We start from the raw sequence: 55108 nt of genomic DNA, 5'->3' as shown, positions 1-55108 counted from the left end.
GGGTGTGATGAGCGAGGACAGCAGATACGAGGCGGTGCGGAGCCGGGACGCCAGGTTCGACGGGGCGTTCTTCTTCGCGGTGTCGACGACGGGGATCTACTGCCGGCCGAGCTGCCCCGCCACCACCCCCCGCCGGCGCAACGTCACCTTCTTCCCGACCGCCGCGGCCGCCCAGGGCTCCGGCTTCCGTGCCTGCCGACGGTGCCGCCCCGACGCGGTGCCGGGCTCCGCGGAGTGGAACGCCCGGGCCGACGTCGTGGGCCGGGCCATGCGGCTGATCGGCGACGGGGTGGTCGACCGGGAGGGCGTCGCCGGGCTGGCGTCCCGGCTCGGCTACAGCGCCCGCCAGGTGCAGCGGCAGTTGACCGCCGAGCTCGGCGCCGGGCCCGCGGCCCTGGCCCGGGCCCAACGCGCCCACACCGCACGGGTGTTGCTCCAGACCACCGGCCTGCCGATCGCCGAGATCGCGTTCGCCGCCGGGTTCGCCAGCGTCCGGCAGTTCAACGACACCATCAAGGAGATCTACGCGCTCACCCCGAGCACCCTGCGCGCGGTCCGCCCCGGACCCGGCGCCCGCACCGGCCCGGCCGCGCCGTCCGCGACCCCCGGTGTGCTGCCGCTGCGGCTGGCGTTCCGCGGCCCGTACGCGGCGCGGCAGATCTTCGACTACCTGGCGCTGCGGACGCTCGCCGGCATCGAGGAGGTCACCGGGGAGCCCGGCCGACGGACCTACCGGCGCACCCTGCGGCTGCCCAACGGCACCGGCATCGCCGAGGTCGACGAGACCGCCGGCGACGGCTGGCTGGACTGCCGGCTGCACCTCGCCGAGCTGCGCGACCTGACCACCGCCGCCCAGCGCCTGCGCCGCCTCTTCGACCTCGACGCCGACCCGTACGCGGTCGGTGAACGGCTCGGCGCCGACCCGGCGTTGGCCCCGTTGGTCGCCGCCCGCCCGGGACTGCGCTCCCCGGGGACCGTGGACCCGGACGAGCTCGCGCTGCGCGCCGTCCTCGGCGGCCGGGCCGGGACCGCCGAAGGGCGCGCCCTGGGCGCGGCGCTGGTCACCGCGCACGGGGAGCCGCTGGCCCGGCCCGCCGGCACCCTCACCCACCTCTTCCCGCGCGCCGAGGAGCTCGCCGGGGCGCCGCTCGTCGACCTCGTCCCGTCCCGGTCGGGGACCGCCGCGCTGCGCGCCCTCGCCGAGGCGCTGGCCACCGGCGAGATCACCCTGGACGCCGGGACCGACCGCGACCGGGCCGAGCACGCGCTCCGCGGGCTCCCCGGCGTTACCGCCCGGACCGCCGGCTACGTCCGCATGCGGGCCCTCGGCGACCCCGACGTTCTCCTCGCCGACCCGGCCCCGGGCAGCGCCCCGGAGCTCTGGAGCCCCTGGCGCTCGTACGCCACCCACCACCTCTGGGCGGCCGACGCCGCCGAGCCCGCCGGCCGTCCGGAAGGGCACCGCAACCCCACAGAAGGGCACGACCCCGCATGACCCTGTACACCACCCTCGACAGCCCCCTGGGCGAACTCCTGCTGGTCGGCGAGCGATCGGCCACCGCCCCCGGTGGCACCGCGCTGGCCTCGCTCTCGTTGCCGGGCCAGAAGCGCGCGGCGGTCGTGCAGGACGACTGGACGCACGACCCGGCCGCCTTCGCCGACATCGCCCGGCAGTTGCGCGCCTACTTCGACGGCGCGACGGCCCCGTTCACCCTCGAATGCCTCCCCCGCGGCACCGACTTCCAGCAGCGCGTCTGGGCGGCGCTGGAGACCATCCCGTACGGCACGACGACCACCTACGGGGCGATCGCCGCCGCCATCGGGGCGCCGCGCGCCGCCGTCCGCGCCATCGGGACGGCGATCGGCGCCAACCCGCTGCTGGTGCTCCGGCCCTGCCACCGCGTCATCGGCGCCGACGGCTCGCTCACCGGCTACGCCGGCGGCCTGGAGCGCAAGCGGCAGTTGCTGGACCTCGAAGGGGCGGTGCCGGGCGCCGCCTGAGGAGGCGGCCGCGGCCCGTCGCGCACCGCCCCGGCGCCGGCCGTCAGAGCATCGAGCCGCCGGTCACGTCGAGCCGCTGGCCGGTGATCCAGCGCGCGTCGTCCGAGGCCAGGAAGGCGACCACGTCCGCGACATCGGCCGGCCGGCCGAGCCGGTTGAACACCGAGATGGCGGCAAGCGCCGCATGCGCCTCGGGAGTTGACCGCATTGCGGCGTTCATATCGGTTTCCAGGAAACCGGGCGCGACGGCGTTCACCGTGATCCGGCGGGCGCCGAGGTCCTTGGCGAGGGTGCGAGTGAGGGTGTCGAGCGCCCCCTTGGAGAGCCCGTAGGCGAGCGTCGAGGGGAAGGCGGTACTGGTCACGGCGGACGAGACGTTGATGATCCGCCCGCCGTCCCGCATCCGCCGCAGACCGTGCTGGATGAGGAAGAGCGGCGCCTTGGTGTTGACCGCGAGGACCCGGTCGAACTCCTCCGGCGTCACCTCGTCGATGTGCCCCGGCAGGCTGATCGCCGCGTTGTTCACCAGGACGTCCAGGCCGGGTTCCGCGCCGGCGGTGGCCAGTTCGGTGTCGAAGGCGGCGAACAGCGTCTCGGCGTCGCCGGGCACCCCCAACTCCGCGGCAATCGGGAACGCCCGGCCGCCGCCGCCCCGGATGCGCTCGACGGTCTCACCGGCCGCGTCGGCGTTCCGCCCGTAGTGGACGGCGACCAGCGCGCCGTCTTGGGCGAGGCGCAGGGCGATCCCGCGGCCGACGCCACGGCTGGAACCCGTCACCAACGCGGTCTTTCCGTTGAGGTCACCCATGGTCGTTGTCGGCCTTCCGTTGTGCTGACGGCGGCGGATGCCACCGGGCCCGGGCGGGGCGCCAGTCTCCCCGCCGAAGGGGCCCAGGCCCATGGGGCATGCCTGATGCGGGCTCCTACGGGTGCGGCGGACCGCCCGGGCCGGTGTCGGCCCTCCCGCTCAGTGGTACGCGTCCAACCCCGTCAGGGTCGATACGAAAACCGGTTCCCCGTGTTGCTCCCCGACGACCTCGACCGTCGTGATCCCGGGGAGCCTCGACGGGATCCGGCGCGCCTCGATCACACAGGGCACGCCGTGTTCCGCGTACCGGTGGAACTGCGTGCTGAAGGCGTACGGAACGAAGGGGGCGGGCGCGAACAGCGCGCGGGCGGCCTGCTGCGCCGCGTCGAGCAACGAGAGCCCGGGGACATGGTCGTTCGCCGGGTTGACGACCGTGGCGTGCCCGGGCGCGACCCGCAGCAGCCACCGGCCCGGCCCCCCGGTGGGGGAGAGCAGCACGTCGCGGTCGCTGGCGCTGCCGGTCAACTCCCGCGGTACCGGCGGGGCGAGCGGGCCCGGGACGGGCCGGGCCAGCAGTCGTTCGCCGCGGATCCGTCGGTAGACACCAGGCGAGGTCACGCTCACGTGGGAGTGACCGGTGGCGACGACATGACCACCCGTGCGGATGGTCATGTCGAACCGGCTGCTGGCCAGCGCACCGGCCCGCATGCGGGTGCCGCTGCACGTGACGTCGATGGCCAGTGGGGTCGGCGCGGTCCTGGAGGCGAGGTGCCCGGGGGACATCGTGTAGACGAGGTCACTGAGGATGAAGTGGTGACCGAGAGGGACGCCGAGCTCGCTGTGCGAGAGCAGCAACCCGGCCTGACGGATGGTCTCGCCGGTGAGGACGAGGTGGTGCCGGCCGTGGCTGGGGGTGAAGTACCCGTGGTTGTGGGGCCATTGGCCGGTGAGCGAGAAGTGGCTGCCGTCCCGGCGCTGCCAGGACGTGATCAGTACGTCCTCCGGGTGCGGGCGGTGCACGAGCTCGCCGGGGACGGGGGTCGCCGTGACGGGACGGTTCCGGGCCGGTTGCGTCTGACGTCGGGATGTGGGCCGAACCGTGCTGCTGACCTGCAACGTGTCGCTCATGACAGCCCCTAGGCATCAAACGGGAGAGCTCCGGACACGGCTTAAGATACGTACCATCCGGTTTTCTTTTCAACGCTGGTGCCAAGGTGCGGGGCGGGCACTGTTCTGGAGGAAACTTGAGCCGTAGCGAATTGCTGAGAGACTCAAGCCTTTGAGAGACGGGAGGCGTTCTGTGGCACGTCAGGACCGCGCGATCAGGACCCGGCGAGTGATCTTGGAAGCCGCCGCGTCGGTCTTCGACGAGTCCGGCTTCGACCGCGCGACCATCGCGGAGATCCTCGCGCGCGCGGGCGTGACGAAGGGCGCCCTGTACTTCCACTTCTCCTCCAAGGAGGAACTCGCCCTCGCCGTGCTGCACGAGCAGGTGTTGGACATCGCCGTGCGGCCGCAGCAGATCAAGCTCCAGGAGTTCGTGGACGCGGGGCAGATCCTCGCCTACCGGCTCCGCGACGACGCGATCCAGCGCGGCGCCGCCCGTCTGGCCATCGAGCAGGGCTCCAACCGCCTCGACCGCCGGCAGTCAATGTCGGCGTGGACGTCGTTCGTTGAGGGCCTGCTCAAGGAGGCCAAGGCGCGAGGCGAGGTCCTGGAGAGCGTCAACGTGCGGGACGCCGCAGAGCTGTTCGTCGGTGCCTTCGCCGGGATCCAGATGATGTCGAAGGCGTTCACCGACCAGGACGACCTCTGTCACCGGCTGGCCGTCTTCTTCGAGCACACCCTGCCCACCATCGCCGTGCCCGCCATGCTCGCCAGGCTCAGACTCGACCCGGAGCGCGGCGCACTGCTCGACGCGGAACTCCGGCGGCACCGGGAGGCGCGCGACGCCTCCGACGGCGCGGAGGGCGCGGCGGCAGCACACCTGTTGGACGCGGCGCCTTAGCGGGACTTCCCCGCTGCGCGCGCGAGGGCCCGCCGGGCGCGGAGCTGAAGAACGGAAGCTCCCCCGGTGTACGGGAAAGCCGGTTCCGTCCCCCGGCGCGCGCCGGCGCCCGCACTCCGCCTTTGACCCACTCTTGATCCCCGCGCGGACGCACTGTCAGTGGCGTGCGGTTCACTGGAGCCAGTGTCCGAAACGAGGCGGGGGAGGGGCGGTGCACGGCGTGCCGGACGGACCCGGACGTGGACCGGGGAACGGGCAGTGGAGCGGGCTGAGGAGTGCGCCCAGGAGGGCGTCGCCGGCCGGGCACACGCGGCTGGCCTGCGCGGGGGCGGCGGCGATCGGCGGTGCGGTGCACGGGAGTTGGCACGGGCGGCCGCCGAGAGCGGCGGGCGTGAGCGAGATCACCGACCGCAGCGCGAGACGCGCGTAGGTGTCTTGGAATAGCCCCTCGCGGTGAAACGTTCGTCATGCACGTATCAAGGGGTCGCCCCCTGCCCGAGCGCCGCGCACCGTCGCGCACGGCGCACCCGCTCCGCTCGCTCCTGCCGCTCTGGAGGCCGCCCGCATGACCCAGACGACGACGGACCAACTCCCCGCGAACTCGGCGGAATCCGCCGGCCGACGACCGCTGCCCCCGCGCTCCGGCGGCGGACACCGCGCACCCCGCAGAGCGCATGCCGGGGTCGTCCCCGTCCTCGCCTTCGCCGGCATCACCGTCGCGGTGATGCAGACGCTGCTCGTCCCGGTCATCAAGGACCTGCCGACGCTGCTCGGCACGGCGCCCAGCAACGCCACCTGGGTCATGACGGCCACCCTCCTCGCCGGCGCCGTCGCCACCCCCATCATGGGCCGCCTCGGCGATCTCCACGGCAAGCGGCGGATGCTGCTGGCCAGCCTCGGCGTCATGGTCATCGGCTCGCTGATCTGCGGATTCACCGGCCAGTTGGTCATCATGATCATCGGCCGCGCACTCCAGGGCTTCGCGATGGGCGCGATACCCCTCGGCATCGGCCTGATGCGCGACGAACTCCCCCGGGAGCGGCTCGGCTCGGCCATGGCGCTGATGAGCTCCTCGATAGGCGTCGGCGGCGGACTCGCGGTGCCCGGCGCGGCCCTGGTGGCCCAACACGCCGACTGGCACGCGCTGTTCTTCACCGCCGCCGGGCTCGGCGTGCTGTCGATGCTGCTCACGCTGCTCATCGTCCCGGAGACCCAGGTCCGGGCGCCCGGCCGCTTCGACGTCGCCGGCGCCCTCGGCCTGTCCGCCGGGCTCGTCGCCCTGCTGCTGCCGATCACCAAGGGCAGTGACTGGGGCTGGAGTTCGCCCCGCACCCTCGTCCTGTTCGGGGCCGCCCTGCTGATCCTGCTGCTCTGGGGCGTGATGGAGCTGCGGATCGCCGACCCGCTGGTGGACCTGCGCACCAGCGCCCGCCGCGAGGTGCTGCTCACCAACCTCGCCTCCATCACGGTCGGCGTGGCGTTCTACGCCATCTCGCTGGTGCTGCCGCAGTTGCTCCAACTGCCCAAGTCGACCGGCTACGGCCTCGGTCAGACCATGGTGGTCGCCGGGCTCTGCGTGGCGCCGCTGGGCCTGACGATGATGTTCGTCGCGCCGCTCTACGCCCGGCTCGCCGCCCGCCGCGGCCCGAAAGTCTCGCTGCTGCTCGGCATGTTGATCATCGGCGTCGGGTACGGCGCCGGCATCGGCCTGATGCAGGCCCCCTGGCAGACCGCCGTCGTCGCGGTGGTGGTCGGCGCCGGCATCGGCCTGGCGTACTCCTCGCTGCCGGCGCTGATCGTCGGCGCCGTCGACGCCTCCGAGACCGGCGCGGCCAACGGGCTGAACACGCTGATGCGTTCCATCGGCACCTCCGTCTCCAGCGCCGTGATCGGCATGGTCCTGGCGCACATGTCCCGGCCGCTGGGCTCGGTCATGGTCCCCACGATGGCCGGCTTCCGGATCTCGTTCCTGATCGCCACCGCCGCGGTCGCCCTCGGCGTGCTCGTGGCCGCCTTCCTGCCCTCCCCGCGCACGTCCCCGCCCCGCCCGAAGCCCACGGACGAAGCCGAGTCGACGCCCGCCACCCCCGGCTCGACCACCACCGACGGACCCGCGGGGATCGCCCACCTCACCGACCCCGCCGGCTTCCGAGGGCGGGTCATGAGCGCCACCGGCGAGCCGGTCCCGGGCGCCACCGTCACCCTCATCGACCGGAAAGGCCAGCAGGCCGGCGTCACCACGGCCGCGGCCGACGGGAGTTACGCCCTCGCCGCCCCGACCGCGGGCACCTACGTCCTCACCGCCGCCGCCCCCGGCCACGCCCCGCAGGCCACTCCCGCCACGCACTTCGGCGACGGCACGGTGGCCGACGCCGACCTGGTCCTGCCGGCCACCACCAGCACCCTCCACGGCACCCTGCTCGGCGGCCCGCACGGCACCGCCCTGCCCGACGCCAGCGTCGTGGTCACCGACGCCCGGGGCGACGTGGTCACCGCCACGGCAACCGACACCGACGGCCAGTGGACCATCCCCCACCTCCCGGACGGTGAATACACCCTCGTCTTCAGCGCGCCGGGTCACCAACCGACCGCCCGCGCAGTCCAGTTGACCCCCGGCGACCGCCCGGACGCCCCCCATACCCGGGAGATCCGCCTGCACCCCAGTGCCACCGTCGCCGGCACGGTCCTCGCTCCCAACGGGCGCCCTCTCGCCGACGCCTCGGTAACGCTCCTGGAAGACGGCACGGTCGTCGCCCACACCGTCACGGGCCCGGACGGTGCCTACGCCTTCACCGACCTGACCGCCCGTCACTACACCCTGTCCGCGGCCGGATACCCGCCCCACGCCGCCCCCCTGTCCCTCGCCAACGGCATCGACGCGCACCTCGACCTGGACCTCGCCCACCCCGCGGCCGGAAACTGACGGGGTCCGCCCACGACGGCCGGCGGCGACAGACTCAAGGGAGGAGACGACTTGGGGAAGATGACGGCCCGTCACGGATCCCCACCCCCCGACCCCCGTGCCACAACCCCACCCACCGCACTGGCATGACGACACGTCACCGACCAACGGAGGCACCGATCACGACGCGCCAGCCCCCGCCCGCCGCGGCCGAAAAACACGGTTCCCGTGCAACTCCAACGTCAAGGAATGCGTCTCGTCCACACCCTATGGTGGGATTTCGGTCGAGTGCGGACTCCCGGTCCGCCCCGGTCGCGCTACCGCACCATCAGCACCGACGCCCGGAGCCCGCCCCTGCGCACTTACCAGGGGCATGGACCCACGGCCCGGGACACCTGGGGCGGAAGCGGTATTCCGGGACAGGTGGGCAGGAAGGCTGAAACGGCCGAACCTCGTAGTGCCGCGTCCGCAACCGCGCGGATTTCTGCGAGCCTGGGCGGCGCACCGGAGTTCTGGCTGGTCACACCGGCCACCGGGGCAGCGTCCCGTCGGGCGCGCGGCCTCGTTAGCGGGGTGTTAGTCCCTCGTTAGCGGACCGGCAGTGCTCGGGAGCACGCTAGAAGAGCAACGGACGGACCGTACGCACCCGCCTTTCGAGGGTACCCACCTACCAGACGAGGGGGACTCATGTCGCTCACCTTCAAGACCCTCGGTCGCGGCCGCCGCGTCGCCGCCGGATCGCTGATCGCCGTCACCGCGCTGACGCTCTCCGCCTGTCAGAACGGCACGGACAACAGCGCGTCCCGCTCCTCGTCGGCCGCCGCACCCGCCACTGCCACCGCGAACGGCGCGCCGTCGGCCGGTGGTGCCACGCAGTCCGCGGGCCACGCGCCCCGGCCGTCCAACGAGGCCAAGCCCTCCGGCGGCGCCAAGGGCGTCCCCAACGCCAGCCAGGCCAACCCCTCGGCCATGACGGACTCGGACCGTTGCACCGCGGCGAACATGTCGCTGCGCCTGGGCCGCACCGACATCGGGGCCGGCAACATCCGGATCCCGCTGATCTTCACCAACAAGGGCAAGAAGGCGTGCTCGCTGCGCGGCTTCCCCGGCGTCTCGCTGATCCAGCGCGACGGCTCGGCGGTCGGCACACCCGCCTCCCGCGAGGGCGGCGCCGGCGGCAGCGTCCGCCTCCAGCCCGGGCAGAGCGCGTCCGCCCTGCTGCACACGGTGAACGAGGGCGTCTCGGACACCCCCTGCTGGTCGAACTCGCAGATCGTCTTCGTCTACCCGCCCGGCTCCAAGGAGTCCATGACCACCGGCAGCGGCGGGCTGCGGGTGTGCGGCGGCACCTTCACGGTGTCCACGCTGACCACCGGGGTGCCGTCCTAAGAACCACCCCCCACGGGCCGCGGGGCCGTTCCGGCGCTGGTGCGTCACCGGAACGGCCCCCGTCGGCTCTCCAGGCCTCCCGGGCGGTGTTACCAAGGTGGACGGAAGGCGCGCCGCGCGCCCCCGCCCACCACCTCCCCGAGGAGGCGCACCGCCATGAAAGCCGCACCCGCCGCCGCAACCGATTCCTCCTCGCCCGCGCGTAACGACGCGGACGAGCCCCCGATCCACATCCTCTGGATCAACGCCGGGCTGAGCTGCGACGGCGACTCGGTGGCGCTCACCGCGGCGACCCAGCCGAGCATCGAGGAGATCGCGCTCAGCGTCCTGCCCGGCCTGCCGAAGATCCAGGTCCACTGGCCGTTGATCGACTTCGAATGCGGCCCGACCCAGGGCGCGGACACCTTCATCGAGTGGTTCTTCAAGGGCGAACGGGGCGAGATCGACCCGTTCGTCCTCGTCGTCGAGGGGTCCATCCCCAACGAGACCATCAAGCCCGAGGGTTACTGGTGCGGCTTCGGTGACGACCCGGAGACCGGGCAGCCCATCACCACCAGCGAGTGGATCGACCGGCTCGCCCCCAACGCGCTCGCCGTCGTCGCCATCGGCACCTGCGCCACCTACGGCGGCATCCACGCCATGGCCGGCAACCCGACCGGCGCCATGGGGGTGCCCGACTACCTCGGCTGGGACTGGAAGTCCAAGGCCGGCATCCCGATCGTGTGCGTCCCCGGCTGCCCGATCAAGCCGGACAACTTTGCCGAGACCCTGGTCTACCTGCTCTACCAGGCGACCGGCGCGGCCCCGATGATCCCCCTGGACGACCAACTGCGGCCCACCTGGCTCTTCGGCGAGACCGTTCACGAGGGCTGCGACCGGGCCGGCTACTACGAGCAGGGCCAGTTCGCCACCACCTACGACTCGCCGAAGTGCCTGGTGAAGGTCGGTTGCTGGGGCCCCGTGGTCAAATGCAACGTGCCCAAGCGGGGCTGGATGGACGGCATCGGCGGGTGCCCCAACGTGGGCGGTGTCTGCATCGCCTGCACCATGCCCGGCTTCCCCGACAAGTTCATGCCGTTCATGGACGAGCCGCCCGGCGCCAAGCTCTCCAGCACCGCCAGCGCGACCTACGGCGGGCTCGTCCGCCGACTGCGTGGCATCACCGCCAAGACCGTTGACCACGAACCCAAGTGGCGGCACCGCGGCGAGCAGTTGACCACCGGATACCGCCGTCCCTGGTGACCGGTCCGCTCCTCAACGCTCCGTCAGTTCCCCACCCCGGTACGCGAAGAAGGGCAGTGCACAGACGATGGCACCGAAGACCAAGACGGCCGGAGACGGCAGCGGTCTGACGGAGATGTCCTGGGATCCCATCACCCGGATCGTGGGCAGCCTGGGCATCCACACCAAGATCGACTTCAAGCAGAAGCGGGTCGCCGAGTGCTACAGCACCTCGTCCGTCTTCCGCGGCTACAGCGTCTTCATGCGCGGCAAGGACCCGCGCGACGCGCACTTCATCACCAGCCGGATCTGTGGGATCTGCGGCGACAACCACGCGACCTGCTCCGTCTACGCGCAGAACATGGCCTACGGGGTCAAGCCCCCGCACCTCGGCGAGTGGATCATCAACCTCGGCGAGTCCGCGGAGTACATGTTCGACCACAACATCTTCCAGGAGAACCTGGTCGGGGTCGACTACTGCGAGAAGATGGTCCGCGAGACCAACCCCGGCGTGTGGGAGCTCGCCCAGCGCACCGAGGCCCCGCACGCCGGCGACCACGGCTACCGCACCATCGCCGACATCATGACCGCCCTCAACCCCATCGAGGGCGAGTTCTACCGCGAGGCACTCCAAGTCAGCCGCTACACGCGGGAGATGTTCTGCCTCATGGAGGGCCGCCATGTGCACCCCTCCACGCTCTACCCGGGCGGTGTCGGCACGGTCGCCAGCGTCCAGCTCTTCACCGACTACCTCAGCCGGTTGATGCGCTACGTCGAGTTCATGAAGCGCGTGGTGCCGCTGCACGACGACCTCTTCGACTTCTTCTACGAGGCGCTGCCCGGCTACGAGGAGGTCGGCCGGCGCCGGGTGCTGCTCGGCTGCTGGGGCGCCCTCAACGACCCCGAGCACTGCGACTTCACCTACCGCAACATGACGGACTGGGGCCGTCGGATGTTCGTCACCCCGGGCATCATCGTCGACGGCAAGCTGGTCACCAACGACCTCACCGAGATCAACCTCGGCATCCGGATCCTCCTCGGCAGCTCCTACTACCAGGACTGGGAGGGCCAGGAGAAGTTCGTCACCCACGACCCGCTCGGCAACCCCATCGACGCCCGCCACCCCTGGAACCAACACACCATCCCCGCCCCGCAGAAGCGGGACTTCAACGACAAGTACAGCTGGGTGATGTCGCCGCGCTGGTTCGACGGCAAGGAGCACCTGGCGCTGGACACCGGCGGCGGCCCGATCGCCCGCCTGTGGTCCACCGCGCTGTCCGGGCTCGTCGACACCCCCTACGTCAAGGCCACCGGCAACAGCGTCGTCATCGACCTGCCGCGCAGCATGACCCGGCCCGAGGCCCGCTTCGAGTGGAAGATCCCGAAGTGGAGCAACGCCCTGGAGCGCAACCGCGCCCGCACCTACTTCCAGGCGTACGCGGCGGCCATGGCGCTGCACTTCGCCGAGCAGGGGCTGGAGGAGGTGCGCGCCGGACGCACCCAGACCTGGGAGAAGTTCGAGGTGCCCGACGAGTCCATCGGCTGCGGTTTCACCGAGGCGGTGCGCGGCGTCCTCTCGCACCACATGGTCATCCGCGACGGGAAGATCGCCAACTACCACCCCTATCCGCCCACGCCGTGGAACGCCAGCACCCGCGACTCCTACGGCACCCCGGGCCCGTACGAGGACGCCGTGCAGAACACCCCGATCTTCGAGGAGAACACCCCGGAGAACTTCAAGGGCATCGACATCATGCGGGCGGTGCGCAGCTTCGACCCGTGTCTGCCCTGCGGCGTCCACATGTACGTCGGCGGCCGGACCGTGGAGACCATGCACGTCCCCACCGGGCTGAGCGGGCTGGCCGGATGACCGCCCAAGCCGCCGCTCCCGACGCCGAGTTGACGGGGCATCGGGTAGAGGAGCTGCTGGACCGGCTCGTCGAGCGCGGCGACGCCGCGACGGCCGCGACCGCCGAGGAGCTCGTCCGCGTCCTGATGGACTTCTACGGCGCCGGGCTGGCCCGCGTCCTGCACCTCGTCGAGCGGCGCACCGACGCCGGCGGGCCGCGGGCCGCGCTGCTGGGCGACGCGTTGGTCGCCAGCCTGTTGGTGCTGCACGACCTGCACCCGGAGGACGTCACCGCCCGCATCGGGCGGGCGTTGGCGAGCGTGCGGAGCCAGGACGCGGTGGAGGTCGCGGAGTTCGTGCCGGAGAGCGGGGCGCTGCGACTGCGGGAGGGCGCGTCCGGAGGGTGCGGATGCGGCGGTGCGGCCGACCGGTCCGCGGTGGAGGGCGCGCTGTCCTGCTTCGTGCCGGAGGTGACCTCGGTGGCCTGGGAGACGGGCGGCGCGCCGGAGTTGCCGCTGCTGCAGATCTCCCGCCGCCCGCCGACCACCGCCCCGGCGTCGTGAGCGCCGCGCGCACCGCCGCCGCCCACCGGGGCCTGCGGCGCTTCCGGGCCCCCGCGCCGGCGCCGCCCGAGCGCTGCGAGTTGTGCGGTACCGAACTCGTCGACCGGCACCGCCACTTGGTCGACACCAGGAACCGGGCGCTGGCCTGCGCCTGCCCGCCCTGCGCGCTGCTCTTCGAGCGCCCCGGCGCCGGCGGCGGCCAGTTCCGCACCGTCCCCGACCGCTACCTCACCGACCCCGGACACCGCCTCGACGACGCGCTCTGGGACCGGCTCCAGATCCCCGTCGGCATCGCCTTCCTGCTGGACAACACCGCGCTGGGCCGGATGGTGGCGCTCTACCCCAGCCCGGCCGGCGCCACCGAGAGCGAACTCGCCCCGGCCGCCCGGCAGTCCGTCCACGACGCCACCCGCCTGGCCGGCCTCCTCGCCCCCGACGTGGAGGCCCTGCTGCTGCACCGCACCCCGGGCCGGACCGACTGCCACCTGATCCCCGTCGACCGCGCCTACGAACTCACCGGCCGGCTCCGGATGGTGTGGCGGGGCTTCGACGGCGGGGCCGAAGCCCGGGCCGCCCTGGCGGAGTTCTTCACCGAGGTCGCGGGCCGGGCCCGGGAGCCGCGGGGGGAGGACCGGCGGCCGTGACCGAGCTGTCCTTCACCTGCACCGGCGTCCGCGCCGACCGCTACGCCGCCGCTCCCACCCTCCTCTTCCGTCTGCGGATCACCGCCGCCGACGGGGCCCGGGTGCACGCCCTGGCGTTGCGCTGCCAGCTCCGCATCGAACCGGCCCGGCGCGACCACGACGCCGAGGAGGCCGCGGCCCTGGCCGACCTCTTCGGCGCGCGGTCCCGTTGGGGCAGCACCCTCAAGCCCCTCCAGTTCGCCCAGGTCTCCCTCGTCGTCCCCGGTTTCCACGGCGAGACCGAGGTGGACCTGCCCGTCCCGTGCAGCCACGACCTGGAGGTCGCCGCCGGCCGCTACGTCCACGCCCTGCGGGACGGCGAGGTGCCGCTGCTGCTGCTCTTCTCCGGCACCGTCTTCGCCGGGCCGGGCGGCTTCCAGGTCGCGCCGGTGCCCTGGCACAAGGAGGCCGAGTGCCGCCTCCCGGTGGCCGTGTGGCGGGAGATGACCGACACCCACTTCCCCGGCTGCGGTTGGCTGCGGCTGCCGCGGGAGAGCCTGGACGCCCTGCTGGCGTTCCGGTCCCGACACGCCCTGCCGTCCTGGGAGGCCACCGTCACCGCGCTGTTGGCCACCGCGGACGGTGCCGCGCCCACCCGCGGGCGCTTCACCGCCGTCGCCCGCCCCGCCACCGAGAGGACCGCACCGTGACCACCTCCGCGCCCACGGACACCCTGGCGGAGCGGTTCGCCACCGCCCGGCAGGTCGCGGACGCCGTGCTCTTCGAGGGCTATGTGCTCTACCCCTACCGGGCATCCGCCGCCAAGAACCGGCTCCGCTGGCAGTTCGGCGTCCTGGTGCCGCCCCGTTGGGGCGCCGACCGGGCCGAACCCTCCCACCAGCGCACCGAATGCCTCATGGAGGCCCGCGCCGGCGCCCGGCTCCGCGCCGAGCTGCGGTTCCTGCGCGCCCAGCGGCGGACCGTCCAACGCCTGCGCCCGGACGGCACGTTCGAGACCGTCCCGGAACTGGAGCTGCCCGACCGGGTGTTGGTCCCCTGGGACGAGGGCGTCGAGGAGCGCTGCCCGGTCGACGTCCCCGTGGCCGAGCTGGCGGGCGACGGCGTCACCGTCCCGTTCACCCGGCCCGCGGGCGAGGAGACCGAGCCGGTGCACGACGCGGACGGGCGGCAGGTGGGCCGGCTGGTGCGGCGCCGCGCGGAGATCAGCGGGACGCTGCGACTGACCGCGCGGGAGCTCGCGGGCCCGTACGCGGTACAGCAGTTGACCGCGACCGTGACGAACTCCAGCGACTGGCAGCCGGGCCCGGACGCCGACGACCGGGACGCGGCGCTGCCCCGGTCGTTGGTCGCCGCGCACCTCCTGCTCGGCCTGACCGCCGGCCGGTTCCTCTCCCAGACCGACCCGCCCGAATGGGCCCGGGGCGCGGTCGCCGACTGCCGCAACGAGCACGCCTGGCCGGTCCTGGCCGGCCCGCCCGGCAGCGCGGACGTGGTGCTCTCCGCCCCGATCATCCTGGCGGACCACCCCGCCATCGCCCCCGAGAGCCCCGGCGCGCTCTACGACGCCCTGGAGATCGACGAGATCCTCACCCTCCGCACGGCAGCCCTCACCGACCAGGAGAAGCGCGAGGCCCGCGGCACCGACCCCCGGGCCGCCGAGGTCATCGCCCTCGCCGACGGAATGCCGCCCGAGGTCCTGGAGCGGCTGCACGGCGCCGTACGGGAGTTGAGGGCGGCCACCGGGCCCGACCCGACCCCGGAACCGGCCCGGCCCGACACCCCCTGGTGGGACCCGGGCGCCGACGACTCCGTGGACCCGCTGACCGACCGCATCACCGTCGACGGCAGACCGGTCGGCGCCGGCAGCCGGGTGGCGCTGCGCCCCGGCCGGCGCCGCACCGACGCCCAGGACCTCTTCCTGCACGGCCGCACCGCGCGCGTCGAGGCCGTACTGCACGACGTGGACGGCGGGGTGCACCTCGCGGTGACCGTCGAGGGCGACCCGGGCGCCGACATCCGGCGCGAACAGGGGCGGTTCCTCTACTTCCAACCCGACGAAGTCGCGCCCCTGGAGGACGAGTGAACAGCGACCCGATCCACCCCCTCCGGCCCGGCCGCACTGTGCCTCTCGCACCCGGCCGCACTGTGTCTCTCCCACCCGGCCGCACCCTGATTGCGGGCGTCGGCAACATCTTCCTCGGTGACGACGGCTTCGGCGTCGAGACCGCCCGCGCGCTCGGGGAACACCCTCTCCCCGACGGGGTGGACCTGGTCGACTCCGGTATCCGGGGCGTCGACCTCGCCTACCGGATGCTGGACGGCTACGCCTCGGTGCTGCTGGTGGACGCCGCGGCGCGCGGCGGCCGGCCCGGCTCGCTCTACCTCCTGGACGCCACCGACCCCGCCGCCGCGACCGCCCGCCCCGGCGCCGGCCCACCCGACGCCCACCACATGACCCCGGACGCCGTCCTGGCGCTGCTCGGCACGCTCAGCGCGGGCACCGGCGCCCGCCGCCCGGAGCGCGTCCTGGTCGTCGGCTGCGAACCCGCCGACACCGCCGAGGGGATCGGCCTGAGCGCCCCGGTCGCCGCCGCCGTCGACGAAGCCGTCCGGCTCGTGCTGCGGTTGGTCGGCGCGCCGGAGCCGGCGCCGGTCCCCGCCGACCCCACCGAGAGGAACACCACCCCATGCTGAAGATCGCCCTCGGCGGCACGCTGGCCGCCATCCTCGCCGTCGCCCTGCGCAACCTGCCCGACATCAAGCGGTACTTGCGGATGCGCGCCATGTGAGGCGCGTCGGTCCCGCGGCCGGCGGGGCGCGCTGCACCGAACGGTGTATGCCACCGCCCCGCCCGGCGAGGCATCCCGGGCGGCCCGGGGCCGGGCCGTCTAATGAGGCACCGGCAACCGGTCGTCACACCCGAAAGAGACGGGCCGATGCACGAGATGTCCATCGCGCTGGCGGTCATCGACCAGGTCGAGAGCGCGGTCCCGCCCGCCGGCGCCGCCGCGGTCAGCAGCGTCCGGCTCCAGATCGGTGAACTGGCCGGGGTGGTCCCCGACGCCCTGGCGTTCTCCTTCCAACTCGCCTGCGAGGGAACGGCGTTGGCCGGCGCCGAGCTGATCACCGAACCGATCGCGGCCCGCGCCCGCTGCGGCCGCTGCGAGCGGACCTGGCCGGCGGGCCGGCCGCCGCGGCTGAGCTGCACCGGGTGCGGCGGGGCGTCCGTGGAGCTGCTGTCCGGCCGCGAACTGCGGATCGCGGACGTCAGTTGGCACGACGGCCCGCAATCCACCCCGACGCACGAGGAGCGTTGATCCCATGTGCCGTGTCCTTGATCTGCAACAGGCGGTGCTCGCCAAGAACGACGCCTGCGCCCACACCCTGCGCGAAGACCTGGCGGCCCGCGGCACCGCGGTCGTCAACCTGCTCTCCAGCCCCGGCAGCGGTAAAACCGCCCTGCTGGAGCGGGAGTTGACCCTCGCCAGGGAGCGCGGGGTGCCGGTCGCCGCACTCACCGCCGACCTGGCCACCGAGAACGACGCGGTCCGCCTGGCCCGCGCCGAGGTCCCCGTCAAACAGGTGCTCACCGACGGGCTGTGCCACCTGGAGGCCGAGATGCTCGGCGGGCACCTGGACGGCTGGCTGCCCGCCGACACCCGGCTGCTGTTCGTCGAGAACGTCGGCAACCTGGTCTGCCCGGCCTCCTACGACCTGGGGGAGACGCTGCGGGTGGTGCTGGCCGCCGTGACCGAGGGCGAGGACAAGCCGCTGAAGTACCCCACCGCCTTCGGGCTGGCCCACCTGGTGCTGATCACCAAGACCGACCTCGCCGCTGCGGTGGACTTCGACGAGCCGACGTTCCGCGCCAACGTGGAACGGATCAACCCGGGCGCCGAGGTCGTCCGCACTTCGGTCCGCGGTGGCGAGGGCCTCGGGACGCTGCTGGAGCGGGCGTTGGCGGCGCGGGAGAAGGGTCCCGGGCACATCCCGGTGATGACCCGCCGGTCGCACCATCTGCACGACGGCCCCGAGGACCGGGACGGCGACCGCGGCCCGGTGGGGTCGAGCCGGTCATGACCGTCGGGCAGCCCGGCGCCGGCACCGTTCCGCAGGCCCCCCCACCGTCCCCCGGGCCGTCGGAACCGGCGCCCGCCCCGTCCTCGTGCGACGGCGGAGCGGTGTGCGCCGCCCGCCCACCACAGGCGCCCGCAACGGACTCCGCCCGCCGCCGGATCACCGTGCGTGGCATCGTCCAGGGCGTCGGATTCCGCCCGTTCGTCCACGGCCTCGCCACGGAACTGGGGTTGACCGGGCACGTGAGCAACACCGGTGAGGGCGTGGACGTGGAGGTCGAGGGGCCGGCCGCGGTGCTGCACCGGTTCGCTGTGCGACTGCGGGCCGAGGCGCCGCCGCTGGCGGTCGTCGAGGCCGTGGACGGCGAGGACCTCGCGCCCACCGGCGACACCGGGTTCACCATCCGCCCCTCCCGCACCCGTGGCCCGTCCCGCACCCTGGTCGCCCCGGACGCCGCCACCTGCGACGCCTGCCTGGCCGAGCTGACCGACCCGGACGACCGCCGCCACCGGCACCCGTTCATCAGCTGCACGCACTGCGGCCCGCGCTTCACCATCGTCCGCGCGCTGCCCTACGACCGCGCCCAGACCACCATGGCCGGCTTCCCGATGTGCCCGCGGTGCGCGGCCGAGTACGCCGACCCGACGGACCGGCGGTTCCACGCGCAGCCGATCGCCTGTCACGACTGCGGCCCCCGGCTGCGCCTGCTGGCCGCGGGCCCGGACGGTGCGGACGGCACCGCGGAGCCGCCGCGTCCGGTCCCCGGCGACCCGGTGGCCGGCACCCGGCGGCTGCTCGCCGACGGCGCGATCGTCGCCGTCAAGGGGCTCGGTGGCTACCACCTGGTGTGCGACGCGGCGAACGACCGCGCGGTGACGGAACTGCGTCGCCGCAAGGCCCGCGGGGACAAGCCGTTCGCGTTGATGGCGCGTCAACTCGCCGACGTGGAAGGGCTGGTGGAGGTCGGGCCGGAGGAGCGCGAGCTGCTCGCCGGGCCGGTGCGGCCGATCGTGCTGCTGCACCGGCGGGCCGGCGGGCCCGTGGGCGGAGCGCCCGCGGTCTCCGACGCGGTCGCCCCCGGCTGCCCCGACCTCGGGCTGATGCTGCCCTACACCCCGCTGCACCACCTGCTGTTCGGCCTGCCCGGCGACGACCATGGCCCCCGGCTACTCGTGATGACCAGCGGCAACGTGTCCGGCGAACCCCTCGTCACCGACGACGCGGACGCCCTGGCCAAACTGGCGCGGCTGGCGGATGCCTGGCTCGCCCACGACCGGGCCATCCAGGTCCCGTGCGACGACTCGGTGGTCCGGATCAGCGACGGCGAGCCGCTGTACGTCCGGCGCTCGCGCGGCCGCGCGCCGTACCCGGTACCGCTGCCGGTGCCGGTCCGGCCCGCGCTGGCCACCGGCGGCGACCTCAAGACCGCGCTGTGCCTGGGGGAGGGGAAGCGGGCCTGGCTCTCCGCGCACATCGGCGACATGGACGACCTGGCCACCCAGTTGGCGTTCGAACGGGCCGCCGCGCACCTGGAGACGATCACCGGGGTCCGGCCGCGGCTGCTCGCCACCGACCGGCACCCCGGATACCGCACCGGCCAGTGGGCCCGTCGCCACACCGGCGGCCGGCCGCTGGTCCGGGTCCAGCACCACCACGCCCACGTCGCCGCCGCCATGGCCGAGCACGGACTGGACGGCCGGCAGCCGGTGATCGGCGTCGCCTTCGACGGCACCGGCTACGGCGACGACGGGGCGATCTGGGGCGGCGAGATCCTCCTCGCCGACTACGCCGGGTACCGCCGCTTCGTCCAACTCGGCTACGTCCCGCAGCCCGGCGGCGACGCCGCGGTCCGCCGCCCTTACCGCATGGCCCTCGCCCACCTGCGCGCCGCCGGCCTGCCCTGGAGCGCCGACCTGCCGCCGGTGACGGCCTGTCAGTCCGATGAACTTCCCGTGTTGGAACGCCAGTTGGAGCGGGACATCAACTGCGCCCCGACCTCCAGCATGGGGCGGCTCTTCGACGCGGTCTCCTCGCTCGCCGGGATCTGCCACCATGCCGGGTACGAGGCCCAGGCCGCGGTGGCGCTGGAGGCCGCGGCCCGCACCGCCGGCGACGACCGTGGCCCCGGCTACACCTTCGCGCTGCGCACCGGCGCCCCGGTCGGCGGCGCCGCCGCGCTGGTCGCCGACCCCGCCCCCGTGCTCGCCGCGATCGTCGAGGACGTGCGCGCCGGCACCGGCCAGGCACTGGTCGCGGCCCGTTTCCACGCCGCCGTCGCCGGCCTCGTCCGGCGCGCCTGCGGGCTGGCCCGGGAGCGCACCGGCCTGGCGACCGTGGCGCTGACCGGCGGCGTCTTCGGCAACACCCTGCTGTCCGAGACCGCCGCCCGGATGCTGCGGCAGGACGGTTTCACCGTGCTGCGGCACCGCCTGGTCCCGCCCAACGACGGCGGGTTGGCGCTCGGCCAGTTGCTGGTCGCGGCCCGCAGTCGCGGCGCCTAGCCCGTAGCCCGTATGTACCCACACCCGTACGACGAGGAGGACCCATGTGCCTGGCGGTGCCCGGCATGGTGATGGAGATCGAGGACCGGGACGGCACCCGGATGGCCACCGTCGACTTCGGCGGGGTGGTCAAGGAGGTGTGCCTGGAATACGTCCCGGACCTCGCGGTCGGTGAGTACGCGATCGTCCACGTGGGCTTCGCGCTCCAGCGGCTCGACGAGGAGTCGGCCCGCCGGACCCTGGCGCTCTTCGAGGAACTGGGGCTGCTCCAGGAGGAGTTCGGTGATCCCTGGGAGGAGGCCGCGGAACAGGACGGACCGCAGGCGGAGGAGGCGCGGCAGTGAAGTACCTCGACGAGTTCCAAAACCCCGAGCTGGCCCGGAGGTTGTTGGACGAGATCCGGGGCATGGTGACCCGGCCCTGGGCGCTGATGGAGGTCTGCGGCGGTCAGACGCACACCATCATCCGGCACGGCATCGACCAACTCCTGCCAGAGGAAGTCGAGTTGATCCACGGGCCCGGCTGTCCGGTGTGCGTGACCCCGCTGGCGGTCATCGACAAGGCGTTGGAGATCGCCGCCCGGCCCGAGGTGATCTTCTGTTCGTTCGGCGACATGCTGCGGGTCCCCGGCACCGACCGCGACCTGTTCCGGGTGCGCAGCGAGGGCGGCGACGTCCGCGTGGTCTACTCCCCGCTCGACGCGCTGAAGATCGCCCAACAGAACCCGGACCGCGAGGTGGTGTTCTTCGGCATCGGCTTCGAGACCACCGCCCCGCCCAACGCCATGGCGGTCCACCAGGCGCGCAGGCTGGGCCTGGACAACTTCAGCATGCTGGTCTCGCACGTCCGGGTCCCGCCCGCGATCGAGGCGATCATGAACTCGCCGAGCTGCCGGGTCCAGGGCTTCCTGGCCGCCGGCCACGTGTGCAGCGTGATGGGCGTCGACGAATACCCGGCCCTCGCCGAGCGCTTCGGGGTGCCGATCGTCGTCACCGGCTTCGAACCGCTGGACATCCTGGAGGGCATCCGCCGCACCGTCCGCCAACTGGAGCGCGGCGAGCACACCGTGGAGAACGCCTACCCGCGCGCCGTCCGCCCCGAGGGCAACCCGGCCGCCCGGGCGATGCTGGCCGACGTCTTCGAGGTCGCCGACCGCTCCTGGCGCGGCATCGGCACCATTCCCGCCAGCGGTTGGCGGCTCTCCGAGCGCTACCGCGGCTACGACGCCGAACACCGCTTCTCGGTCGAGGGCATCGCCACCCGCGAGCCGGCCGCCTGCCGCAGCGGCGAGGTACTGCAAGGGCTGATCAAGCCCCACGAGTGCCAGGCGTTCGGCACCACCTGCACCCCGCGCACCCCGCTCGGCGCCACCATGGTCTCCAGCGAGGGCGCCTGCGCCGCCTACTACCTGTACCGCCGGCTCGGCACCGCGCCGACCCCCTTGGAGGCGACCCCCGTTGTCTGACACCACCTCGTCCCGCCCCGCCACCGGGCCGGGCCCCCGGGACCTGCCCACCGTCGACATCACCGGCTGGACCTGCCCCGCCCCGCTGCGCGAGACCCCGCGCGTCGTCATGGGCCACGGCGGGGGCGGGGCGCTGACCGCCGAGCTCGTCCAGCAGATCTTCGTGCCGGCCTTCGGCGGTGAACTCCTCGGCCAGCTGGGCGACTCGGCGGTCTTCCCGCTCGGCGGGCAGCGACTGGCCTTCTCCACCGACTCCTACGTCGTCCGGCCGCTGTTCTTCCCCGGCGGCAGCATCGGCGACCTCGCCGTCAACGGCACCGTCAACGACCTCGCCATGAGCGGTGCCCGGGCCGCCTACCTCTCCTGCGGCTTCATCCTGGAGGAGGGCGTGGAGATGCCGGTGGTCGCCGGGGTCGCGGACGCGATGGGTGCCGCCGCCCGGGCCGCCGGGGTGGAGGTGGCCACCGGCGACACCAAGGTCGTCGAGGCCGGCCGCGGCGACGGCGTCTACCTCAACACCGCCGGCATCGGCGTCATCCCGCCCGGTGTCGACCTGCGGCCGCAGCGAGTGGTGCCCGGCGACGTGGTGATCGTCAGCGGTGACATCGGGGTGCACGGCGTGGCCATCATGAGCGTCCGCGAGGGCCTGGAGTTCGGCGTCGAGATCGAGAGCGACTGCGCGGCCCTCGGCGGGCTCGTCCAGGCGATGCTCGCGGTCACCCCCGATCTGCACGTGCTGCGCGACCCCACCCGCGGTGGGCTGGCCGCCGCGCTCAACGAAATCGCCACCGCCTCCGCCACCGGCGTGGTCATCGACGAGCGTGCCGTTCCCGTCCCGCCGGCCGTCGCCAACGCCTGCGCCATCCTCGGCCTGGACCCCATGTACGTCGCCAACGAGGGCAAGTTGGTGGCGTTCGTCCCCCGCGAGCACGCCGACGCGGTGCTGGACGCGATGCGCGCCCACCCGCTGGGCGTCGGCGCCGCGGTGATCGGCGAGGCGGTCGCGGCCCACCCCGGCATGGTGGTGGCCCGCACCCCGCTGGGCGGGACGCGGGTGGTCGATCTGCCGCTGGGGGAGCAACTGCCCCGGATCTGCTGAGACGTCGGGACGGTCGGCGGTCGGGCGGCAACGTCCGGCCGCCGACCGCTGTGTCCGCGCACCCGGGGCCGGTGACGACGCACCCCGCGCCGCCCGCGCGGGGGCGCGGGGCGACACGGGGTGCGTCGGTCGCGGTAGGGCTCAGTGGGTGTCGCGCATCAGCCGGGACCCGAACCAGTCGTCCTTGTCCCGCACGCCGGGCAGGACGAAGAAGTAGCCGCCGCCCTCCGGGGTGATGAAGCGCGACAGCGGCTCGTGCCGCAGCCGGCGCTGCACGGTGGCGAACTGCCGCTGGACGTTCTGCTGGTAGCCGCAGAAGACCAGCCCGAGGTTCATCCGCCCGCGCCGGTCGTAGCCCTGGTCGTAGTTGTAACTCCGGCGCAGGAAACGGGACTTGTCGGTGTGCGGGGTGCGCGGGTTGGCGAGTCGGATGTGCGCGTCGAGGGGGATCGTGCGGCCGTGCGGGTCGTGGCGGTAGTCCGGTGCGTCGTTCTCCCGCTCGCGTCCCAGAGGCGCACCGCTCGCCTTGTGCCGGCCGAAGATCCGTTCCTGGCGGCTGACCGGCACCTGGTCCCAGGACTCGACGTGGAACCGGATCAGCCGCAGCACCTGATAGCTGCCGCCCTCGGCCCAGTCCGGCTCCCCGCACTCCGGCGTCACCCAGATCAGCCGGTCCATCTCGCGCGCCGAGCCGGTGTCCGGATTGACGATGCCGTCCTTGAAGCCGATGAAGGTGCGCGGTGAACCCGAGGGCCGGGACGGGTTGAGGAACGCGTCCGTCCGCCACCGTGGCCGCATCATCCCGTGGGTCTCGCGGCCCAGGTCGCGCAGGACGTGCACCACCGCGTCCGGGTGCTCCGCGCAGACCTGCAACGACAGGTCGCCGTGGCAGCGCGGCGGGTCCAGCCGGTCGTCGGGGAAGGCCGGCATGGCCTTCAGGTGGCGTGGCTTGTGCCCGGCCAGCCCGAACCGGTCGTCGAAGAGGGACGCCCCGACGCCGACCGTGATGCTCAGCGAGTCCGGGGTCTGCGGCTCCGCGGCGGTCTTCTCGTCCTTCGGCTTCACCCCGGCGGCCAGCACCCGGGACCGTTCGGTGACCTTCTTGAGCAGCCGCGTCAGGTCCGCCCGGTCGTGTACCAGCACGTCGAACGCCACGAAACCGGCGAACAGTTGCTGCGGGGTGACGATGCCGGCCTGGTGGTGACCGTGGAACGGGATCCGGTCCGGTGGCAGCAGCCGGCCCTCCGCGGAGTGGCCCTGCGGCGACGGCGATCGACCTGCCGGGACGGCCGCCGCCTCGCCGCCGCACAGCCCCGCGCCGGCCGCCGCGCCCGCGACCCCGGCCGCGTACTTCAGGAACCCTCGGCGCCCGCCGTCCCGCGCCGCGCTCCGCTCGTCTCCGCTCCGCTCATCCCTCATCGCCCAGCCATCCCCACTGCGGCCCGCGCCGCCGGTGTGCGTTACCCCTGCTTGCGCCGCGATCCTCGCGGCCGGCCGGGCCCCGTCCGGGAACAACACGGTGGGGCCCGTCGAAATCACGCGTGGGGTGGCCACCCGGCCGCCGAACGGCGCAGGCCCCCGCGCCGTCGCCGGCGTCCGCTCCTAGCGTCGGCTGGGTGACCCGCCCGACTGAGGACGACCCCGCCGAGATGCCGCTGCGCATCGTCCGGGGCAACGCCGAGCCCGAGGAACTGGCCGCGCTCGCCGTCGTCGTGTGCAGTCGGCTCGCCTGGGCCCGGGCGCTCGCCGACGGTGACCGCGAGCAGGCGCGCGACGACGGACTCACCGATCGCCAACTGCGCAACCACCGTGCCCGGTCGGCGTGCTGGGCGGGGTGTTGGCTGTGTGGCTGAGTCCGCGACGGGCGGTCGGGAGCTGCACCGGCGGGGGCTCGTCCGGAGGCTGACGGCGGTTGGGGGGAGCCGCCGCGCGTTCGCCGGTGGGTCGGTGGGTGTGCCGGCCCGGCCGACGGGCAGGCGGCAGGTGTGGAGGAACGTGAGGAGCGGCCCATGACATTGCCGTGGCGGGAGGACGAGCGCTGGCGCCGCCGGTATCCGCAGTCGGGGCCCGACTGGACCAGTGGGATGCCGCAGGGGACGACCGAGCCGCTGACGCCGATTGGGCGGAGCGAGCAGTACGGGCGGATGGGGAGTGCCCTACGGGGCGGTTGGGTGGCGCCCTGGCAGCGGAAGGTGATCGCGGGCTTCGTCGTCGGGGCGGTTGTGGTGGCCGTGGTGGCGGCCGGGGTGGTCGTCTTCGGATGAGGGGAGCGGGGGCGGCCCCTGAACTGGCCGTTCTGGTGCGTCGGTACGGGGCTCGGCTACCGGCGCTGGCTGGACCGTACGGGCGCGCGCCGGGCGGCCGTTCCCGGTGACGTGCGGCGGGAGCCAGGGGCCCAGCGGACCGCACCCAGGGCGGCGGCCAGGAAGCCGGTGGCGCCGATCAGCGCCGCGGTGTGCAGCCCGGGGACCAGGCCGCCGGTGGTCAGCGTCCCGAAGACCGCGACGCCGAGGACGCTGCCCAGTTGGCGGGCGGCGTTGAAGACCGCGGCCGCCGCGCCGCCGCGGTCGCCGGGGGCGGACTCCATCACCGCCGCGGTGGCGGCCGGCATGGTCAGCGCCGTGCCGAAACCGGCGGCGGCCATCGGGCCGACCAGCGCCGCGTAGGGCGTCCCGGGGCCCGCGCACAGCCAGCCGGCCAGGCCCGCCGCCCCGATGAGCAGGCCGGCCACCATCGACGGCCGGGGCCCGCTCCGCGCGGTCAGCCGGCCGGCCAGCGCCGAACCGGCCGCGATCAGGCCGACGGCCGGCAGCAGCGCCCAGCCCGTGCGCAGCGCGCTGTAGTGGTGGACCCGCTGGAAGTAGAGCGGGGCGAGGAACAGCAGCCCGTAGAAACCGGTGTTGAGCAGGACGCCGACGGCCGCGGAGGCGGCGAAGGCCCGGTTGTGGAAGAGGGCGAGCGGCAGCATCGGGGCCGGCGAGCGGTGTTCCAGGAGCAGGAAGGCGGCCAGACCGAGCAGGGTGAGGGCGAACGCGCCGAGGACGAAGGGGTGGACCCAGCCCAGGGAGCCGGCCTCGATGCAGCCGGCGGCGAGGGCCGCGACGCCCACCGCGCCGGCCGTCTGGGCCGGGACGTCGAGCCCGCCGCGGGTCGGCCCGTCGGGGGAGCACGGGATGTGACGGACCGTCAGTACCAGGGCCAGCAGCGCGGGTGGCAGGTTCACCAGGAACACCGCGCGCCAGCCGAACGCGGCGACCAGCGTGCCACCGAGCACCGGGCCGGCCCCGGCGGCCAGCCCCGCGACCGTTCCCCAGACGCCGAACGCCCGGGCGCGGGCGGCCGGTTCGCGGTACGCGGCCCGCAGCAGCGCCAGCGACGCGGGCACCAGGAGGGCCGCGCCGACCCCCTGCACCAACCGGGCCAGCACCAGCACCGCCACCGACGGGGCCAGCGCGCAACCGGCCGAGGCCAGCGCGAACACCGTCAGCCCGGCCAGGAACACCCGCCGCCCGCCGAACCGGTCGGCCAGTCCGCCGCAGAAAAGCAACAGCCCGGCGAAGACCAGCGTGTAGCCGTCCACCGTCCACTGGAGGCCGGTCACCCCGGCGTCCAGCGCGCGGCCCAGGTCCGGCAGCGCCACGGTGACCACGGTGACGTCCAGGATGACCAGGAAGTAGCCGAGGCACACGGCCACCAGGGGCAGGCGGGCGGCGCGGGCGGTGCGTGGCCGGGTTGGGGCGGGGGCGGGGAGCGTCGGGGTCGTCGGCATGCGGTCAGTGTCGGGCCGGGACGTTGCGGTCTGTGGCGAAACGTTCTTGTCGCGGGGTGGGGTCCGTGGTGGGGTCCGGGACCGCGAGGACGTTTCGCTGCTTGCCGAATCGTTCGCGACGTACGGTCGCGGTATGGACGCCCGGACCGAGCCCGCAGCCCGCACCGAGACGGACGTGGCGCACGTCGCCGCGGCGATCGGCGACCCGTCCCGCGCCAAGGTGCTGCTCGCCCTCGCCGGGGGCGGTGCGCTGCCGGCCAGCGCCCTGGCGGCCGAGGCCGGGGTGAGTCCCTCCACCCTCAGCGGCCATCTGGCCAGGCTCCGGGAGGCGCGGCTGCTCACCGTCGAGCTCGACGGCCGGCACCGCTACTACCGGCTCGCCACCCCCGACGTCGCCCGCGCCCTGGAGCAACTCGCCCAGATCGCCCGGCCGTTGCCGGTCCGCTCCCTGAACGCCGACACCCGCGCCCGGGCCCTGCTGCGCGCCCGGCTGTGCTACGACCACCTCGCGGGCCGCCTCGGTGTCGCCCTGATGGAAGCCCTGCTGGCCGACGGCGTCCTCGGGGAGGAGCGCGCCGGCGACGAGCCCGCCGACGTCCGCTACGTCCTGACGCCGTCGGGCCGGCGCGCGCTGACCTCCTTCGGCGTGGACCTGGACCGGCTGCCGCGGCGCCGGTCCGCGGTCCGCTACTGCGTCGACTGGGCCGAGCGCCGCCACCACCTGGCCGGCCCGCTCGGCGTCGCCGTCACCGCCCGGCTGTTCGCGCTGGACTGGCTGCGCAACGGCCGGTACCGGCGGGTCGTCCGGCTCACCGACGCCGGGCGTCGGGGGCTGTCGGAAACTTTCGGCCTCGCCCCCGAGCGGCTCGGCTAGCCCCTCAAAACCCTCCCGTCGAACGCTTCACATTGCCGCAACAATCGGCTTCCCGCTGGCGCGAACACGTCGAGTAGGGTCCTGACCGGCGCAGACAGCGAGTCGAGGAGGCCGTTTCGTGACGGAGCATCAGGTAGCGGGGGAGTCCGTCGGAGGCGGTGCGTCCGAAGTGCGGACGCAGGAACGCCGACTGCGGCGCGACCTGGGCTTTTGGGGACTGACCGGAATCGGCTTCTCCAACATCGTCGGCTCCGGTTGGCTGTTCGCCGCCATGTACGCCGCGCAGACCGCCGGCCCGGCCGCGCTGCTGTCGTGGGTGGGCGCGGGCCTGCTGTGCGGGCTGGTCGCGCTGGTGATGATCGAGCTGGGGGCGTCCCGGCCGGAGGGCGGCGGCACCGTCCGCTGGCCGCTGCTCGCCAACGGGCGGCTGGTCGGCACCCTCGTCGGCTGGTCGGTGCTGCTCTCGGTCGGCGCCACCGCCGCCGAGATCAGCGCCATCATGCAGTACACCGCGCACTACGTCCCCGGCCTCTACAACGGCCACACCCTCACCGCCTCCGGACTGGCCGTGGCCGCCGGCCTCAGCGTGCTGCTGACCGCGCTGAACTGGTTCGCGGTCCGGCTCTTCGCCCGCCTCAACACCCTGGTCTCGATCTTCAAGATCGCGGTACCGGTCGCCACCGTGCTCGCCCTGATCGCCTCCGGCTGGCACTCCGGGCGCCTGACCGACCACGGCGGCTTCGCCCCGTACGGCTATGTCGCCTGCCTGACCGCGCTGGCCGGCGGCGGCATCGTCTACTCCGTCAACGGCTTCCAGGCCCCGATGGACTTCTCCGGCGAGACCCGCAACCCCCGCCGCACCCTCCCCTGGGCCGTGCTGGCCGGCATCGGCCTGGCCCTGCTGATGTACGTGGCGCTCCAGGTCGCCTATCTGTTCACCGTCCCCGAGAGCCTGCTCGGCGGCGGCTGGAAGGGCGTCTCCTTCGACTCGCCCTTCGGGCAGCTGGCGCTGATCCTCAACCTCCACTGGCTCTCCAACCTGCTCTACGCCGACGCGGTGCTCTCGCCCGGCGGTTCGGCGTACGTCGGGGTGGCCATCGACGCCCGGCACACCTACGCGCTGGCCAAGAACGGCACCATCCCGCGCTACTTCATGAAGATCGACGAGGGCTCTGGCATGCCGCGCCGCGCCCTGGTGATCAACCTCGTGGTGATCGTGCTGTACCTGCTGCCGTTCGGCGGCTGGCAGGACATCGTCAGCGTCATGGGCGACATGTACCTGCTGATCTACTGCGCCTCCGCGGTCGCGGTGGCGGTCTTCCGTACCGAGGCCGGCGGCGGCACCGCCGGGTGGGTACCGGGGCTGCGTTGGATCGCCCCGCTGAGCTTCGTGGTGGCCAGCGAGTTCGTCTACTGGTCGGGCTGGCAGCACCTGCGGCTGGCGCTGCCGATGGTCCTCGTGGGACTGCTGCTCTTCCTGGTGATGCGGCGGCCCGGCGCCCGGTCCGCGGAGAGCGACGGCGCCGGTCCGCGCCGCCCGCTGAAGGCCGAACTCACCACCGGCGCCTGGCTGGTGGTGTACCTCCTCGCGCTCACCGCACTGTCCTGGCTGGGCACCTTCAAGGGCTCCGGGCACCTGCCCGCGCCCTACGACTCGCTCACCGTGGGCGCCGTCGCGCTGGCGGTCTTCTTCTGGGCGGTGCGGTCCGGCGTCGGCCACCTCACGGTCGTGCGGCGGGCCGTCGCCTGACCCCGTCGCGCCCCGGCGGGAGCCGCCGGGGCGCGACGTCGCCGTGGAGCGGATGCCGGACCCCGGAAATATGATGGGGCCATGCTTCGGCGTCGTCCCCCGCGGTCGGCGAGCGCCGACGATCTGCTGAGCACGCTCGGCCGGCTGACCGCCCAGGCGCGGGAGGGCGCGGAACTCCAGCGGGCCAGGGTCGAGCTGGCCGAGGTCCTTCAACGGGAGATGCTGCCGGCCACCCTCCCCGAGCTCCCCGGTCTGCGCACCGCCGCCAGCTACGTCCCGGCCCGGCACGGCCTCGCCATCGGGGGCGACTGGTACGACGGCTTCGCCCTCCCGGACGGCTCGCTCGCCTTCTCCGTCGGCGATGTGCAGGGCCACGACGTCGAGGCGGCCGCGTTCATGGGGCAGATCCGGATCGGGCTGCGGGCCGTCGCGGCCCACGCCCCCGACCCCGGCGAGGTGCTCAGCCGGGCCAACGACCTGCTCCTGTCCATCGACTCCGAACTCTTCGCGACCTGCACCTTCGTCCGCTTCGACCCGGTGTCCTGGGAGTTGACCAGCGCCCGCGCCGGGCACGTCCCCGCGGTCTGGGCCACCACCGACCGCCGGTGCGGCCTGGCCGAGGACCCCGGGGGCATCCCGCTCGGCGTGCTGCCGGGGCAGCACTATCCGGTCACCCGCCGGCGGCTCGCCACGGCGGGCGCGTTCGTGCTGCTCACCGACGGGGTGATCGAGGGCCCGTCGTTCCCCATCGACGACGGACTGGCGGAGGTGGCCCGGCTGGTCGGCGCGAAGGCCGGGGACGACCCGGCCGAGGTCGCCGAGGCGGTGCTGTGCGTCGCCGAACTCACCGGGCACACCGACGACGCCGCGGTGATCGTGCTGCGCTACGACGCGGACCGACGGGGGTGAAGCCCGGGGCCGCGAGCGCGTGTCGCGGCCGGGGCCCGGTCACCGGCGTTGTCTGATGGCTGGCGTGGTGCGCACCGGGGAGATCCGTCGGCTGGCGCCGGCAGCCCTGGGGAACCTCGCGCTCGCCGCCGTCTACTACGGAGCCGCGAAGGTCGGTCTGCTGGAACAGGTGGTGGTCGCGGGGGCGGTGGTCACCCCGCTGTGGCCACCCACCGGCATCGCGTTGAGCTGCCTGCTGCTGATGGGGCTGCGGATGTGGCCGGGCATCGCGCTCGGCACCTTCCTGGTCATCTCCACGCTCACCCGGCTCGACCTCGCCGGCATCGGCGTGATCGCCGGTAACACCCTCGCCCCGGTGTGCGCCTGTCTGATGCTGCGCCGGGTCGGCTTCCGCACCGAACTGGACCGGCTGCGCGACGGGGTGGCCCTGGTGGCGCTGGGCGCGTTCGCCGCGATGGTGATCAGCGCGACGCTGGGCAGCGGCACCCAGGTGCTGACCGGGGCGCTGCCCACGGGGGACTTCTGGCGCACCTGGGCGTCCTGGTGGGTGGGGGACGCGATGGGGGTCCTGGTCATCGCTCCGCTGCTGTTGGCCTGCCAGGCCGTCCGATGGCCCCGGCACTTCCCCCTCCACCGCTGGGCCGAGGCGGTCACGCTCCTGGTGGCCGTGGCGGCGGTCTCGGTGGTGATCACCCGCTCCTCGCTGTCCCTGCTGTTCCTGGTCTTCCCGGTGATCGTGTGGGCGGCGCTGCGGTTCCAACTGATCGGCGCGGCGCCCTGCGTCCTGGTGATGTCGGTCTGCGCGATCAACGCGGCCACCCGCGGGTACGGCCCGTTCGCCGGCCGGAGCCTGCTGGAGACCATGGTCAACCTCCAGGCCCTGAACGCCTCCGCCGCCCTCACCGCGCTGCTGCTCTCGGCGATCGTCACCGAGCAGAACGCCGTCCGGCGGCGGATCGAGCAGGCGTGCCGGGAACTCGCCGAGGTGGTGGACCGGTTGGCGCCGGGGGAGAGCCGGCGTAGCTGGCCGCCGGAGCAGTGATCGGCCGCCGCCCGGTCACTCACCCAGCAGCTCGCCCAGGTCGTAGCCGACCGGCTCCTCCAACTGGGCATAGGTGCAACTCCCCGGCGTGCGGTCGGGTCGCCAGCGGCGGAACTGCGTGGTGTGGCGGAAGCGGTCGCCCTCCATGTGGTCGTAGCCCACCTCGCACACCCGCTCCGGGCGCAGTGGCACCCACGACAGGTCCTTCCCACCGCTCCAGCGGCTCGGGCCGCCCGGCATCCGACGGGCCCCGTGCGCCGCCTCGTCGGTCCAGTCGCCCCAGGGGTGGCCGGTGGCGTCGGCCATCCGCAGCGGTGCCAACTCCTCCACCAGCGCCCGCCGCCTGGCCATCGGGAACGAGGCGCAGACCCCGACGTGTTGGAGGTGGCCGGCGTCGTCGTGCAGCCCCAACAGCAGCGAGCCGACCACCGGGCCGCTCTTGTGCTCGCGGTAGCCCGCGACCACGCAGTCCGCGGTCCGGGCGTGCTTGACCTTGAACATCGCCCGGTCGCCGGGCCGGTACGGCAGGTCCAACGGCTTGGCGATCACCCCGTCCAGCCCGGCGCCCTCGAACTGCCCGAACCACCGCCGGGCCAGCTCCAGATCGGTGGTGGCGGGCGCGGTGTGCACCGGCGCCCGGGCCGGCCGCAGCGCCTCGACCAGCGCCGCCCGGCGGACCGTCTGCGCCTCGCCGAGCAGGTCGGCGTCGTCCAGCGCCAGCAGGTCGAAGGCGACCAGCGACGCCGGCGTACGGGCGGCGAGGGTCCGCACCCGGGAGTCGGCCGGGTGGATGCGCTCCAGCAACTCCTCGAAGTGCAGCCGGCCGTCGTGCGCGATGACGATCTCGCCGTCGAGCACGCAGCGCGGCGGCAGTTGGGCCCGCGCCGCGTCGAGCACCTCGGGGAAGTAGCGGCTGAGCGACTTGGTGGTGCGGCTGGCGATCTCGACCTCGTCGCCGTCCCGGAACACGATGACGCGGAAGCCGTCCCACTTCGCCTCGTACTGCATGCCGGCGGGGAGCTCGGCGACCGGCTTGGCGAGCATGGGGGAGACCGGGGGCATCACGGGCAGGTCCATGCCCCCGATCCTGCGGGCCGCGGCCCGTTCCCGCCCGCGGAGACGGCCGGCGCGCGGGGGTGCGCGGCGGAACCTAGCGTGGAGGCATGGCCGGAGCCGGAGCTGTGGAACTGGACGTCGCGGGACGCGCGGTGCGGGTGTCGAACCCGGACAAGACGTACTACCCGGAGCGCGGCTTCACCAAGCTGGACGTTGTCCACTACTACCTGGCGGTGGCCGACGGCGTGCTGCGCGGGCTGCGGGACCGGCCGACGACGATGCAGCGCTTCCCCGACGGCGTCGAGGGCGAGTTCTTCTACCAGAAGGACATCCGGGGGTGCAGAGGAGTCTAGCCTGATCTGCGGTTGACCTGCATCGCAGCAGGTCAAAGCAGGTTTTCGGGGTCAGTAAGCGAGTTGCAGGTGTGACCCCCTGAAACAGCCTCTGCCAGGACTCATGCTGACCCAATGCTGACTTCGCTGACGCCTCATCAGGCACGTCTGCCCGGACCCCGTGACGCCCCAGCTCGAACCCCGAGGCCCCGTGAGAGGGCCATCACGGACAGTCAGAGGTTAGTTAGGTTGATTCACGGGGTGTGGCCCTCGACGGCCACCTCTCGGCACTCCTGGCGACAGTTCTCGCAGAGTGGGCGCAGTTCCGTACCCATGCGTCACTGAAGCTTTTGGCGCACAGTGGGGGCATGGCTACACGTCCACTTGTGGTGGTGCATCCACCGTCGCCTACTGGTGGCCGGCGGGTGACGGTAAATGCCGAGAACCTGGGCCTTGCCTACGGCCCTAGAGACGTTGTCGAGTTCCTTCGACGTGCCGGCCTTGATGAGGATGAGATCAGCCTCGACGACTCCCGACTCATCACATGGAGGGGCGGAGGATCAGACGTATGGAGTTAGTTAGAGGAGAAGGCGAAGCCCCGGCCCTGGTAGCCGGGGCTCACTTGTACCCATAGATAGATAACCTAGACGACCACTAAGTTCATGTATGGCTAGGGAGCATATATATTTACCCCTCCACTAATAACGTACTTGTCACTCTCTCGATTTAGTGACACTGCTGTGGCGTAGTTCACAAATATAGGGATAGGTGCTCTAAGTCGGAGCAGCTAGACGGACCCCTGATGCCCCTGGAAAGCCTTCTAAGACCCCTAGGGCGCTTTATGTTCTCTCCTTGGCGTCATTGGCTGCCAAGCCTCTCGAAAGGCCCTCAGGGAGCCATGCAGAAGCTCGTTAGGCTATCTAAGCGTCTTAGGCTAGCCAAGCAAGATCATTAGACCCTTGGTTCGTACGTATGCCGAGCGACAGCCTCCGGCGGTTCCTTATGTGCAAACGAACTAACATTACCCCCCATATGCATAGACATTCCTTATTGGATGCAGGCAAGGGAACCTACCTAATTAACTATTAACTCTACGGTTAGGGGTGGATGCCTTCTGTTATGGGTTAGTTAGGTTGGTTGCCATCCTTCTTTTGGTGAGCAGGTAACGGACCGTCTATTGAGTGGGGGAGTTCCTTAGGTGGGCTATGGGTGTCGAATGGGAGATGCCTGTTTTAGGCATTCTTTCTACGTTACATGTTTGTTTGCATGTTGCCTATGGATGCTTGTGGTGATGCTTGTCTCATTGTGGTGATAATGCTTGATTGAGGGGCGATAACGGATTGAAGAGGCTAAGTCAAGAGTCACAAAGCAAAGAATGAATGAAAACACAAAGAGTGAGACTAAAGCACAAAGAGTAGCAATGGATAGGTGCCCGCATGAGGGCCTATCTATATGAGGGTGCTGTACAGGGCCTAGGTGTATGCGGTAGGCCCTTAAGTTGGCGCACATGGCTTTCTGGACTTAGGGATAGATGGTGTGCTAGATGCATGCGCGCATATTCCTATGTATCCGGGTAGGGCCAGCTTGGATACTGTACGTAGCGCTATGACTACTTAGATTGCTATGCACTTTACCTAGATAGCGTTTATGCAGGTCAGGGCGTTGATGATGTTAAAAACCGCAGGTCAGAGGCTTATTGGCTTACTTGCGTACAGCTAACAAGTTGCGTAATGTTCTGGGTGTCGCAAGGGGAACAGCCCAAACAAAGCGAAGGACTAAGGTTCTAAGCAAGGGACAGACTCTAAGCGGCCAAGGATCTACGGATCCGGGAGAGTGCGGAAGCGTGCACGACCAAAGCAAGTGCTGAGGTAAGGCATCAAACCGCGTATGGGTTGCCCGGTGGCCCCAAGCGACAACCGGCGGAGGTATCACCCTCATAGGGCTGCGCTTGCGATCAGGCAAGCAAACAGCCCGTAGTCCATGACTACCGGTGTAAGCGGTTCTCAGGTGCAAGACCGGTCATGGGCACGCAGCAGAACAAAGGGGAGGCAACATGACCGTCAATCTCAAACGCGAGTGCGACATCAGGCACTGTCAGGCGGTAGGCGCCCTGCCTTACGTGATCGGGTACGTGCACGGGAGGCAATCCCGGAACCTGTGCAGCGAGCACTTTGAGGCGCTGGACATCTTCGGGTGTCTGGTTGATTTCACGGTTCCTAGAGGTGCGTACCGGAAGACCCTGAAAGCGGTACAGGAAGGAAACCAGGCATGGATACCCGTATAGCTGATGCGCTGGTCGGCATTCTCATGATGGCGATTGGTGACGGCGAGGAAATCACGAGGGCGCAGATCGATTCCGCGTATGTGGAGGCATTGAGGCTAGCTGAGGCGCCTACGGCCATTGAACTTGAACAAATGTTGGGAGTGGATTGGTAATGCGTAACTGGATTCTTGCGGGCGTGGCCGCCGTGATGCTCGCTACTGGCACAGGGGTCACGGTTCATAGCGTGGACGCTAAGGCTGCCGATAAGGCGCACGTGACCGACTACAACGACGGTTTCCAGGACGGGGCGTGTCACAAGGGCGCGGACGGTTTCGGTAACGCGTGTAAGTGACAGCGGACAGGGTCAAGGGACATGGCAGAGCGATTTTTCTACTACGAACCTGCTGACTACCAGGCATGTGAAGAGCACATGGCCAACGCTCTCGGGGAGTGGTTCCCGGAGACAGGTGAGACCTGTAAGGGCTCTATGTGGAACTACCACGGGTGGGACATAGAAGAGCTGATACAGGCGCTTACCGCGTCGGATGAGTTGCTTGATAGGCACCTAACGCGTCTCGGTACCCGCATGGGGCCGGTTGAACATCACTGCATGGCTCTTCACTGAAGAGAGGTACGGCTATGACTGCAACGCTCGAATACTTGGACATGTCTTGGCATCAGTGTCAGGCGGCGGCGCGTGCCGGTTCCGCACTGCGATCCGGTCGGGACTGCGCGCATGGCTATCGCTACTGCGATTGCTGCGGCACGACTGTAATAGGTCCGCTGGACGATTCCGAGTACTTCTGTGAGCCGTGCGACGACGCTAGGGCGGATGGTTGTGCATGTGATCCGGCCGAGTCGTGGCATTGCTTCACGGGCTACTGCGATGGATCCGGATGCACGTACCCGGGGGAGTGTGAGGAGCGGTAATGCCTGACAACGACATCATTCGTGAGGCACGCGAGTGCATAGCTAACCGGGTAGCGAAGATCAATCGGAATCAGCGTTGGGATGCCAACGATGAATGGTGCCTGGATCATGATGTGCGGCATCTTGAGTTCATGATTGAGATCTTCCGAAAGGATGCGGAGACGTGAAACAGCTTCCGTCGGGCCGATGGTTCAGTAACTGGCATCTGCGGCGTCATGGCGCATGGGATGACTGTAAGCACTGTGAGGCTTACGAGGATCACGGACACGAGTATTGCAATCCGGCGACCGGTGAACTGTGCGAAGGGTGTGAGAGTAAGTGAGTAAGCGTGTGGGAGTCCACTACAGCAGCTATGCGGCAGCGGAGGGGGTTAAGTGCATACCTTTCTGTGAGGAGCCTGTAACCCACTGGGAATGCAGGGAAATGTACGGGGAGAAGCATTTCGCCTGTGACCCTCGTTGCGACAAGCATCGTAGGGCTAGTGAGCCTGGTATGACGCACGCCCCGGTCAAGTAGAGGAGAAGGAAATGGCGTACGACTTTGAGAAGGAAACAGGCGCGGACATTGACGCGATGATCGCGGGTTATGTCACTTACATGCGTCACCAGGCCGACCGGCTAGAGGTTGTTGCATCCAACCGGACAGATCCGGGCGACATCAAGTATTTCCAGCAGCAGGCCGTAAGGCGTCGGGCGGATGCTGAAAGGGTGCTTACAGCTGAGGGGCGCGAGTACTTCCGTCGTACGGGACTCTGGCCGGAAGAGGGGTTTGGCGCATGAAGCGTGTAGCGGTGTTCATAGCGAGCAGGAACACGTCCCCGAGTAAGCGTCGGGTGTTGTGGCACGTCTCCGAGTCGGATGCTCGCAAGATATGCAGCGATCGGCGGACGGGAGCCAAGGCACACCCTAACCACATGCTGTGTTACTCGTACGAGCTTGACCCGGAATACAACGTGTTCGTGTCGGACAACGGCCGATATGCGGACGTGTTGGCCGAGCATGGCGTAACCATCCTGGCGAGCAAGACGCATTCTCTTGTCAGTTAACTTGTTAGCTGTACCAAGCGTGACGCGCTTTGGTCGGGCCCTACCTGCCGGGGTCCGAGCCATGGCCTGTCAGGCCGTTACAAGGTCATACAGGGAGGGTGGAGAGTGAAGCTGAAAGACGTACAGCTAGGCGTACGTGTCCGCAATCGCAAGATGATGTTCCTGGAGTGTGGCCCGATAGTGGGAGTGCTTTACGGGGGCCCGAAGATGAACCGACCCAACATCACACATGTTGTCGTCGAGAAAGAGCCGTACAGGAACCTGGACGGAACCTATAACAAGGTTCCCGAGTGGGACCGGTACCTAGTGTTTCCGCTTGATGCAGTGGAGGTCATCAAGTGACAACCGCGTTTGATCAGATGGCGGTCGGGTTCACACCCAACATCTTCGGGTTCAAAGTCGTCGCGCGGTGGAGCAAGGCACGACCGGGCGTGCGTGTGGTCGTGCTCGACCAGGACGACCAGGCCGTCAGTGTGGTGACGCTCGAACACGACTGGATGCGCGCTGATGCCATGGACGAGCCGCTGTTGTGTCAGTCGGTGCTACGTGCGCTAGCGGCCTCCCACAAGGGACTGACGGGCGACTGGTGGAGGGAGCCCGAGACGGCCGTGTGGGAGTGCGCCGACCACGGCGACATCGTTTGGTTCGCGGCGTGCGACATAGCAGGGGCAGCAAGGGCAATGGCGGAGATAGCAGGGGAAGAGTGATGACCGGCAACGGTGGGGAACTGAGCGGGGCGGAGTTCGGCGAATTAGTGGGGCGTGTTCAGCGCCGCCACGACATCGGGTTGTACGTGGAACGGCGGGCGGGCGCGATCGTGAACGCGCTCCACGTGTACGCGGACAAGCAAGGGCAGGCCGCTGCGGAAGCGCAGCATGCTTACGAGGCTGGCCAGCGTGACCCCGACATCAGGACCAAACAAGATAAGAGCATCGTGACCAATGACGGTTACCGGCAGGCTGCCGAGATACTGCGGCAGTCCGCGCAGCAGGCACGAGACATCGCCATCACGCTAAGCGGTATGACGGAAGATGCCGACGAGTGGGACGGCAATAGCGACTGAGCGGCTTTAGTGGGGGCCCGACTACGGTCGGGCTCTTTGCTATGGAAGCTCAAGCTCGAAGGGTGATCATGGTTATTAGCTGGACTGTTTGCGACCTCTGCCACCGCAAGGGAAAGAATCAGGTGGCTACCGAGGAAGCATCGATAGGGAACATGAGTGCGGACCTTTGCAAGGAACATGCAGACAAGCTGCATGCTATTCTCTTCGGGGCGGATTCTGCGGAGTCCGCCAATGAAGTAGAAGCGCCTGAGGTGGGGAAGGAATTGCCGAGTGAGTGAGCATCCCGTAGAGGGAATGACCGTCGGGAAGGTTAGGGAAATCCTCGACCTGGTCATGCCCGAGACTGAAGCTGACCCCGCCGGCGTTCTGGCCGCCCTTCTATCTCAGGTCTCTTGCATGGTCGGGGATAAGGTCATGCTGAACATTGGCGGCCGAGAGATGCCCGTCAGTGTCTGGACGCTTCTCATTGGTGCCACGGGTAAGGGGCGCAAAGGTACTGCCTATGGCATGGCTGCACGGGTCTGCAACGTGGCGTGCCCGGACTTCCTGACCGACCACGAGTCGTCTGGTGCGTCGTCTGGGTCCGGCATCATCCGGGCATTCGTTAAGCGCCGTGAGAGTGCTCTTGCGGCCATGCGGGACGCCGAGGAGAACGGCCGCGAGTACGCCGGCCTGAGCGTCACCGACACGCGCATGCTCCTGGTGGAAGCCGAGTACGAGACCGTCATTAAGCGCGGTAAGCGGGACGCGACCTTGCAAGGTGTCATGCGTAAGGCATGGGACGGCGCTGACCTTCAAAACATGGTGGCCGATGGTGGGGTACTGCGGAGCCCTCGCTTCGTTGTCCACGGCCACTCGACCCCGCGAGGTTTCCGGGACAACATCAGCGCGACCGATGTTGCGGGCGGAACTTACAACCGCATGGTCATTCAGCACGTGACCCGCTCCAAGCGCCTGTCCATGCGGCACGTCATCAACGAGGACAGCATCAAGGAAGCCGGAGCGATCCTCGCTCGGGCCGTCGCCTTCACTGGTGGCATTGACGAGATCACGCTCTCTGAGGAAGCCATCGATCTCTTCGACGATGGCCTGCGGGACGAGATCGACGAGTACCGCTGCGAAGACGAGTACATCGAGGACTTCCTTCCTCGCGCGGTAGAGAACGTGTGGCGCGTCGGCGCCATCTACGCACTCATCAACCTGCGGGACGAGATCAGCGTGGCGGACATCGAGGCCGCGTGGAGCTTCGTGCGGCACGGCCTTGACTCGGTCGCCCACATCATGGGCGAAGGCGCCGACATGGTGAGCGGGGAGACGGAGGAGGACAAGATCCTCAAGGTTCTCCGCCGTAACCCTGGGGGCATCACCGGCACGGACATCTTCAAGCTGACTGGCGTGCCCGCGCGGTACACCAAGGCATGGGCGGAGAAGCGCGACGACATCGACATGTGGCGGGGCCTGGGCAGTCTCAGCGGTGGCCGCAAGCCGACCATGTTCCGGCTCATGACCGCGGAAGAGATGGGTGAGGCCGGCGAGGAGCCGACGGCATCCGTGCCTGAGCAGGCATCCGGGCCCCGACTCAAGGCCATTGGCTGTGAGACTCCTGTGGCCTCTGTGACTATGTCGGTCGAAGATGACAACGAGTTCGCCGACTTGTTGAACTAAACATCCCGCAGATAGCTCAGATAGTGATAGCCAGTCCTAAGGACTGGCTTTTGCTATGTGCGCTAACTATGCTAGCGTCCAAGGAACATAGAGAAGCAAGGGGAAGGGAGCGCATCATGTCTAGCCCGTTCGAGGTCAAGAAGCTTGTAACCATCACCATTGATGGCAAGGAGTACAAGGGTGAAGTAGCTGAAGATGCTATGGAGAACCTTGAGAAGCTTGGTAAGGCGTTCTCTACCAAGCTGACGGCCTACGAGAAGTCTCGCGATGACCTCCTGGACGCGCTGTCTGAGGCTGGTGTGGAGAGGGTAGTGGAGGCCCCGGCTCCCTCCTTCGTTGCTCGGCCTACGAAGCGGACGGCCGGCACGAGCCCGGACCGGACCATGAAGCTTGCCCAGATCCGGGCATGGGCCAAGGAAGCGGGATACGAGGTCTCCGACCGTGGTCGTGTCCCCACTGAGATCGAAGAGGCTTACGACAAGGCTCACTCATAACCAGATGCAGGAATGACCCCCAAGGAATCCTTGGGGGTCTTTTCTTTTGGTCGCTGTTCTCGGCTCCCGTGACTTGTCATGGGAACGACCAGTGAAAATTAAATAAAGGCAGCACATGACGAAGGTCCCGCGGCGTCGGGACCTTTGCTGTGCAGCGAGCAAGTCCAAAGGATGTTTACTGTTCATGACACGCGGCTCAATAGGTCTGAGAAGGAAAATATGGACAAGTGGGAGCATGGCAGGGTTATTAACCCTGGAGTGATAGCCAAGATGCATAGGGATCTGGATATGACGGCTGCCGAAATCGGCAAGCAAGTCGGGCTCTCCACATCCAACGTGTTTTGGATCCTCGCAGGACTCGAAGCTAAAGAAAAAGGCCAGCCCGCGGACGCGGCATAGGCATCCACAACAAGTAGAAGAGACAAGAAAATGAAGTCGCCCTTGAAGAGCCTGCTCGGTGTTGTCGCCGGAGTTGTCGTGCTCGGTGCCGTCGGCGCATGCGGCAGCCTCTCGACGGCGGAGCATGCGGCCGGCACCAGCCACACCGGGGCCGGTGCCAAGTCGGGCAGCACCACCAACGATGACGTCGTAACCGGCTCGGACAACACGGTGAGCGACCCGCGCAAGGACGTGACGCTCACCTCGGCGAAGATTGACGAGCCCTACGAAGGTCAGGGGTTCGACAAGATCGAGTACAAGCTCGTCAACCACAGCTCCAAGCGTTCTAACTACGAGATTGACGGCGAAGTAGACGATCCTTCCGGTAACCGAGTCGCAGACTTCAGCGACTTTAAGAACGACGTGAAGCCCGGACAGACGGTCATCGGCAAGACGTCATCGGCGGAAGAACTCAAGGAATCCACCCACTACACGTGGAAGATCACCAAGGTTGACCGCACCAAGTCTTGGGACTAACAAAAGGATGCCCCCGGCACACGCCGGGGGCTCTTTTTTATTTGCCCACAAACGCTACTGAGAGTAGCGCAATCAATGCATCACTTTCCGTCTAGCGGTTAGTTAAGTTCGTTAGGCTCAAAGTGTGCAAATAAAGCCGGTAAGGTTTGACTAGAGTGCGAATGTGGGATTGCGAATCCCATGATCCGAGGAAAAAAGCTACTACTCGAAGTCGAGATCAGTGAGAACGGCAAAGACTGGCATGTCTGGCCTAACCCTGGTGTCGGGTATGAGCGCATCATCGAAGTTGCCAGCATGCACACCATCCGCGAAGCGGAGATGGCAACCGAAGCCCTAGGGAAGCGAACGGCCTACGTCTACCAGGAGTGCGAGAAGCCTGACGGGCTGCCCTCGGCCCCCGAGTGGTTCCGGATCCTGGGCAAGGCAGAGAACGGGCATCGCGTCACGCGTGCACGGTACCGTCGCGACGCGGGCACCGGTGAGTACGCCTGCGTGGCAGGGCCGGAGATCTTGTCATGAACCAAGCGCCGGCGGGTGTAAGGTGCTGCCTGCTAGGACTGTCCTAGCAGTGGATTACAGGGAAAGCCCCCGGCTGATACGGGGGCTTTCTTGTTGTTGCGGGGAGGGGCAGGTCAGGCGGTCAGACCCTAGATGGAAACCTTGGCCCTCTTGGCAATCTGGTTCAACCGCGGATTGCTCCTTTTGTGCAGCGAGATCAACACCCGAAAAAGCTCCTGGCTCGTGGGGTGAACCTTCGCCAACTGGGGAGCAACCGCCCATGCTGATTCCAGGGAGTCCAAGGCTCCATCCCTGTCTCCGAGAGCGAGCCGCGCCCTTGCCGTGTCCAGGTGCATCGGCCCGACCCTTGTGGCGGGCAGGTTGATCTCTTGCCGCTGAAGATCGTTGGAGACCTGAAGTGCCTTGCTATGCCTACGGAGGTCCCCGGACGTCGAGATGATGTGAACGGCAGCGTTTTGGGGGCCAAAGTGCATTTCGTGTTTGACCACATCGCTCTGAAACTCGCCGGCCAGCCGCTCGGCTCGTTCGATGTGCTTGTCAGCCTCCGCCTTGTCCCTGAGCCGGCCAGCCAAGGTGAGCCCCCGAAGGTGCAAAGTTCCTAGGCCGAACGCCCTTTCCCGGCCGGTGAGAGTGGACTCGGCCTTGACGATGGCCCGCTCTACGACGGCCAGGCCCCCAGCGAAGTCGCCGCCGTTCAGGAACATTCCGGCGTGATCCCTGGCGGCCACAACCTGAACCAGGGTGGTTGCCCTCTCGGCGGCGAGTACCTGCTTGACCGAGGCCAGTTCGGCCAGATCGAGCCACCTGTGCCGGGCGGCAACCCAATAGATCGTGCTGTAGGTGTCCGCAACCATCGCCCAGGCTTCCGGTGTGCCGGCTGCGTGCGCGTAGTTCGTGACTCGGCTGGTGAGCCCGGGAAGCATTGACAGGACTTCCGACAGCTCAGTGTTAAACCGGTGCTTGGTGAGCCTCGCGAGGTCCAGTTTCAGGGCTTCCGCTTCGACGGGAGGTTCCCCCGGAAGGTCGAAGCGGCGCATGGCGGAGCGAAGCTCCTTGAGGTTGTCTTCGCTCGTGACCGGAGCCTTACCGAGGACTTCATCCAGGGTGATGCCCATAGCGTTCGCCAGGGCGGCCCCCATGCCCTGAGTCAGAGGCCGGTCGCCCACCTCGATTTTGCTCAGCATCGACAGCGAGACCCCGGCCATGCGCGCTAGCTGAGCCTGGCTCAGACCTCGCTCCTTGCGGAGGGTCGCAACGTTCCTGCCCGGTCCTGGTGTGCGTTCCACATGGGTCATCTGATCCCCTTCGGTGCAGTGGGTGTCTCCATCCTCCCAAGGGCCCGCTCCGGGGCGCACCCCCACTGTGCAACTTCTGTGCAAGTTCGGTCCCTCGAATGGCCGTTAACTAAGCGTAGGCAGCTAGTCACGTGAACCCCCAAGCAGTCAACGCTGCAACGTCGTTGAGGAGTGATCCGCCATGCCCGACGTGTCGGTGAGGACACCACACCAAGCCGCCGAAGAGGTACGAGGGCGGCTGGACGCCGGGCTGCGTCGGGCCGAGGTCAGTGCTGAGTCCATCGTGTCGAGCGGCGTCGTCGAAGGCGTCAAGGTCTCGCGAGTCCGCCTCACGGCACTGACGTTGGAGGAGACGCAGCGGCTGACCCTCTCCATCGGCGGTCGCGTCACCCGATCCAGGGAGCCCCTTGCACGCGTCGCTGCCAAGGAGCTGGATGCGGCTCTACTCGGGATCAGCATCCGCACTTCACCCTCATTGGTCATCGTGGGCACGGTGAAGGGTCGTACGGCGAACAAAGTACTTCCGCCTTCGCTCTCGATCACCAACGCGCGACGACTCGCCAATGCCCTTGATGCAGGTGAGGAGGAGTGATGAGCGGGACGACTGAAGACCTGAGTAAGAAGCTCAAGGAGTGCGAGAAGAAGTCGAAGGACAAGCGGGCCTCGGAGCAGATGGGCCAGAAGGTGAGGCGGGGATGACCTTCACGCCGCCCCCACTTCCCAAGGTTCCCGTTGAGCTTGACGGCGTGACGTTCGAGGACGCGAGTAAGGCATGTCTTCGCCTCCGTGACGTGCTGGAGAGGTTCGGAATCAAGTTCCGCACCCTCTACGTGGACGAGGAAGGCACCCGGCCCACCGTCCACTTCGGTCGAGTCAACGTCGCAACCACCAACAAGCTTTGCGATGTCCTGGAGGCGAAGTGGGCTCTAACGCCGGATGCCTCTTCGAGTTATGCCGATGGCTGCTCAGGTGGACAAGGGACCAGGTCCTCAGGTTCGCAGGACCGTTATTCGTCCTCCTGATCTGTTCCAGCATCGGACTTCTCTTCGCCGCCCTCTGGGAGACAGAGAACCACTAGACCTCTCTCCAATGAACTCCCGCTCCCTGATCCCCCGAGGTGACACTCATCATCAGGGGGCGGGTCACAGTCCCCGGCTAGCGATGGGCCGGGCGCACTCCGTCTCCGGTTCCCCGCGTATGCGCCGAGACGGGAGAGTGCGAAGCGGGTCGCTCGGCCTTGGTCGGGGACCGGGCGGCCCGCCACAAGTTCCCGCCCCTGCCTTCCTGACACGCTCGGTTGGTCGGGGCGGGCTACCACCCAGTGCTACCAAGGACGGTGATGGTCTGAGCGATCACTTAGAGCACGAGATCACAGGATGCGCCGGCTGCAACGCTGAAGCACACCAACAGGCCGTGGAGGAGCGAGAGAAGCAGCAACGCGAGGACAACGTCATCATGGTCGGCCTGACCCTGGCCGCGGCCTTCGTGGGCCTGGTGGTGCTCGGCCTGTGGGCTGGTGTGATGGTGCTCCTGTCGAACATCACCTAAGCAGGCGCCGCCAGGACGACATCAGACTCCAGTCCCTGCCAACTGGCCTTCGTGGTTCCCCCGATTTCGATGAGTCTCGGCAGGGGGCGGAAGAGGTGCTGAGGATCACGTACTGTACGTGATCCTCAGCGCCACCCATGCACCACTCGAACCCAATCGAGAGGAGCACGATGCGCAAACCCGTACAGCTCGCGACCGTTCCGCACGCTGTGATCATGCAGCCAACCACACAGTGCCTGCCCATGGACTGTACGTACTGCTACCTGCCGTTCCGCAAGGTCAAGAACCTGATGCCGGTCCCCGTGGCACAGGCTGTGGCGAAGTCGGTCAACAAGTGGGCCGCCGACGATCCCGCGTTCGAAGTCGTGTGGCACGGCGGCGAGCCACTGTCCGCCGGCCGCGATCATCTGGCCAGACTGATGGCCCCCTTCGAAGGCGTGAAGCACAGTGTGCAGACGAACGCGGCCCTCGTCGATGACGCCTGGTGCGGCTACCTGCTGGAGCACAACGTGCATGTGGGCGTCAGCATCGACGGTCCGGAGGACATGAACCACCACCGTGTCACTCGTGCCGGTCACCCCGCGTTCCGCGTGATCATGCGAGGGATCCAACGATTACGTCGGCACGGGATCCCGTTCTCCGCCATCGCAGTTGTCTCCGACCCTGACCCCGGAACGGCCGCCAGCTTCTACGAGTTCTTCGCCGAACTGGGTGTTACCACCCTCGGCGTGAACGTCGAAGAGGAAGAGGGCGTCAACCGCGGCGTGCACGCAACCGACCCTGCAAGGACAGCAGACTTCTGGGCCGCCCTCACGGACGCATGGAGCGCCAATCCGGTAGTCCGCCTACGAGAGATATCGCGCGTGCTGAACTTCGCCAGCACCGTCCTCAGCACTCAACAGCCCCAGCCTGACCCGGTGTCGGCACTGTGGGACCCATTGCCCACTGTCAGCGTTGACGGCGGCGTGGTTCTGCTCTCACCCGAACTGGCCGGCTTCACCGACGAGCGGTTCGGCGACTTCACCACCGGCAACGTCCTCCGTGACGGCCTGGACGTCCTCATGAGTGAGGCCGACACCCGAACCCCCTGGATCACCGAGTTCCGGGATGGCGTAGACGCCTGCCGCAACACCTGCGGGTACTTCGCGTTCTGCGGCGGCGCGCACCCTGCGAACCGGTACTTCGAGCACGGGGGCCGTATGGATGGCACCCGCACTCGATACTGCACAACGGCAAAGATCGCTCTCCTGGAAGGAGTCACACGACATGTCCGCAGCCAGTGAACTGATCTCCCGCGAAGCCAACACGTCCACGGCCGTTGGTCTGATCCTCAGCGCCGCCGCCGGGTTCCGTGATCTGATCGGAGATACGCCGATCGACCCGGTGGCAAAGTTCGACAACCGCCCCACGTGGGACAACGCGGGTAACACCTTCGACAACCGCTCCACATGGGACAACTGGAACAAGAAGTAGTAGCGCGATGGGGCAAGCTGCATCATGGCGGCTTGCCCCGCCCGTCTCGAACCAGGAGCACCATGGACACCCTCACCTTCGGCCGCGTCAGGCTCACTCTGCCCGGCCTCGATGAGCCGGGCCTGTACCTGTCCAACGTCGGTACCCTCGACAACCCGCGCGGCATGGTCCAAGACTTCGCCTACAGTGACGCTGACCTACGCTCACTCGAAATCACCGACACTCAGCTCATCACCGGCCGGATCAGCGGCGTCCGTTCAAAGCGGACACACTTCGAGGCCCTGAACCTGCACGGCGTGGAGATCACTCGCAGCGACCTCGGCACGATCAGCTGGAGTGAAAGCAAGCTGACCCGCGTGGTCCTCCGTGACTGCAAGCTGATGGGCGCCGCGCTCGACGGGCTGGTACTGGACGATGTCCTGGTCGAGGGCTGCAAGCTCGATTTCGCCACGTTCGAGAAGGTGCGTGCCACGGGCCCCGTGGCCTTCGTCAACTGTGTCCTTAGCGAAGCCACGTTCACTGATTGCGACCTGACCGACGTCGTGTTCTCCGAGTGCACACTCAGGCTCACCGAATTCGAGGCCGGCCGCTACCGCGGCACCGACCTGCGCGGCAACACGCTCGCCACCATCCGGGGCCTCGCGAACCTCAAGAAGGTTCGTATCGATCCCGGCCAGGAGGCGGACCTTGCGCAGGCGCTGGTAGCCGAGCTGGACATCACCCTTGGAGACGACTGATACCAGGAGGGCCCGCATGCCCCTGCACATCGTCTATGACGATGAAGCCGCGCTTCGTTCCCGGTGCGAGATCGCCACAGTCAGGACCGCACGTCGCGACGAAGGTGCGTACGAGACTGGAGCGGTAGTGCCCTCCGGCGCATGGCGCTCCCTGACTCAGGCAGAGGTCACGTCCATCACAGCGCCTCGCCAGACGTTAGACAGCACCGTGGTGGAGATCGTTCGACCGCCGTTTCAGGACGGGCTACCGCTGGAAGAGCTTGCCCAGCCTCTAGGCGATGCTGACGCGGTATACCTCGGTCAGGCGCTTGCCGAGCCAGGCATGGCCACGACCACCAACAACTACCAGGATGGCCGGCTGATCGGGCTGCACCTGGATAACTGGGACAAGCTGAGGTTTGCCGACAAGCACACGGGACGCCGTCGGCTGTGCCTCAATCTCGGCCCTGGAACCCGGTACATCATTCTCGGCGACATCGACGCACAGGCAACGTGCCGAGCCATCTACCCCACCGCATATGCGCACCGCTACCCACACACAGATGACTACCGGGCGTATGTCGCCAGCGGGCGCTCGTTCCGCATCGTCCGAATACGGCTCGCCCCTGGTGAGGGCTACCTAGCGCCGACCGAATACCTCCCCCACGATGGATCGACCGATGGGGCTCCTCTTCCTTCGGCGGCGGCCTTCTGGCTTGGCCGGTGGCCGCGCAGAGTCCTTCCCACATTGGTCTAGCTCTTCCCGCAACTGGATGGGGGTGTGTCCGTGTTCACGGTGACCCATGGCGCGTCAGCAGCGTTGCTGCGGGCGGGCAACTTCGCGTGGGTACCCCAGGGTTCGGAGAAGAGGTATCCCCACACACTGATGTCGTCCACGCCGACGGAACACGTGGCTCCGAGCCCTTCCCAGTAGACCCACGGGAACGTGGTGTGCTGCCACTGCCCGGAGCCGGGTGCAGCCGGCGACCACGCCTCGACCATGGAGTGACCGCTGCTGCTGGCAGCCCGTATCCGTGAAGCCAGAGACAGGGACTTGGCGCTCGGGATGTCCTGTATGTGGATCCGGAGCGTTTGCCACTCGTCGGGGTACTCGTCAGGGAACCCGCCATGCTCGACGCCGCGGGCTTCAGCGCGGGCGAGGATGGTCTCTCGGGTCTGGGGTTCGGTGGTGAAGTCGATGCGCAGGCCGGCGAGGACTACCGACTCCTGGCGGCTCAAGGTCTGCGGGTGCAGCAACGTGAAGCGGATTGTGTCGGCCGTAGGGATCATGGCTGAAATCTAGGTCATGGCCACGGAGTTGGGGAGTGCAGGCAGGTCATGGCCAGGCCGTCACTCTCTGTATGACGGTTAGTTAGGTTGGTTCGAGCCCTCAATGCAAAAGAGCCCCCGGCCTCCACTCAGGGAAGCCGGGGGGTTTCTTTTCTCAAACTCGGACACTGCCTCAAGCGATAGGCGCATCCGAAACATGCGAGATGCCAGCAGACTCGACGGGGATGTCAGAGAGTCGGGCATCGTTGGTCTTCTTGTTCTCCACCCGTTGAGCGATCTCGCCACCCAGGATGGACACGGCCAGCATCGCCAGGGAAACAATCTTCCCCTGAAGGTCCGGACTGATGAAGTCAGAGAACAAGGCCAGCACGGAAACAAGTGCCGCCTTGATGCGGACAGGGTTCTTCTTCAGGAAGTCAATCAGAGCATTCATGTCTATCGCTAGTCCCAGTAGAGAGCTTCGGCCGTACGGCCGCTAATCGTGAACTCCTGGTCGTCCTTGCCGAACACGGCAACCTGACACACCAGGCGACGGTCAGTGTTCATGTGGCCCATTGCGGAGAAGTCCACAAACGAGAAGTCGCCGGTAGCGACACGCTCGACCACTGCATAGCCGCCGTCACTGTCGCCATCGTTGGTGAACTTGAGAAAGCGGCCCTGGACAGTGGCGCCGGCCGGGACATCGGCGAAAGCAATCTTCACATTGGACGAGAACTTGCAGTCACCATTGGAATGGATGACCGTCCCGTCTCCCTTGCCAGTGACATCGACAGTCGTCCACGTATTGGCCTTGACCTTGGAAGGGGACGGGTTACTCAGCCACACAGTCTTAGGGATCGTGTTGCCGTCCGGCTTAGGCGAAGGGTCAGGCTTAGGCGGAGCCGGCTTCTGGATGGGCCACAGGCCCTGGCCGTGCTCCGTCTCAAGTCGTGTCAGCTGCTTCAGGCCCGGCACACCATCCGCCGAGTCGGCGTCGCCGATGGCGATCTGATAGGCCCGCATCGACTCGGTATGCCCATCGCCCCAAGCGTGCGCATCCTTGGGGCCCTTCCAGCAGCCGGCCTTCCAGAGACAATCCGCCATGTACTGAATGTGATCGCCTTGAGTTCCAGGGCCGTACACGGATCCGTTGATCGTCACCTTCCCTGGAGTCGGCTTAGGTGTCGGCTTGTTCGGGACGTCGGAAGTCGAAGCTTCCTCCCCGAAGTAGATGTAACCTGCCTTGCCCTTGTAGGAAGGGTCAGCCAGAACGGTGCCTTCGTCAAAGTCCGGAATGCCATAGCCATACACGTAGCTGGACTGACGAGAGCGAGTCTTGAGGTAGACGCCGTTACCCTCGGCTGAACCGTCGGTATTGGTATTCCCCTCGATGGTCGTGATGGTCGAAGAGGAATATGCAACGCATATGCCCGTGTGGCTACCGCCACCGGAGCCGTAGAAGACCGGGCCGCCAACGACCGGGTAGTCAGTGAACCGGCCCTTGTTTCGGTACCAGGCCACTCCCGCGGAACAGCCCTCGTACTTCGGGACCTTAGTGTTGAGAATGCCAGCCTCATTGGCGTTCCAGCTCACGAACTGGGCACACCACGGCTCATTGTTGTCCCGATACCACTGGCCATACTTGTTCCAGTTGTTGGCACCCTCTCGGTAGCCGACCTGAGCCTTAGCGCTATTGATGAAATCAAGTGCCTGAGACATCTTTCCTCCTGTGTCCGGGCATGAAAAAAGCCCGGCAGCAGCCGGGCGGCATACGGTGTAGTTGCTTACTTGGCGGGCTTCGGCTCAAACCGGAGCCGTGCGACGAGGACCAGGGCGAGCACCAGGTTCGCCGCGATGGTCAGGGGTACGTCTAGCGCCGGCAGGGCCCACAGGCCGCGGGCGACAGCCCTCAGTGCGAGATACACGGCCAGCCAGAGGCAGAACACATCCTCATCGATAGGCCGCCCCAGTCGGGCCAGCACGGGCGTCTCCTGGTGCTTGCGATGCTGCACCACCAGGCCGAAACAGAAAGCGGCCATCAGGCCGTACAGGGCTACAGCAGTCATAGTGCTAATCAACCTTCCCAACCTCCTCACCGAGCCGCGAAGCGAGGTAGGCGCGAAGTGAATAGTTCTCCTTGCGGAGTTCAATCACCTCATCGCGTAGTTCCTTCAGTTCCTCGCTGAGCGCGGTAGATCGGTCCTGCCATTCTTGGCATTCCTGGCGAAGCGTGTTCACCACATCGCTCCTGTACTTCCGCAGACCCAGCACCAGGGCCGAAAGCACCGGTACTAGTACCTCAATAGATGAAACAAGATGATCCATAGCTAAAGCTCATTCCCATCGCTAGCCTCGCCTGGGGCAATCAAGTAGGCGCCCATCCGGCTAGCAATGTCCCGATCCTGGATAGGATTCTGCCAAACGTAGCCAGAATAGATGGCGGCGCAAATGTAGTCACCCTCCTCAAGGAAGGCTATGCAGTTTGCGGAATTCGACATGTGGTATTTCTTGACCTCGCTCTGGACAATTCCCGATGCCAGGTGAATGGAGGAATCTTCATCGCCGGGGCTAGTGCGCTTCTCGATATACATCCACCAATGGCGCCCAGCGTCACTATCGCTATCGGCGCGCAGGAAAATCTCAGAGAATATGTAATACATGCCAGTCATGGGCACGCGGAAAGCGGTACCATTCGGATTATCCCCTGTTTCGACCTTGTGTCGAGTCCAGCCATCATGCTGAACAAAGCCTGATTCCTTGAAATCCACCACTGCCATTTTCGGGCCAAACAGGGTGGCGAAATCATTCATGCCAGTCTGATGGAATCGAGGCATGTTGCGGATGGCGTCATACGGTGCCGTAAGGGCCTCCTTCAGGCTCTGGGCATCAACAACATCTCGCGACTCCCAAGTTTTAAGATCCATTACGTCACGTCCGCAAAACTAGACTCGGGGGAAATCATGAAAATATTCACCGCACCCATAGCGATATCCTCGCCCGAAATCCACACGCCGTCACCACCGCTGAGATTCCACTGAAAAGTAATCTTGTCGCCCTTCGCGAGTCGCCTAACATCCTGAATGGCGCGACTATGCAGATAATTCTTACGATGTGCACCCCCTTGTGACAGGGCGACACGGTCATCGTTAAGCTTCATGTAGAAGTTGAAATTACAATGCAAGTCCACATTCGGCGCATTGATCGAGGCGTGTGAAGAAACAACATAGATGCCAGTCTCGGGGACGGTGATGGTAGAGGCATCCTCATTCCACTCCCAGCCCCCACTGTGTCGAATATTTTCCGTGCTCCAGTGAATGTCCTCGAAACCATTTTGGGGATAGTTGCGATTCTTCGTTCCACGAAGTTGAAAACGAGGCATACCCAGCAGGGACCTACTAACACCAGTTGTCTGCTCCTGCCAGAGAACGGTGTCTAGGTGCTCCCCATCCTTCCAATCACGCTTCAATCCGGGTATCGGCTCACAAGGCCCTGTGAGATCCCCTTCGGAAACCTTGAAAGCGCCGAAGGTGCAAAGCTGGCCCTGGTTCTCGATGCGGAAATCAATCCCGGCTTTCTTCATTGCGAAAATCTCGGCTTGCAGCACAGTCCCCTTCTTGCACTCCACAAGAACACCGTGCGTAGTCGTGACTTCATTTTGCATTGGGCATGAGACGGCAGTGGACGAGAAATCCGTACCGTCCTTCACGATGGTCAGATAGATCACCGGAATATTGGTGGGGGATGGGCCCTTCAAAGGGGCCGCACCCGCGTTGGCGTAAACGAAATAGACGCCATCCTCGGGAACAATGAAAGCCGAACGGTCATCCCGAATCTTCCACCCTCCATGCTCACGTCCAGGACCAGGCCACTTAATGAACTGATTGTCGGCGCCCGCGGGGAACTTCTGGCAATCCTTCACCTCCTGGTCCGGCATCATGATGTGAAACCATGGCCGGTTGCCGAAATATGCTTGCATGTCCCGGATCTGTGAATTCATCTTGTCCGGGACAATGATCTCGCGCTCTTCCCAATCAAGAATCTCAGGAACAGGCATTATCTCCTCCTACTGAAGAACCGTCGTAGTGCCGAGCGTCGAACGCTCACCATCACCAAGAATCCACACACCCTTATGGTCCGGATTCTCCATGCCGGGAACAGTGATCAGGGCAACCGCGACTTCATCCACTGTCGAATCCAGGAGGAGCTTTCCGGGGGATGCCTTAGAGCCCACCGTGTGAGCCGCCAACATGTGCACCTTGTCCTCGCCGAACGTCCCAAACTCCTCATACTTGGACGTGAAGCCCTCAGGCCAGATGCCATTGGTGAGGTCACTGGCGAGGGCCAGGGCAACGTAGAGAGACGTGTAGTCAGAGGAAGCCGGCAACTCGATCTCGTCGGCCTTCTCGGCCGTGTCATAGCGGGCGATCGGCTTCGCCGGAATCTTCGTCGTGTCGGTGTCCCGGTACACGAGGTTCATGACGACGGCGTTCGTGTCCCGCTGGCCAGACACCCGCCAGGACACTGAACTGCCCTTGGACGGCTCCCACATGAACATGCTGGCCTGCAAGTGGAGCTTCGTCGGATCCAGCGTCACGCCCTCGGAGGCCCTGACAGGAAGCAGCTCCACCAGGCCCAGGCCGCCGGGTGGTGCCGGATCCTGGTCCCCGTACGAGGCACACACCGACACCACGGTCTCGCCGAGGCGCATGCCGTCAGGGAGGCTGAGTGTTGCGACATCAACGCCCTCGAAGCTTCCATGCGTCTGCTTGGAAGGCTGCGGGAACTCGACGGGAGCCGGCAGGGCGGTCATCCACTCCGCCCCATCCCACACCGCATACGAGGTGGCGTCGGCCCACTGACTCTGATCGTCATAGACCTGAGCTTCAGTCTGGTTCCAGATGACCCCGTCATAGAAGAGAAGCCTGTTACCCATCGCTCCCCTTAGGGGTATCGGTAGCGAGCTGCACCCACACGTCACCGATCTGAGGATTGGTGGGCGCCTTCGCCCCGGAGAAGACTCGGACGCCGCCGATGTTCGGGGCACTCACCGGCCCAGTGAACGAAGCCGAACCATCACCGTTGATCTGGGCTGTGGCCTTACCGGACTCCCGAGAAGAAGCAACGAAGGCAGCCTTGTTGGCGTCAACCACATACTTGATGCCATCGACGCCGCCCTTCGCCTTGGCCTCCATGGAACCGTCCTGCCGGACATTCCACGAACAGTCATCGTCGCCATTAGCGGCGAGGATCATCGAGCTGGAGGTTCCACTGATCTTGGGCTTCAGCCAGCCGTCGAGGCCGGACACGTCCATGACGTTGGAGCTGTCGTTGTGGACGTAGTGCCTCAGCTGCTCGTCCGTGTACTGCTTCGACTTGTGCGGGTCGGCGGCCGTCACGTGCTCCTCAAGGCCCGCAGCGGTGTCTACAGGTATGAGGCCGTACTTGCCGGGGCCGAAGTCCACCCAGAGTTCCGTGTAGCCGTCAGGTCCCTGGAACATCGGGACCATGCCGTTTTGGTCCGAGGTGACGAACTCGATGTGGTGGCCGTCCATGTCACGTAGGTCTGTGACCTTCTGGGCGTCCTCGCCGGCCCCGTCGTACACGTCTCCCTTATGGTTCGGGAGACGGTTGCCTTCCATGTCCTCGGCAGCGGCATCGGTGGTGCCACCAAAGGTGTGCACAGGCATTAGCTGTTCCCCTCTCGGAACTGGTCGGCCTCGTACACGCCGCTGATGAACACCGCGGCGTTGTGCGGAATCTTGGTGAGCCAGTCACCCATAGCCCTGTAGTTGTTGACATTCGGGAAGACCGGCTGGCAGGTGCTTCCTCCAGACAAGTAGGCGTTGCCGATGTAGTAGTTGTCTTCACTCTCGGCACGGTCGGAGTTGTTGAACAGGGTCGCGTTCACGAGCTGGAACATGCCCCCGCGGGCCTTAACGGGCAGATCCACGTTCATGTAGGTCTGCTGGCCGCCGGCAACAATGTTCCGCGTGTTGTCGTTGTTGGTGATGTTCGCGCAGAAGTAGACGGTGTTCTGTGAAATCCACTTCCAGTGCCCCTTGGTCTCAGGCTTAGGAGAGTCAACCGAGGCATAGTTCAGGTTCGGCTTATACGTGCGGTACTTGCCGATGTCTTCGTTGATGGCCCAACCGCCGCGGTTCGAGTACGAAACGAAACTCTCGTAACCGCTCTTCGCCTCACGCATGAACAGGAGATCACCCGGGTTAGGCTCCACATCAGCCTTAGACGGGTCGTACGCCTGCGGAAGGTTGCCGCCATCAGAGAAGATGCGGAGATCCGCAATCTCCGCGATCTCGTTAGACGACTTCTTGAGCAGCACATAGGCAATGGGGAAGTCCCAGACGCCGCCTTGTTCCCGTTTGAGTTCAGCAGGCTTAGGGTCCTCGGCCGGAGCACCCATCAACGACGTTGCGGAGATGTTGTTGTTCGCCATGTCCAGGCGAAGAACGATCGTGTCCAAGCGAGGCTGCGGGGTACGCGAGTTGTCCTTGAGCTGCACGGTCACACCGTCGGTCTTGTAGCAGAAGCCACGGACCATGGCTTCACCCGGAGCGACATCGACAGACGGGGGAGTGCCGGCCTTCGATATGGAAACTTGAAGAGCAGCATCACCAAGCTTGCCCGAGACGGCGGTGTACGTCATGCGTGCCGCCATGTCCTGCCACTTAGCCTGATCGACAGCAGTTCCCTTGCCGTCGCTGAAAGGCCAGGAATACTCAGATCCTTGACCGTTAGGGGCATCGAAACTAGGCATGATAGTCAGCCTCCAGAGTAAGAAAGGTATCGAGGAACATAGGTGACGCGAACAACCGTTGCGTCTCCCGGCTCGGCGCCGGTAATGGTTATCTGGTTGTCCCCGGGGATGAGGGACCACATAGCGCTAGCAGGCTTTACCTGCGGCCAAAGATTCTCTTCCCCCGTCTTGTCCCTGAGGATCACTGACTTCACTCCAGGGGTGGTGTCGATCGTGGCTTTTTCCCCTACCTGAATAGTGAAGTTGTCCAGGAAGTCAAAAGACTCGCCTGTGGTCAGGTTCTTTACTGCCATGGATGAGATGGGGCCTTCAACGGTCCACACGGGCCAGCAGTCGAGAGACGAGTCATTCGTGACCGTCACAGGGTCACCGGGCTTGAATCCGGTGGCGCCTACCTGAAGCGGAAGGAAGTGTTCGGAGAGGAAGGGCTTAGCGTCGTCCTTGTAGATGTGCCACTCGACCTGATCGTGCCGGTTCGCATACCAGTAGGGATCCATGGCGCGGAAGACGAGGGCATAGGTTATCCAGTAGAAGCCAGCCTGGTCTCGACCCTCGTTTCCCTGGGCGCCATCGACGTAATAGCACTCAAGGTGCCGTGGATGGCCGTCGCCCTCGGTCACGGTAATCCGACCGGGGCCTCTGAGCGGGTTAAGGGAATGGAAAAGGTACTGCTTCAACGCAATGAGAGACTTGCGGTCCAGGGCCTGAATGCGGATCGGGATCGTGATGTCTCGACTAGTGGCCCGTGCTGACTTGAAGAGCGAACCGTCCATGTTCGGGATGGCGTCGGACTTCACGTCATACGAAGGCATGTCGAAAGCCTGCGGGCCCCACATGATTCCGATGCCGGCGGGATTGTCCCTACAGGTAAGGTCGCCA

At 67.8% G+C, this 55108-nt stretch carries 60 protein-coding genes and 1 pseudogene; 44 read left to right on the top strand and 17 right to left on the bottom strand.

What is annotated here, in order from left to right:
• Positions 1 to 7 precede the first annotated feature (7 nt).
• Together PV796_RS05975 and PV796_RS05970 are read left to right on the top strand one after the other, a co-directional pair.
• Entirely contained in the window at positions 8 to 1495 is a 1488-nt protein-coding gene (locus PV796_RS05975; protein WP_274911864.1) for a bifunctional transcriptional activator/DNA repair enzyme AdaA, read from the top strand.
• Complete coding sequence (locus tag PV796_RS05970; RefSeq protein WP_274911863.1) at positions 1492 to 2001, top strand: methylated-DNA--[protein]-cysteine S-methyltransferase; 510 nt, start codon at positions 1492 to 1494, stop codon at positions 1999 to 2001. Before PV796_RS05975 ends, PV796_RS05970 begins: the two co-directional genes overlap by 4 nt.
• 43 nt (positions 2002 to 2044) lie before the next feature.
• Here PV796_RS05970 and PV796_RS05965 read toward each other — a convergent pair whose 3' ends face one another.
• Positions 2045 to 2809: an SDR family oxidoreductase gene (locus tag PV796_RS05965; protein ID WP_274911862.1), complete on the bottom strand. Its 765-nt coding sequence runs from the start codon at positions 2807 to 2809 to the stop codon at positions 2045 to 2047.
• 159 nt (positions 2810 to 2968) lie between these two features.
• Positions 2969 to 3937, bottom strand: coding sequence for a ScbA/BarX family gamma-butyrolactone biosynthesis protein (locus tag PV796_RS05960; RefSeq protein WP_274911861.1), 969 nt, complete (start codon positions 3935 to 3937; stop codon positions 2969 to 2971).
• A gap of 172 nt (positions 3938 to 4109) precedes the next feature.
• Here PV796_RS05960 and PV796_RS05955 point away from each other — a divergent pair, with 172 nt between their 5' ends.
• The 17 genes from PV796_RS05955 (at position 4110) to hypE (ending at position 22527) form a co-directional block, all read left to right on the top strand.
• Positions 4110 to 4817, top strand: a complete 708-nt coding sequence (locus PV796_RS05955; RefSeq protein ID WP_274911860.1) for a ScbR family autoregulator-binding transcription factor — start codon at positions 4110 to 4112, stop codon at positions 4815 to 4817.
• Positions 4818 to 5382: 565 nt separating this feature from the next.
• Positions 5383 to 7740 carry an MFS transporter gene (locus PV796_RS05950; protein ID WP_274911859.1) on the top strand — a complete coding sequence of 786 codons (2358 nt, stop codon included), beginning with the start codon at positions 5383 to 5385 and terminating at the stop codon, positions 7738 to 7740.
• Positions 7741 to 8406: 666 nt separating this feature from the next.
• Entirely contained in the window at positions 8407 to 9108 is a 702-nt protein-coding gene (locus tag PV796_RS05945) for a DUF4232 domain-containing protein (protein WP_274911858.1), read from the top strand.
• Between the two features lie 156 nt (positions 9109 to 9264).
• Complete coding sequence (locus PV796_RS05940; RefSeq protein ID WP_274911857.1) at positions 9265 to 10350, top strand: NADH-quinone oxidoreductase subunit B family protein; 1086 nt, start codon at positions 9265 to 9267, stop codon at positions 10348 to 10350.
• Between the two features lie 67 nt (positions 10351 to 10417).
• Positions 10418 to 12199 carry a nickel-dependent hydrogenase large subunit gene (locus PV796_RS05935; protein WP_274911856.1) on the top strand — a complete coding sequence of 594 codons (1782 nt, stop codon included), beginning with the start codon at positions 10418 to 10420 and terminating at the stop codon, positions 12197 to 12199.
• Complete coding sequence (locus PV796_RS05930; RefSeq protein WP_274911855.1) at positions 12196 to 12741, top strand: hypothetical protein; 546 nt, start codon at positions 12196 to 12198, stop codon at positions 12739 to 12741. Before PV796_RS05935 ends, PV796_RS05930 begins: the two co-directional genes overlap by 4 nt.
• A complete protein-coding gene (locus PV796_RS05925; RefSeq protein ID WP_274911854.1) occupies positions 12738 to 13385 on the top strand; it encodes a DUF5947 family protein in 648 nt (215 codons plus the stop codon). Before PV796_RS05930 ends, PV796_RS05925 begins: the two co-directional genes overlap by 4 nt.
• Complete coding sequence (locus tag PV796_RS05920; protein ID WP_274911853.1) at positions 13382 to 14074, top strand: DUF6084 family protein; 693 nt, start codon at positions 13382 to 13384, stop codon at positions 14072 to 14074. Before PV796_RS05925 ends, PV796_RS05920 begins: the two co-directional genes overlap by 4 nt.
• On the top strand, positions 14071 to 15468 hold the full coding sequence (locus PV796_RS05915; protein ID WP_274911852.1) for a hypothetical protein: 1398 nt from the start codon (positions 14071 to 14073) through the stop codon (positions 15466 to 15468). Before PV796_RS05920 ends, PV796_RS05915 begins: the two co-directional genes overlap by 4 nt.
• Positions 15469 to 15530: 62 nt before the next feature.
• A complete protein-coding gene (locus tag PV796_RS05910; protein ID WP_274911851.1) occupies positions 15531 to 16079 on the top strand; it encodes a hydrogenase maturation protease in 549 nt (182 codons plus the stop codon).
• On the top strand, positions 16073 to 16174 hold the full coding sequence (locus PV796_RS42275) for a DUF6893 family small protein (RefSeq protein WP_376568530.1): 102 nt from the start codon (positions 16073 to 16075) through the stop codon (positions 16172 to 16174). The genes PV796_RS05910 and PV796_RS42275 overlap by 7 nt, the downstream gene beginning before the upstream one ends.
• Before the next feature lie 147 nt (positions 16175 to 16321).
• Complete coding sequence (locus PV796_RS05905; protein WP_274911850.1) at positions 16322 to 16702, top strand: hydrogenase maturation nickel metallochaperone HypA/HybF; 381 nt, start codon at positions 16322 to 16324, stop codon at positions 16700 to 16702.
• Positions 16703 to 16706: 4 nt separating this feature from the next.
• Complete coding sequence (gene hypB, locus PV796_RS05900; protein ID WP_274911849.1) at positions 16707 to 17465, top strand: hydrogenase nickel incorporation protein HypB; 759 nt, start codon at positions 16707 to 16709, stop codon at positions 17463 to 17465.
• A complete protein-coding gene (hypF, locus tag PV796_RS05895; RefSeq protein ID WP_274911848.1) occupies positions 17462 to 19963 on the top strand; it encodes a carbamoyltransferase HypF in 2502 nt (833 codons plus the stop codon). Before hypB ends, hypF begins: the two co-directional genes overlap by 4 nt.
• Before the next feature lie 44 nt (positions 19964 to 20007).
• Entirely contained in the window at positions 20008 to 20307 is a 300-nt protein-coding gene (locus PV796_RS05890) for a HypC/HybG/HupF family hydrogenase formation chaperone (RefSeq protein ID WP_274911847.1), read from the top strand.
• Positions 20304 to 21428 (top strand): hydrogenase formation protein HypD, encoded by a 1125-nt coding sequence (hypD, locus tag PV796_RS05885; protein ID WP_274911846.1) that lies wholly within the window; start codon positions 20304 to 20306, stop codon positions 21426 to 21428. Before PV796_RS05890 ends, hypD begins: the two co-directional genes overlap by 4 nt.
• Complete coding sequence (gene hypE / locus PV796_RS05880; protein ID WP_274911845.1) at positions 21421 to 22527, top strand: hydrogenase expression/formation protein HypE; 1107 nt, start codon at positions 21421 to 21423, stop codon at positions 22525 to 22527. Before hypD ends, hypE begins: the two co-directional genes overlap by 8 nt.
• Before the next feature lie 141 nt (positions 22528 to 22668).
• Here the strand turns inward: hypE and PV796_RS05875 are convergent, their stop codons facing one another.
• A complete protein-coding gene (locus tag PV796_RS05875) occupies positions 22669 to 23946 on the bottom strand; it encodes a Dyp-type peroxidase (protein ID WP_274911844.1) in 1278 nt (425 codons plus the stop codon).
• A 197-nt stretch (positions 23947 to 24143) separates the two neighbouring features.
• Between PV796_RS05875 and PV796_RS05870 the strand changes: the two genes are divergently transcribed.
• Positions 24144 to 24380 (top strand): acyl-CoA carboxylase subunit epsilon, encoded by a 237-nt coding sequence (locus PV796_RS05870; protein ID WP_274911843.1) that lies wholly within the window; start codon positions 24144 to 24146, stop codon positions 24378 to 24380.
• A gap of 156 nt (positions 24381 to 24536) precedes the next feature.
• Positions 24537 to 24791 carry a hypothetical protein gene (locus PV796_RS05865; protein WP_274911842.1) on the top strand — a complete coding sequence of 85 codons (255 nt, stop codon included), beginning with the start codon at positions 24537 to 24539 and terminating at the stop codon, positions 24789 to 24791.
• A gap of 56 nt (positions 24792 to 24847) precedes the next feature.
• Here the strand turns inward: PV796_RS05865 and PV796_RS05860 are convergent, their stop codons facing one another.
• Entirely contained in the window at positions 24848 to 26296 is a 1449-nt protein-coding gene (locus tag PV796_RS05860; protein ID WP_274911841.1) for an MFS transporter, read from the bottom strand.
• Between the two features lie 133 nt (positions 26297 to 26429).
• Between PV796_RS05860 and PV796_RS05855 the strand changes: the two genes are divergently transcribed.
• From PV796_RS05855 to PV796_RS05840, 4 genes are all read left to right on the top strand, one after another.
• Complete coding sequence (locus tag PV796_RS05855; protein ID WP_274911840.1) at positions 26430 to 27170, top strand: ArsR/SmtB family transcription factor; 741 nt, start codon at positions 26430 to 26432, stop codon at positions 27168 to 27170.
• Positions 27171 to 27360: 190 nt separating this feature from the next.
• A complete protein-coding gene (locus PV796_RS05850) occupies positions 27361 to 28920 on the top strand; it encodes an APC family permease (RefSeq protein WP_274918882.1) in 1560 nt (519 codons plus the stop codon).
• Between the two features lie 81 nt (positions 28921 to 29001).
• Positions 29002 to 29829 (top strand): PP2C family protein-serine/threonine phosphatase, encoded by an 828-nt coding sequence (locus tag PV796_RS05845; RefSeq protein ID WP_274911839.1) that lies wholly within the window; start codon positions 29002 to 29004, stop codon positions 29827 to 29829.
• A gap of 64 nt (positions 29830 to 29893) precedes the next feature.
• On the top strand, positions 29894 to 30871 hold the full coding sequence (locus tag PV796_RS05840; RefSeq protein WP_274918880.1) for an MASE1 domain-containing protein: 978 nt from the start codon (positions 29894 to 29896) through the stop codon (positions 30869 to 30871).
• Between the two features lie 15 nt (positions 30872 to 30886).
• On the opposite strand, the gene PV796_RS05835 is transcribed toward PV796_RS05840, so the two are convergent.
• Positions 30887 to 31948, bottom strand: a complete 1062-nt coding sequence (locus PV796_RS05835; RefSeq protein WP_274911838.1) for an ATP-dependent DNA ligase — start codon at positions 31946 to 31948, stop codon at positions 30887 to 30889.
• An 86-nt stretch (positions 31949 to 32034) separates the two neighbouring features.
• On the opposite strand from PV796_RS05835, the pseudogene ligD reads away from it, so the two are divergent.
• The 12 genes and pseudogenes from ligD to PV796_RS05770 all read left to right on the top strand — a co-directional run.
• Positions 32035 to 32253 (top strand): annotated as a pseudogene (gene ligD, locus PV796_RS05830) (non-homologous end-joining DNA ligase LigD); the annotation flags it as partial.
• A 2274-nt stretch (positions 32254 to 34527) separates the two neighbouring features.
• A complete protein-coding gene (locus PV796_RS05820; protein ID WP_274911836.1) occupies positions 34528 to 34695 on the top strand; it encodes a hypothetical protein in 168 nt (55 codons plus the stop codon).
• Between the two features lie 756 nt (positions 34696 to 35451).
• The gene (locus tag PV796_RS05815) at positions 35452 to 35619 is read left to right on the top strand and encodes a hypothetical protein (RefSeq protein WP_274911835.1); all 168 of its coding nucleotides are present in this window, start codon (positions 35452 to 35454) and stop codon (positions 35617 to 35619) included.
• A 360-nt stretch (positions 35620 to 35979) separates the two neighbouring features.
• Positions 35980 to 36231: a hypothetical protein gene (locus tag PV796_RS05810; protein WP_274911834.1), complete on the top strand. Its 252-nt coding sequence runs from the start codon at positions 35980 to 35982 to the stop codon at positions 36229 to 36231.
• A 371-nt stretch (positions 36232 to 36602) separates the two neighbouring features.
• The gene (locus PV796_RS05805; protein WP_274911833.1) at positions 36603 to 36839 is read left to right on the top strand and encodes a hypothetical protein; all 237 of its coding nucleotides are present in this window, start codon (positions 36603 to 36605) and stop codon (positions 36837 to 36839) included.
• Positions 36836 to 37204: a hypothetical protein gene (locus PV796_RS05800; RefSeq protein WP_274911832.1), complete on the top strand. Its 369-nt coding sequence runs from the start codon at positions 36836 to 36838 to the stop codon at positions 37202 to 37204. Before PV796_RS05805 ends, PV796_RS05800 begins: the two co-directional genes overlap by 4 nt.
• The gene (locus PV796_RS05795) at positions 37204 to 37560 is read left to right on the top strand and encodes a hypothetical protein (RefSeq protein WP_274911831.1); all 357 of its coding nucleotides are present in this window, start codon (positions 37204 to 37206) and stop codon (positions 37558 to 37560) included. Before PV796_RS05800 ends, PV796_RS05795 begins: the two co-directional genes overlap by 1 nt.
• A gap of 270 nt (positions 37561 to 37830) precedes the next feature.
• Complete coding sequence (locus tag PV796_RS05790; protein WP_274911830.1) at positions 37831 to 39225, top strand: DUF3987 domain-containing protein; 1395 nt, start codon at positions 37831 to 37833, stop codon at positions 39223 to 39225.
• Between the two features lie 116 nt (positions 39226 to 39341).
• Positions 39342 to 39719 (top strand): Lsr2 family DNA-binding protein, encoded by a 378-nt coding sequence (locus PV796_RS05785; RefSeq protein WP_274911829.1) that lies wholly within the window; start codon positions 39342 to 39344, stop codon positions 39717 to 39719.
• A 219-nt stretch (positions 39720 to 39938) separates the two neighbouring features.
• Positions 39939 to 40118, top strand: a complete 180-nt coding sequence (locus PV796_RS05780) for a hypothetical protein (RefSeq protein ID WP_274911828.1) — start codon at positions 39939 to 39941, stop codon at positions 40116 to 40118.
• A gap of 42 nt (positions 40119 to 40160) precedes the next feature.
• Positions 40161 to 40634, top strand: a complete 474-nt coding sequence (locus PV796_RS05775) for a hypothetical protein (protein WP_274911827.1) — start codon at positions 40161 to 40163, stop codon at positions 40632 to 40634.
• A 180-nt stretch (positions 40635 to 40814) separates the two neighbouring features.
• On the top strand, positions 40815 to 41153 hold the full coding sequence (locus PV796_RS05770; protein WP_274911826.1) for a hypothetical protein: 339 nt from the start codon (positions 40815 to 40817) through the stop codon (positions 41151 to 41153).
• A gap of 128 nt (positions 41154 to 41281) precedes the next feature.
• Here PV796_RS05770 and PV796_RS05765 read toward each other — a convergent pair whose 3' ends face one another.
• Positions 41282 to 42448 carry a helix-turn-helix domain-containing protein gene (locus PV796_RS05765; protein ID WP_274911825.1) on the bottom strand — a complete coding sequence of 389 codons (1167 nt, stop codon included), beginning with the start codon at positions 42446 to 42448 and terminating at the stop codon, positions 41282 to 41284.
• A 181-nt stretch (positions 42449 to 42629) separates the two neighbouring features.
• Here PV796_RS05765 and PV796_RS05760 point away from each other — a divergent pair, with 181 nt between their 5' ends.
• The 7 genes from PV796_RS05760 to PV796_RS05730 all read left to right on the top strand — a co-directional run bounded on the left by PV796_RS05760 (position 42630) and on the right by PV796_RS05730 (position 46942).
• Positions 42630 to 43040: a hypothetical protein gene (locus PV796_RS05760; protein WP_274911824.1), complete on the top strand. Its 411-nt coding sequence runs from the start codon at positions 42630 to 42632 to the stop codon at positions 43038 to 43040.
• 103 nt (positions 43041 to 43143) lie between these two features.
• Positions 43144 to 43470: a hypothetical protein gene (locus PV796_RS05755; RefSeq protein ID WP_274911823.1), complete on the top strand. Its 327-nt coding sequence runs from the start codon at positions 43144 to 43146 to the stop codon at positions 43468 to 43470.
• A 391-nt stretch (positions 43471 to 43861) separates the two neighbouring features.
• Positions 43862 to 43996: a hypothetical protein gene (locus PV796_RS05750; RefSeq protein WP_274911822.1), complete on the top strand. Its 135-nt coding sequence runs from the start codon at positions 43862 to 43864 to the stop codon at positions 43994 to 43996.
• Positions 43997 to 44166: 170 nt separating this feature from the next.
• Positions 44167 to 45279: a cyclophane-forming radical SAM peptide maturase AmcB gene (amcB, locus tag PV796_RS05745; protein ID WP_274911821.1), complete on the top strand. Its 1113-nt coding sequence runs from the start codon at positions 44167 to 44169 to the stop codon at positions 45277 to 45279.
• Positions 45263 to 45469: a multiple cyclophane-containing RiPP AmcA gene (amcA, locus tag PV796_RS05740; protein ID WP_274911820.1), complete on the top strand. Its 207-nt coding sequence runs from the start codon at positions 45263 to 45265 to the stop codon at positions 45467 to 45469. Before amcB ends, amcA begins: the two co-directional genes overlap by 17 nt.
• A 62-nt stretch (positions 45470 to 45531) precedes the next feature.
• On the top strand, positions 45532 to 46206 hold the full coding sequence (locus tag PV796_RS05735) for a pentapeptide repeat-containing protein (RefSeq protein ID WP_274911819.1): 675 nt from the start codon (positions 45532 to 45534) through the stop codon (positions 46204 to 46206).
• A gap of 16 nt (positions 46207 to 46222) precedes the next feature.
• Entirely contained in the window at positions 46223 to 46942 is a 720-nt protein-coding gene (locus PV796_RS05730) for a hypothetical protein (RefSeq protein WP_274911818.1), read from the top strand.
• On the opposite strand, the gene PV796_RS05725 is transcribed toward PV796_RS05730, so the two are convergent.
• The 11 genes from PV796_RS05725 to PV796_RS05675 all read right to left on the bottom strand — a co-directional run bounded on the left by PV796_RS05725 (position 46939) and on the right by PV796_RS05675 (position 55041).
• On the bottom strand, positions 46939 to 47475 hold the full coding sequence (locus tag PV796_RS05725; protein ID WP_274911817.1) for a hypothetical protein: 537 nt from the start codon (positions 47473 to 47475) through the stop codon (positions 46939 to 46941). The genes PV796_RS05730 and PV796_RS05725 overlap by 4 nt on opposite strands.
• A 172-nt stretch (positions 47476 to 47647) precedes the next feature.
• A complete protein-coding gene (locus tag PV796_RS05720) occupies positions 47648 to 47908 on the bottom strand; it encodes a hypothetical protein (protein ID WP_274911816.1) in 261 nt (86 codons plus the stop codon).
• Positions 47909 to 47916: 8 nt separating this feature from the next.
• The gene (locus tag PV796_RS05715) at positions 47917 to 49173 is read right to left on the bottom strand and encodes a hypothetical protein (RefSeq protein ID WP_274911815.1); all 1257 of its coding nucleotides are present in this window, start codon (positions 49171 to 49173) and stop codon (positions 47917 to 47919) included.
• 65 nt (positions 49174 to 49238) lie between these two features.
• A complete protein-coding gene (locus PV796_RS05710; protein ID WP_274911814.1) occupies positions 49239 to 49520 on the bottom strand; it encodes a hypothetical protein in 282 nt (93 codons plus the stop codon).
• Between the two features lie 4 nt (positions 49521 to 49524).
• Positions 49525 to 49779: a hypothetical protein gene (locus tag PV796_RS05705; protein ID WP_274911813.1), complete on the bottom strand. Its 255-nt coding sequence runs from the start codon at positions 49777 to 49779 to the stop codon at positions 49525 to 49527.
• Between the two features lie 2 nt (positions 49780 to 49781).
• Positions 49782 to 50264, bottom strand: a complete 483-nt coding sequence (locus PV796_RS05700; protein WP_274911812.1) for a hypothetical protein — start codon at positions 50262 to 50264, stop codon at positions 49782 to 49784.
• A 113-nt stretch (positions 50265 to 50377) separates the two neighbouring features.
• Complete coding sequence (locus tag PV796_RS05695) at positions 50378 to 51508, bottom strand: hypothetical protein (protein ID WP_274911811.1); 1131 nt, start codon at positions 51506 to 51508, stop codon at positions 50378 to 50380.
• A gap of 9 nt (positions 51509 to 51517) precedes the next feature.
• The gene (locus tag PV796_RS05690; RefSeq protein ID WP_274911810.1) at positions 51518 to 52387 is read right to left on the bottom strand and encodes a hypothetical protein; all 870 of its coding nucleotides are present in this window, start codon (positions 52385 to 52387) and stop codon (positions 51518 to 51520) included.
• Complete coding sequence (locus tag PV796_RS05685) at positions 52380 to 53141, bottom strand: hypothetical protein (protein ID WP_274911809.1); 762 nt, start codon at positions 53139 to 53141, stop codon at positions 52380 to 52382. Before PV796_RS05685 ends, PV796_RS05690 begins: the two co-directional genes overlap by 8 nt.
• Positions 53141 to 54229: a hypothetical protein gene (locus PV796_RS05680; RefSeq protein ID WP_274911808.1), complete on the bottom strand. Its 1089-nt coding sequence runs from the start codon at positions 54227 to 54229 to the stop codon at positions 53141 to 53143. Before PV796_RS05680 ends, PV796_RS05685 begins: the two co-directional genes overlap by 1 nt.
• Positions 54230 to 54234: 5 nt before the next feature.
• On the bottom strand, positions 54235 to 55041 hold the full coding sequence (locus PV796_RS05675) for a phage distal tail protein (RefSeq protein WP_274911807.1): 807 nt from the start codon (positions 55039 to 55041) through the stop codon (positions 54235 to 54237).
• Positions 55042 to 55108 lie beyond the last annotated feature (67 nt).

It is taken from the genome of Streptomyces sp. WZ-12 (assembly GCF_028898845.1).
Lineage (GTDB): Bacteria > Actinomycetota > Actinomycetes > Streptomycetales > Streptomycetaceae > Streptomyces.
Note: the sequence above shows the minus strand (reverse complement) of the source record. Positions and strands in the feature narration are given on the sequence as shown.

What these genes read in the sequence shown, in the direction of transcription:
- PV796_RS05710 (WP_274911814.1), bottom strand. Translation starts at nt 49,520, where the DNA reads ATGACTGCTGTAGCCCTGTACGGCCTGATGGCCGCTTTCTGTTTCGGC.
- PV796_RS05760 (WP_274911824.1), top strand. Translation starts at nt 42,630, where the DNA reads ATGCCCGACGTGTCGGTGAGGACACCACACCAAGCCGCCGAAGAGGTA.
- PV796_RS05695 (WP_274911811.1), bottom strand. Translation starts at nt 51,508, where the DNA reads ATGCCTGTTCCTGAGATTCTTGATTGGGAAGAGCGCGAGATCATTGTC.
- PV796_RS05690 (WP_274911810.1), bottom strand. Translation starts at nt 52,387, where the DNA reads ATGGGTAACAGGCTTCTCTTCTATGACGGGGTCATCTGGAACCAGACT.
- PV796_RS05890 (WP_274911847.1), top strand. Translation starts at nt 20,008, where the DNA reads ATGTGCCTGGCGGTGCCCGGCATGGTGATGGAGATCGAGGACCGGGAC.
- PV796_RS05875 (WP_274911844.1), bottom strand. Translation starts at nt 23,946, where the DNA reads ATGAGGGATGAGCGGAGCGGAGACGAGCGGAGCGCGGCGCGGGACGGC.
- PV796_RS05905 (WP_274911850.1), top strand. Translation starts at nt 16,322, where the DNA reads ATGCACGAGATGTCCATCGCGCTGGCGGTCATCGACCAGGTCGAGAGC.
- PV796_RS05780 (WP_274911828.1), top strand. Translation starts at nt 39,939, where the DNA reads ATGGACAAGTGGGAGCATGGCAGGGTTATTAACCCTGGAGTGATAGCC.
- PV796_RS05685 (WP_274911809.1), bottom strand. Translation starts at nt 53,141, where the DNA reads ATGCCTGTGCACACCTTTGGTGGCACCACCGATGCCGCTGCCGAGGAC.
- amcA (WP_274911820.1), top strand. Translation starts at nt 45,263, where the DNA reads ATGTCCGCAGCCAGTGAACTGATCTCCCGCGAAGCCAACACGTCCACG.
- PV796_RS42275 (WP_376568530.1), top strand. Translation starts at nt 16,073, where the DNA reads ATGCTGAAGATCGCCCTCGGCGGCACGCTGGCCGCCATCCTCGCCGTC.
- amcB (WP_274911821.1), top strand. Translation starts at nt 44,167, where the DNA reads ATGCGCAAACCCGTACAGCTCGCGACCGTTCCGCACGCTGTGATCATG.
- PV796_RS05705 (WP_274911813.1), bottom strand. Translation starts at nt 49,779, where the DNA reads ATGGATCATCTTGTTTCATCTATTGAGGTACTAGTACCGGTGCTTTCG.
- PV796_RS05930 (WP_274911855.1), top strand. Translation starts at nt 12,196, where the DNA reads ATGACCGCCCAAGCCGCCGCTCCCGACGCCGAGTTGACGGGGCATCGG.
- PV796_RS05765 (WP_274911825.1), bottom strand. Translation starts at nt 42,448, where the DNA reads ATGACCCATGTGGAACGCACACCAGGACCGGGCAGGAACGTTGCGACC.
- PV796_RS05940 (WP_274911857.1), top strand. Translation starts at nt 9,265, where the DNA reads ATGAAAGCCGCACCCGCCGCCGCAACCGATTCCTCCTCGCCCGCGCGT.
- PV796_RS05815 (WP_274911835.1), top strand. Translation starts at nt 35,452, where the DNA reads ATGCCTGACAACGACATCATTCGTGAGGCACGCGAGTGCATAGCTAAC.
- PV796_RS05865 (WP_274911842.1), top strand. Translation starts at nt 24,537, where the DNA reads ATGACATTGCCGTGGCGGGAGGACGAGCGCTGGCGCCGCCGGTATCCG.
- PV796_RS05820 (WP_274911836.1), top strand. Translation starts at nt 34,528, where the DNA reads ATGGATACCCGTATAGCTGATGCGCTGGTCGGCATTCTCATGATGGCG.
- PV796_RS05720 (WP_274911816.1), bottom strand. Translation starts at nt 47,908, where the DNA reads ATGAATGCTCTGATTGACTTCCTGAAGAAGAACCCTGTCCGCATCAAG.
- PV796_RS05935 (WP_274911856.1), top strand. Translation starts at nt 10,418, where the DNA reads ATGGCACCGAAGACCAAGACGGCCGGAGACGGCAGCGGTCTGACGGAG.
- PV796_RS05730 (WP_274911818.1), top strand. Translation starts at nt 46,223, where the DNA reads ATGCCCCTGCACATCGTCTATGACGATGAAGCCGCGCTTCGTTCCCGG.
- PV796_RS05855 (WP_274911840.1), top strand. Translation starts at nt 26,430, where the DNA reads ATGGACGCCCGGACCGAGCCCGCAGCCCGCACCGAGACGGACGTGGCG.
- PV796_RS05680 (WP_274911808.1), bottom strand. Translation starts at nt 54,229, where the DNA reads ATGCCTAGTTTCGATGCCCCTAACGGTCAAGGATCTGAGTATTCCTGG.
- PV796_RS05860 (WP_274911841.1), bottom strand. Translation starts at nt 26,296, where the DNA reads ATGCCGACGACCCCGACGCTCCCCGCCCCCGCCCCAACCCGGCCACGC.
- PV796_RS05735 (WP_274911819.1), top strand. Translation starts at nt 45,532, where the DNA reads ATGGACACCCTCACCTTCGGCCGCGTCAGGCTCACTCTGCCCGGCCTC.
- PV796_RS05755 (WP_274911823.1), top strand. Translation starts at nt 43,144, where the DNA reads ATGACCTTCACGCCGCCCCCACTTCCCAAGGTTCCCGTTGAGCTTGAC.
- PV796_RS05675 (WP_274911807.1), bottom strand. Translation starts at nt 55,041, where the DNA reads ATGCCTTCGTATGACGTGAAGTCCGACGCCATCCCGAACATGGACGGT.
- PV796_RS05725 (WP_274911817.1), bottom strand. Translation starts at nt 47,475, where the DNA reads ATGATCCCTACGGCCGACACAATCCGCTTCACGTTGCTGCACCCGCAG.
- PV796_RS05965 (WP_274911862.1), bottom strand. Translation starts at nt 2,809, where the DNA reads ATGGGTGACCTCAACGGAAAGACCGCGTTGGTGACGGGTTCCAGCCGT.
- PV796_RS05845 (WP_274911839.1), top strand. Translation starts at nt 29,002, where the DNA reads ATGCTTCGGCGTCGTCCCCCGCGGTCGGCGAGCGCCGACGATCTGCTG.
- PV796_RS05700 (WP_274911812.1), bottom strand. Translation starts at nt 50,264, where the DNA reads ATGAATGATTTCGCCACCCTGTTTGGCCCGAAAATGGCAGTGGTGGAT.
- PV796_RS05835 (WP_274911838.1), bottom strand. Translation starts at nt 31,948, where the DNA reads ATGGACCTGCCCGTGATGCCCCCGGTCTCCCCCATGCTCGCCAAGCCG.
- PV796_RS05785 (WP_274911829.1), top strand. Translation starts at nt 39,342, where the DNA reads ATGTCTAGCCCGTTCGAGGTCAAGAAGCTTGTAACCATCACCATTGAT.
- PV796_RS05945 (WP_274911858.1), top strand. Translation starts at nt 8,407, where the DNA reads ATGTCGCTCACCTTCAAGACCCTCGGTCGCGGCCGCCGCGTCGCCGCC.
- PV796_RS05770 (WP_274911826.1), top strand. Translation starts at nt 40,815, where the DNA reads ATGATCCGAGGAAAAAAGCTACTACTCGAAGTCGAGATCAGTGAGAAC.
- PV796_RS05950 (WP_274911859.1), top strand. Translation starts at nt 5,383, where the DNA reads ATGACCCAGACGACGACGGACCAACTCCCCGCGAACTCGGCGGAATCC.
- PV796_RS05960 (WP_274911861.1), bottom strand. Translation starts at nt 3,937, where the DNA reads ATGAGCGACACGTTGCAGGTCAGCAGCACGGTTCGGCCCACATCCCGA.
- PV796_RS05810 (WP_274911834.1), top strand. Translation starts at nt 35,980, where the DNA reads ATGGCGTACGACTTTGAGAAGGAAACAGGCGCGGACATTGACGCGATG.
- hypF (WP_274911848.1), top strand. Translation starts at nt 17,462, where the DNA reads ATGACCGTCGGGCAGCCCGGCGCCGGCACCGTTCCGCAGGCCCCCCCA.
- PV796_RS05975 (WP_274911864.1), top strand. Translation starts at nt 8, where the DNA reads ATGAGCGAGGACAGCAGATACGAGGCGGTGCGGAGCCGGGACGCCAGG.
- PV796_RS05715 (WP_274911815.1), bottom strand. Translation starts at nt 49,173, where the DNA reads ATGTCTCAGGCACTTGATTTCATCAATAGCGCTAAGGCTCAGGTCGGC.
- PV796_RS05795 (WP_274911831.1), top strand. Translation starts at nt 37,204, where the DNA reads ATGACCGGCAACGGTGGGGAACTGAGCGGGGCGGAGTTCGGCGAATTA.
- hypB (WP_274911849.1), top strand. Translation starts at nt 16,707, where the DNA reads ATGTGCCGTGTCCTTGATCTGCAACAGGCGGTGCTCGCCAAGAACGAC.
- PV796_RS05970 (WP_274911863.1), top strand. Translation starts at nt 1,492, where the DNA reads ATGACCCTGTACACCACCCTCGACAGCCCCCTGGGCGAACTCCTGCTG.